The sequence below is a fragment of the Gemella taiwanensis genome, assembly GCF_054054385.1.
Map to the genome: position 1 here is coordinate 1 of NZ_JBSMTL010000009.1, position 57671 is coordinate 57671.

At 32.1% G+C, this 57671-nt stretch carries 38 protein-coding genes and 2 pseudogenes (1 of these 40 running past the window's edge); 3 read left to right on the forward strand and 37 right to left on the reverse strand.

All coding sequences use genetic code 11. From position 1 onward, the window contains the following. Positions 1-626: 626 nt before the first annotated feature. From rfbC to ACWOA3_RS06825, 25 genes and pseudogenes are all read right to left on the reverse strand, one after another. Positions 627-1198, reverse strand: a pseudogene (gene rfbC, locus ACWOA3_RS06705) (dTDP-4-dehydrorhamnose 3,5-epimerase). 162 nt (positions 1199-1360) lie between these two features. Continuing rightward, entirely contained in the window at positions 1361-3271 is a 1911-nt protein-coding gene (locus ACWOA3_RS06710) for a hypothetical protein (RefSeq protein WP_456884890.1), read from the reverse strand. Between the two features lie 55 nt (positions 3272-3326). Further along, positions 3327-4415: a hypothetical protein gene (locus ACWOA3_RS06715; protein ID WP_456884891.1), complete on the reverse strand. Its 1089-nt coding sequence runs from the start codon at positions 4413-4415 to the stop codon at positions 3327-3329. Between the two features lie 327 nt (positions 4416-4742). After that, positions 4743-5840 carry a UDP-galactopyranose mutase gene (glf, locus tag ACWOA3_RS06720; RefSeq protein WP_456884893.1) on the reverse strand — a complete coding sequence of 366 codons (1098 nt, stop codon included), beginning with the start codon at positions 5838-5840 and terminating at the stop codon, positions 4743-4745. 508 nt (positions 5841-6348) lie between these two features. Continuing rightward, the gene (locus ACWOA3_RS06725; protein ID WP_456884895.1) at positions 6349-7026 is read right to left on the reverse strand and encodes an SLATT domain-containing protein; all 678 of its coding nucleotides are present in this window, start codon (positions 7024-7026) and stop codon (positions 6349-6351) included. Positions 7027-7058: 32 nt separating this feature from the next. Further along, positions 7059-8294, reverse strand: coding sequence for a cytidylyltransferase domain-containing protein (locus ACWOA3_RS06730; RefSeq protein ID WP_456884897.1), 1236 nt, complete (start codon positions 8292-8294; stop codon positions 7059-7061). 11 nt (positions 8295-8305) lie between these two features. Next, a complete protein-coding gene (locus tag ACWOA3_RS06735; RefSeq protein ID WP_456884898.1) occupies positions 8306-8929 on the reverse strand; it encodes a NeuD/PglB/VioB family sugar acetyltransferase in 624 nt (207 codons plus the stop codon). Continuing rightward, positions 8929-10074 carry a UDP-N-acetylglucosamine 2-epimerase gene (neuC, locus tag ACWOA3_RS06740; RefSeq protein ID WP_456884899.1) on the reverse strand — a complete coding sequence of 382 codons (1146 nt, stop codon included), beginning with the start codon at positions 10072-10074 and terminating at the stop codon, positions 8929-8931. Before neuC ends, ACWOA3_RS06735 begins: the two co-directional genes overlap by 1 nt. Before the next feature lie 12 nt (positions 10075-10086). Next, positions 10087-11103, reverse strand: a complete 1017-nt coding sequence (gene neuB, locus ACWOA3_RS06745) for an N-acetylneuraminate synthase (protein WP_456884901.1) — start codon at positions 11101-11103, stop codon at positions 10087-10089. Positions 11104-11119: 16 nt separating this feature from the next. Beyond that, positions 11120-12508, reverse strand: coding sequence for a lipopolysaccharide biosynthesis protein (locus ACWOA3_RS06750; protein WP_456884903.1), 1389 nt, complete (start codon positions 12506-12508; stop codon positions 11120-11122). Next, positions 12508-13518: a glycosyltransferase family 52 gene (locus ACWOA3_RS06755; protein WP_456884905.1), complete on the reverse strand. Its 1011-nt coding sequence runs from the start codon at positions 13516-13518 to the stop codon at positions 12508-12510. The genes ACWOA3_RS06750 and ACWOA3_RS06755 overlap by 1 nt, the downstream gene beginning before the upstream one ends. Continuing rightward, a complete protein-coding gene (locus ACWOA3_RS06760; RefSeq protein WP_456884908.1) occupies positions 13519-14487 on the reverse strand; it encodes a glycosyltransferase family 2 protein in 969 nt (322 codons plus the stop codon). It lies immediately after the preceding gene. Beyond that, on the reverse strand, positions 14484-15749 hold the full coding sequence (locus tag ACWOA3_RS06765) for an O-antigen polymerase (protein WP_456884910.1): 1266 nt from the start codon (positions 15747-15749) through the stop codon (positions 14484-14486). Before ACWOA3_RS06765 ends, ACWOA3_RS06760 begins: the two co-directional genes overlap by 4 nt. Before the next feature lie 2 nt (positions 15750-15751). Beyond that, positions 15752-17686, reverse strand: coding sequence for an HAD family hydrolase (locus ACWOA3_RS06770; RefSeq protein ID WP_456884912.1), 1935 nt, complete (start codon positions 17684-17686; stop codon positions 15752-15754). A 4-nt stretch (positions 17687-17690) separates the two neighbouring features. Then, the gene (locus ACWOA3_RS06775; protein WP_456884914.1) at positions 17691-18764 is read right to left on the reverse strand and encodes a glycosyltransferase family 2 protein; all 1074 of its coding nucleotides are present in this window, start codon (positions 18762-18764) and stop codon (positions 17691-17693) included. 167 nt (positions 18765-18931) lie between these two features. Continuing rightward, the gene (locus tag ACWOA3_RS06780) at positions 18932-20296 is read right to left on the reverse strand and encodes a sugar transferase (protein ID WP_456884916.1); all 1365 of its coding nucleotides are present in this window, start codon (positions 20294-20296) and stop codon (positions 18932-18934) included. 24 nt (positions 20297-20320) lie between these two features. Then, positions 20321-21025, reverse strand: coding sequence for a polysaccharide biosynthesis tyrosine autokinase (locus ACWOA3_RS06785; RefSeq protein WP_456884918.1), 705 nt, complete (start codon positions 21023-21025; stop codon positions 20321-20323). 11 nt (positions 21026-21036) lie between these two features. After that, positions 21037-21735: a YveK family protein gene (locus ACWOA3_RS06790; RefSeq protein ID WP_456884920.1), complete on the reverse strand. Its 699-nt coding sequence runs from the start codon at positions 21733-21735 to the stop codon at positions 21037-21039. A 19-nt stretch (positions 21736-21754) separates the two neighbouring features. Next, positions 21755-22498 carry a CpsB/CapC family capsule biosynthesis tyrosine phosphatase gene (locus ACWOA3_RS06795; protein ID WP_456884922.1) on the reverse strand — a complete coding sequence of 248 codons (744 nt, stop codon included), beginning with the start codon at positions 22496-22498 and terminating at the stop codon, positions 21755-21757. Continuing rightward, on the reverse strand, positions 22499-23968 hold the full coding sequence (gene cpsA, locus ACWOA3_RS06800; RefSeq protein WP_456884923.1) for an LCP family glycopolymer transferase CpsA: 1470 nt from the start codon (positions 23966-23968) through the stop codon (positions 22499-22501). It abuts the gene before it with no gap. Further along, positions 23949-24824 (reverse strand): diacylglycerol/lipid kinase family protein, encoded by an 876-nt coding sequence (locus tag ACWOA3_RS06805; protein ID WP_456884925.1) that lies wholly within the window; start codon positions 24822-24824, stop codon positions 23949-23951. The genes cpsA and ACWOA3_RS06805 overlap by 20 nt, the downstream gene beginning before the upstream one ends. A 545-nt stretch (positions 24825-25369) precedes the next feature. Then, the gene (locus tag ACWOA3_RS06810) at positions 25370-25870 is read right to left on the reverse strand and encodes a DUF4064 domain-containing protein (RefSeq protein ID WP_456884927.1); all 501 of its coding nucleotides are present in this window, start codon (positions 25868-25870) and stop codon (positions 25370-25372) included. A 62-nt stretch (positions 25871-25932) separates the two neighbouring features. Beyond that, positions 25933-26349: a hypothetical protein gene (locus ACWOA3_RS06815; protein ID WP_456884929.1), complete on the reverse strand. Its 417-nt coding sequence runs from the start codon at positions 26347-26349 to the stop codon at positions 25933-25935. Between the two features lie 431 nt (positions 26350-26780). Further along, a complete protein-coding gene (locus ACWOA3_RS06820) occupies positions 26781-27425 on the reverse strand; it encodes a hypothetical protein (RefSeq protein ID WP_456884930.1) in 645 nt (214 codons plus the stop codon). Positions 27426-27888: 463 nt separating this feature from the next. Then, complete coding sequence (locus ACWOA3_RS06825) at positions 27889-36669, reverse strand: YSIRK-type signal peptide-containing protein (RefSeq protein WP_456884932.1); 8781 nt, start codon at positions 36667-36669, stop codon at positions 27889-27891. 743 nt (positions 36670-37412) lie between these two features. Between ACWOA3_RS06825 and ACWOA3_RS06830 the strand changes: the two genes are divergently transcribed. Together ACWOA3_RS06830 and ACWOA3_RS06835 are read left to right on the forward strand one after the other, a co-directional pair. Continuing rightward, the gene (locus ACWOA3_RS06830) at positions 37413-37832 is read left to right on the forward strand and encodes a sigma-70 family RNA polymerase sigma factor (RefSeq protein ID WP_456884934.1); all 420 of its coding nucleotides are present in this window, start codon (positions 37413-37415) and stop codon (positions 37830-37832) included. A gap of 223 nt (positions 37833-38055) precedes the next feature. Then, positions 38056-38574: a sigma-70 RNA polymerase sigma factor region 4 domain-containing protein gene (locus ACWOA3_RS06835; protein ID WP_003147692.1), complete on the forward strand. Its 519-nt coding sequence runs from the start codon at positions 38056-38058 to the stop codon at positions 38572-38574. A gap of 147 nt (positions 38575-38721) precedes the next feature. On the opposite strand, the gene ACWOA3_RS06840 is transcribed toward ACWOA3_RS06835, so the two are convergent. Next, complete coding sequence (locus tag ACWOA3_RS06840) at positions 38722-39495, reverse strand: LPXTG cell wall anchor domain-containing protein (RefSeq protein ID WP_456884960.1); 774 nt, start codon at positions 39493-39495, stop codon at positions 38722-38724. 60 nt (positions 39496-39555) lie between these two features. Continuing rightward, positions 39556-39648: pseudogene (locus ACWOA3_RS06845) on the reverse strand (YSIRK-type signal peptide-containing protein); the annotation flags it as partial. A gap of 1131 nt (positions 39649-40779) precedes the next feature. On the opposite strand from ACWOA3_RS06845, the gene ACWOA3_RS06850 reads away from it, so the two are divergent. Beyond that, positions 40780-41613 (forward strand): YwqG family protein, encoded by an 834-nt coding sequence (locus ACWOA3_RS06850; RefSeq protein WP_456884936.1) that lies wholly within the window; start codon positions 40780-40782, stop codon positions 41611-41613. Between the two features lie 200 nt (positions 41614-41813). Here the strand turns inward: ACWOA3_RS06850 and tnpA are convergent, their stop codons facing one another. From tnpA to ACWOA3_RS06900, 10 genes are all read right to left on the reverse strand, one after another. Then, positions 41814-42278 (reverse strand): IS200/IS605 family transposase, encoded by a 465-nt coding sequence (gene tnpA / locus ACWOA3_RS06855; RefSeq protein WP_456884938.1) that lies wholly within the window; start codon positions 42276-42278, stop codon positions 41814-41816. A gap of 244 nt (positions 42279-42522) precedes the next feature. Beyond that, positions 42523-42795: a hypothetical protein gene (locus tag ACWOA3_RS06860; RefSeq protein WP_456884939.1), complete on the reverse strand. Its 273-nt coding sequence runs from the start codon at positions 42793-42795 to the stop codon at positions 42523-42525. 93 nt (positions 42796-42888) lie between these two features. After that, entirely contained in the window at positions 42889-43767 is an 879-nt protein-coding gene (locus tag ACWOA3_RS06865) for a glycosyltransferase family 1 protein (protein WP_456884941.1), read from the reverse strand. Between the two features lie 3 nt (positions 43768-43770). After that, positions 43771-45207 (reverse strand): glycosyltransferase family 52, encoded by a 1437-nt coding sequence (locus ACWOA3_RS06870; protein WP_456884943.1) that lies wholly within the window; start codon positions 45205-45207, stop codon positions 43771-43773. Beyond that, entirely contained in the window at positions 45179-45355 is a 177-nt protein-coding gene (locus ACWOA3_RS06875) for a hypothetical protein (RefSeq protein WP_003147682.1), read from the reverse strand. The genes ACWOA3_RS06870 and ACWOA3_RS06875 overlap by 29 nt, the downstream gene beginning before the upstream one ends. Positions 45356-45794: 439 nt before the next feature. Then, positions 45795-51995, reverse strand: a complete 6201-nt coding sequence (locus ACWOA3_RS06880) for a mucin-binding protein (RefSeq protein WP_456884946.1) — start codon at positions 51993-51995, stop codon at positions 45795-45797. A gap of 512 nt (positions 51996-52507) precedes the next feature. Further along, the gene (locus tag ACWOA3_RS06885) at positions 52508-54451 is read right to left on the reverse strand and encodes a PTS fructose transporter subunit IIABC (protein WP_456884948.1); all 1944 of its coding nucleotides are present in this window, start codon (positions 54449-54451) and stop codon (positions 52508-52510) included. 120 nt (positions 54452-54571) lie between these two features. Beyond that, positions 54572-55489, reverse strand: coding sequence for a 1-phosphofructokinase family hexose kinase (locus tag ACWOA3_RS06890; RefSeq protein ID WP_003147679.1), 918 nt, complete (start codon positions 55487-55489; stop codon positions 54572-54574). A gap of 2 nt (positions 55490-55491) precedes the next feature. Beyond that, positions 55492-56247 carry a DeoR/GlpR family DNA-binding transcription regulator gene (locus ACWOA3_RS06895; protein WP_003147677.1) on the reverse strand — a complete coding sequence of 252 codons (756 nt, stop codon included), beginning with the start codon at positions 56245-56247 and terminating at the stop codon, positions 55492-55494. Positions 56248-56727: 480 nt separating this feature from the next. After that, positions 56728-57671 carry the 3' portion of a polyadenylate binding domain-containing protein gene (locus ACWOA3_RS06900; RefSeq protein ID WP_172497926.1) on the reverse strand. It continues 406 nt past the right edge of the window, so the window shows 944 of its 1350 coding nt (coding positions 407-1350); the start codon falls outside the window, past its right edge; it ends in the stop codon at positions 56728-56730.

A 57671-nucleotide genomic window follows, 5' to 3' on the forward strand; every position in this document is an offset into this window, starting at 1 on the left:
ATTCCATTCGGTGTTTCTGGATATTCCCCTCTTTCATACATCTCAACACATTTTACTTTAAATTCAAAACTATAACGCATAAAAATACCCCTTTCACTGGTTTGTCCAGTAAAAGGGGTACATATCATTTCTTCGAAATCACGATTTTTGAGTTGCTCCCGGGAAGAAGTAGCCATTTTAGCTCACGACGCATACTCGTCACTTTGTGTGTGAATATTAAATATTAATATAAAAAGCCAATTGAACTAGCACTTCAATTGGCTTTCGAGATGAAATTTGATAGACATTTCCCATTCACTTTGCTATATTCTATCATACACCTTCTCTTGTTGTCAATTAATTCGAAGGTCAGATCTAGTGATATATTGCATAAAGGATAAATTCCTCTAAACTATGGATCGCTACACTCATAGAAAAGAATTAACTTATATAAACATTACAACTTAAATTTCCCCAAAAACTAGAGACTCAAAAATCGTGATTCCAATTATCGAATCATCATCAAAAAATTCATTAAGTATCTGAAAAACTCTTATAAAGAAAATTTAGTTATCAATAAACCACTTCACTTACGCATTTTCATAAACGTCTAAGATTTTTTGAATATACCTAAAAACATATTAAAATTACTCTTCCCCATACACAAAATCATTGTTCTTTTCAAATTCTTTGAATGCAGGAAGTTTTCTATCTTTCTCAGAAATAATAGCTTTTGATAAATCAATCTGCCAATCAATACCCAGCTCTTTATCATCGAATACAATTCCTGTATCTGCTTCTGCATTATAATAATTATCACACTTATACATGAAGTTAACATTTGGGGTTAATGTCGCAAAGCCGTGAGCAAATCCTCTAGGAACTAAAAGTTGCCTTCTGTTATGTTCTGAAAGGATAAAACTTTCCCACTGTCCATATGTTGGACTACCTTTTCTAAGATCAACGACCACATCTAATACTTCCCCAGTCACTACACGAATAAGTTTCGTTTGAGCAGCATCACCTCTTTGAAAATGCAAACCACGAACGACTCCAACTTCAACAGATAACGAATGATTGTCTTGAATAAAATTAAAATCTATACCTAGTTTTTTATACTTTTCATCAGAATAACTCTCCATAAAGAAACCACGTTTATCTTCAAAAACATCAGGCTCTATATTTTTACATCTCTTAATTTTGTATCAAAAACCTTCATTCCAAACTACTCCTATTCCATGATCAGACAAATTCTTTTCATTCTTAATTATACTGTATTTAATGCTTTTTTTCTAATTGAAATTATAGTAGCTTTCTTCATCAATCACAAGCCTTAATAAATAAAGTTACAGAAAAGATATCATTTCTATAAGATTTCAGACTAAATGTTATCATCCCTTAAATAAAATTCCTCGTTTATTTTTATAATTATCAGGGTTATAACTTTTAATATTTGGAAATAGTCTTTTTCATGGTCCTCTAGATTTATAGGGTTTTTCCCATGAGAATATTTATTTCTTAATGCTGGCCCATTATCAAACAAGCGGTCGTTTAATAAATAGTTCAAATACTCTTGTTCTTGTCTAGAAAACAACTTCGATTCACAAATTATTTTTCCATTTAAAATAAGTGAATCTAATACAGGACTATTTTTATAATAATTAATACATATTACTTTATTGTAATAAAAGTCCTTAAGAATTTTAGTAATATCTTCTTCAAAACGTATATATCCTTGTTCATTTTTATAGATGATATTTCTTTCAATTAATGAAGTGATTAGAACTCTATTATAATCTGGAAAATCAGATATCAGAACATTCTCATTAACTATTAATTCTTCAAAGTTAGAGTATGATGTTTTATTTTCAATATACCCCAGCTGAGATTGATCTGAAAATAAATATTCCGAGATATTTAATAATTCTCGATCTTCTATATAACCATACTTTCTCTCGAAAAAGCTAGGTATATTCTCTATTAAAGGACTATTTCTAGAAATCTCCAGTAGTTCTCGATCTATTTCTCCATTTTCAATATAAGCATTGAACTGACTTAATATAGAATCTATCTCTGAACACACTGTTCTTACTTTCTCCAAGAATGTAGAATTCTCTGATGGTATTAAAAGAGTAAATCCTTCCACGCCAAACTCATTCCACAAATACTCTTCAAAAAACCATTTAAATATATTCTCCAATCTCTTATCAAACTCTGAAAGAACCTGACAATACAACTTAATTTGCATTAAAGATAACATATTCTTAAAATTAAAAGCTAATCCTATGTTATATCTTTTAATTCCTTTTACACCTGCAAATTTTTCTAAAAATCCAAGTTCATATTCTTTAGATGGAAGAGTTAATCTATTATGATAATCTACATATTCAAATAAATATATAAAATTATTAAGTAATGTAGCATTATCTAAGTTGTCTTTTACCCATAACCGACTATAAGTTACCTTATAATTTAATAAATCTTCATCAAAAACACGGATAACTTCCTTAATATTAGAAAAACTAACTGTTAAATTATATAATAAGCCAGATTCACTAATACTATCTTTTTCAACAAACTCTGAGTATCTTCTTTTGGCCTTCAAACGGATCTTATCAGAAATAGGGAACTCTTTTCGACTTCGTGATTCATACAAAAGTTCGAGATAATTAGGATTAGCTCCTTTTGAATTAATATAATTCTCAATTATAGTTAGCTGATCTTCTAATAATAATGACTCAGGAATATAATACTTTATTTCTTTTTGCACCAAATAATGTTTTATTAGAGCCACCGCTGTTAGTTTTGAATGTTTCATATAATCGCTAATCTCATTATCAAAATATTTTACAATGTCTTGGTGAATTAATAATAAATATATTGATACATTAAACTCATATAATATACTTGTAAATTCTTCATTCTTAACCTTTTCGTATACTTTAAAACGTGAAAACAATCTCCAAAAATCTTCTTGATATTGCCTACTAATTTTATTATAGAAGGATTTAATTTTTAAAATATCAAGATTATGAAAATACTTCGCAATAATCGGCATAAATTTATTAACTTTTGATTTCAAATCACTATAATATACATCTTCCCATGTTTTCAATCTTTCCTGTGAATCAAATAACAGTGAAACATTATATAATTCAAGAATATAATTTATATCATCATGACTATTATTTTCATTAAATGAATTAATTACTTTTTCAGCTTTTTCTAGGTACCAACCTATACTCAGATCATTTTCACCATAATATTTAACTCCATTATACAAACGGCTCATCTATTTTACCTCTTATAAATTTTATTAAACTGTCTCACCTGTATGATTAATTATATTAATTTCTTTTTCTACTATTTATTATTCTTGTTATTTCCTCTATTGCTGATTCGTAAAATTCTTTGTAGTTTCCGCTTTGATTAATTACCCCCTCTGGAGCACTCTTACTTTTTCTAGGATCTATAATTTCTACATTATAAGTTTGCAACATAATTTTTATTTCAGGTTCTAGCTCTTCCTCCATACAATAAAAATATGTTTTCGCAAATTGAAAGTGTCTACTCTTGAAACTTAATAGCCACCATAGATCAACTTCTGCTAAATCAAATTTAAACCCTAATATATGAACGTCTCCAACCAAGAAATAATCTATCCAAGATACCATTTGATAATTAGAATTTGTAAATCTCTTGATAATATTTTTTGTATGTTCTTGTATTTTTTTTAGTAATTTCCCATATGCATAATGATCCAATACAATAGACTTATATCTAGTTGCAATACCATGTATATGCCACAGTTTTTTATTATTTTCTCTCAATTCAATGTATTGATGAATATCGCTATCATATTCTTCATTCAATACATTTTTCTTTTTATTAGATCCATTACCCTTTTTGTTTAATTTATCATCCTTTTCAATCGATTCATTAAGCTTTCCAATTAATTCATTTGTCCTATATTTTGGTACATTTTTCTCTAATACCTCATTCTTATAATAGCTCTGTATCTTACCAATTGAACATTTTTCTATAGTACTTCTTTCAAATTCGAAACTATAATTTGTAGTTAAAATTGAAGTTACATCTAAATTTAATAGTTTTTCTATAAATTCCTTCTGTTCCTTTTTAAATTCATTAATAAAATCAGATTTTATTTTTTCTTTAATTGCTTTCTGTATAACCTCACTTTTACCTAAAGATCTAGCCATCATTCTCATAGGAAAATTTATATTATCATATTCGTTATATTCATACCTTTTTATTATATCTCCATACTCGATTACAATATTATTTTTTTCTTTTCTTATGCTATATCCTTCTAATTCTAACTCGTCTAAACTCAAACTCCCGCTAAATAATCTATTAATTCCATTACCAACTAATAACGACTGCACACCTGATGTTTGTCTTTTCTTAGTATTCATTAACTCACCATCATCCTCTCATAAATAAAAATATATTCTTTTTCTATATTAATTTTTAATGACTTACCTATATTTTATACTTTCTATACACCTTTTTCCTGCCTTCTCATCATATCCCCACCACCTAATTTCTGTTAATTTTTATTAATTCTATATTAATATATACATATTATATATTAATACTCTTTTGCAAACAATAAATTTCATATATTTCAATTAACTAGAATATTAATAATTAAGTTAAATTTAATACAAAAACCAACCGAGATTAAACTCAATTGGTTTATTGTATTTGGCAAATACGATTAAGAAGAAAAATTACGCTTCTTATCTATTCAATTCCTCTCTTACTACATTAAGAGCTCTTTCGATTACTACGTGCATATCATAATATTTATAGTCTGCAAGACGTCCACAGAAGATAACATTTTTACCTTTTGCTTCCTCTAAATATTTTTGATACATTTCATTGTTTTTAGCATCGTTGATTGGGTAGTATGGTTCATCTCCACGTTTCCAATCTACTGAGTATTCACGTGTAATAACTGTTTTTTCTTGAGTACCTTTTTCGAAGTGTTTGTGCTCGATAATACGAGTATAAGGAACTTCACGTTCTGTGTAGTTCACCACTGCATTACCTTGGTAGTTTTCTTCATCTAGTACTTCATGTTCAAAACGAAGACTTCTGTATTCTAATTCTCCGTGTTTATAATCAAAATATTGATCAATCATTCCGGTAAATACTACTTTTTTCGCACTTGCTTCTAACTCTTCGCGATTTTCGAAGAAGTCTACATTTAATTCTACTTCGATATCTTTCAGCATGTTTTCAATAATAACATTGTATCCACCGATTGGAATACCTTGGTATCTATCGTTGAAGTAGTTGTTATCGAATGTAAAACGTACTGGAAGACGTTTAATGATAAACGGTGGTAGTTCAGTTGCACTACGTCCCCATTGTTTTTCTGTATAACCTTTAATTAAAGTTTCATATACATCAGTACCGATAAGTTTGATAGCTTGTTCTTCTAAGTTCTTAGGTTCACTATCTTGCAGATGAGCTGTTTGTTCAGCGATTTTATCTTTTACTTCTGCAGGAGTCTTAGTTCCCCATAATCCGTAGAAAGTATTCATGTTGAAAGGTAGATTGTATAATTTACCTTTATAGTTTGCTACTGGTGAGTTAATATAGTTGTTAAACTCAGCAAACTGATTTACATAATCCCAAACTTCTTTGTTAGAAGTATGGAAGATATGTGCACCATATTTGTGAACGTTAATTCCTTCAACGTTCTCACAATAGATGTTCCCACCAATGTGGTCACGTTTATCTATTACTTTTACTTTTTTTCCTTGTTTTGTTGCTTCATGAGCAAAGATCGCACCTGACAATCCAGCTCCTACTATTAAATAATCGTACATAATTCTCTCCAAATTCAACTAAATTTCACTTCTTTTTCAATATTATATAATATACTGGTAATGACACTAAAAGAGTAATTAAAACCAACATGAAACCACTTCTTGAGTAAGTGTTTCTAATCAATATTATATTATGTTTTAATTTTAAAATTAATATTATTAATCCCATTGCTACAAAACTGATGACCACTCACAATGAAAAGGAAAATACAGAGTGTTTTTCCACTATCGAATGTTTACAAGTATCTCCATCACATTTACAGTTCAATATACTCAACTTTGTTAATGAATAAAAAGATAAAACAACAATACTCAAGACTATTTCATCACTTATTTCTGTATATAAATATCTTTTCAAAATACTTCACAAAATAAAACCTTATACCTTTAATCACAGTATTATTCCATATAATTGCAACTAACTAAATACAGCAAACTTATAGTAATACTTTATCATCTTTCCATTAAATCTATTCTTTAATTATATAAACAATCCTATAGTTTTATCTTATTTAAAAATATATTCCCATATTCCAATTATGTATAATATACCAAATAATAATATAATACAGATATTTCCATAATAGAAAATGTTATCGCTACTATAATCCTTTATCTTTTCTTTATGTCTTATTTCACTTTTATCTTCTAGCTTCTTATTATTTATTTCTTCACAATCTTCTTGTTCTTCATTATCTATCACTTCACGAATTTCTCGTTCCTTATTATCTATCTCTTCATGATTTTCGTACCCCTTTAAACTACAAATATAATTATTCATAATAAACTTATATTCTCCTTCTAGTTCTAAATCGGACTTATTCTTATCTCTAAGCAATGTTTTCAATTTAACAATTAAATGCTCTAAATCCAGTTCTAGGTAGTGAAATTTTAATCCTCGTTCTCTATAATTTAAATTATTATAATAATATTGTGTTATAATAGTATACAATGAAAAACAACCTGACACTAATGTCATAAGTTTAGAATTTGTTAGAATTACTGTTGAACTAATCAAAAAAATTACAGCTAAGATATTCATAGAGAAAAATATTACTTCCCACCTTTGACTATATCTATATAACCTTTTACTAGCAAATATTCTGTTATGTCTTGTTGCATCTATCGTTTTAATTTTATAACCAATCTCATCTTTGATTGTTCTTTCGTTATAATTTTTCTTCATATACTTCACCTCTGTTTTTTATCTATTCGTCTCTAAATTCTCCTTCTTATACAGCTGTTTAATAACATACTTCCTTCATCATTATAATGCAGCCCATCATTTGTATATTCATACTTCAAATGATAATCTTCAGAAAGATCTTTATTTATATCGATTAACTTTATTTTGTTCTCTCTTGTAAAGTCTTCTAACCATTCATTTAACTCTCTAACTATTTCATTGTCTACACTATCTCTGAATAATACATAACCGATTGTTGTTAGAGTTAATTCTATATTTCTTTTATCTGTTTCTAAAAGTAATTTCTTATAATTCTCTTTTATTATCTCTTTATTATAATTTGATATTATATCGTTAATACCTAAAGATACTAACATCTTCTTAATTGCCACATCATTATACTGCTCTAGGTTTTCTAATAGAGTAGCTAATGTTACTCCACCTAAACTTAAATTACTGTATCCTTCTAACTCTAAATTAACTAGTCTTGAATCACCAAAAATTATATTCTCTTTTAATTCAGTATTTTTAAATTCTTTATATTTTTCTTTATAAAAATTCTTATTTCTTTGTTCTCTTAGTTCATAGTTAAAGTATCTACTTCCTATTGCTCCTATAAAGTCACTTCTATCATCAATATCATATGAGCTTTCTTTATCCATTAAGTAAGCTTTTGTTCTAGGTGTTAAGTAGCTTATATTTTTTTCATAGAAGTTTTTAGTAGTTATATATATAGCTCCATTGGTTCTATATAACTTCTTCTCATCTTGTCTTCTATATCCTCTATCTGCCGCGAAGCTTTCTTGAATATAATTATTATCATCTAAGCTTGTAAATAGCCTTGGAGATTTATCTAATTCTACATAACTTACTACATTCTCCACACCTTCTTCTCTTGATTCTTCAAATAGTCTCATCGCTTCTTGAATCTGTTTTGCACTTCTTAATGGTGATGTTAATTGTAATAGTACGTAAACTACATCTTCATCAAATCTACTTAGAAAATCTAGTCCTACTGAATTTGACGGAGTTGTATCTTTTGATAACTCTGGATCTCTTAATATTGTGCTTATTCCTCTTGTTTTACATATATCTAAGTATAGTTGTGAATCTGAACTTACATATATATCTTCTTTGGCAAAGCACCCTGATTCTATCGCCGCATCTATTGTATGGAATATTAATGGTTTTCCATCAAAAAATAACATATTTTTATTTTTTAATCCTTTTGATCCACTTCGTGCTGGTATTAAACATACTGATCTCATTTTTCTTCTCCTTATTTGATCCTTCTCGCAGGTACTCCCACATAGGTTCCACTTTCTTTTATTGTTTTTACTACGGTAGCTCCTGCTCCTATTATTGTATATGGTGCTATTTCTACTAATTGTATTATTGTGCTTCCACTACCTACATAAACTCCTTCTCCTAATTTACAAAAATTAAGTATCGCTCCTGGGGTGATGTTACAATGTGGGGCTATTACTGTATGATGTTCTACTATTGCTCCTGTATTTACTATTGAATTATCATAAATTTCTACTTCAGATCCTATAAAACACCTACTTATGAATATTCCTTTTCCTTTTATGCTTGAATCGGTTAATATAGTTGCTTCTTTACTTACTATGTTTATAAATGCATCTGGATATTTTTCGTTTACTAAGTCAAACAATTCTTTTCTTTTTTTATTATCACCTATTGTTATGAAGACTTTATCTATTTTTTTCTCATGAAGACATTTTAATACATCGTGTGTTTTTCCTAGTATTGGATATCCTTTATATTCTTCGATATCCTTGTCATCAAAATATCCTACAAATTCATAGTTATATATATCTAAATGGGGTTTTACTGCATCTGAATGGCTTCCTGCTCCTATAAATGCTACTCTTTGCTTCATTATCTCCCCTCCGTCATATCATTAAATTCTTTAATTATACTCTTATCTTTAGATAAATAATCTAATATAGCTAATTTAGCTTTTTCTATTGAATTTTCTTGTTCGTATGGATTATAGAAATCTCTTATATTTGATAATTCTTTTAGTCCTTTTTGTATACTTTCTTTTGTCGTATCTACATCTACTACACTCGGTCCTCGTAATCTTCCTAATTGTCTATTTCCAATGTTTAATGTTGGAACTTTTAGCGATGGAATTTCTATTAAACCTGAAGATGAATTCCCTACTAATCCTCTTGAATATTTCACCAATGAATGATATTCACTTGGTTTTAAGGAAATAAATACTTTTGAACTGCTATGTTTTTTAGTATATTCTTCTATCGCACTCATTATCTTATCTGAATCAGTATCTGAGTTTGATCCTATAAATATTACTTGTTTTGTCTGTTCAGATAATACTTCTAGAAGTGTTTGGATTTGTTTTAATGCTCCCCCATCTTCTAACGTTACTGGATGGAAAAGTACTACATAGTACTCTTCTTCTAACTCCATACCTAAAGTTTCTTCTAATTCTTTCTTTGTTAGAAAATCTTGCTTTATTACATTTTCCACACCCATAGCTCCTATGTTGTGTACGTTCTGTTCTTCTTCACCTAGTTGTATTACTCTATTTTTAAATTCTTCACTAGCTACCAAATGCAAGTGACTCATTTTTGTTATCGCATGTCTAATTGATTCATCAAAGTTACCTAGAGTTTTTTCTCCACCATGTAAGTGACATACTGGTATATTGTATATTAATGCTACATTTACTACTGGAAGCATTTCATACCTATCTCCAAGTATAATAATTAAATCATACTTAACTTCTTCAAATAACTCTGATAATCCTGTCGTTAATATCGCTAGCGATCTGCTTACGCATTTTTTTGATGTGTTTTCTAAATTTAACGGGATTTTTTTTATTATATTTAGCCCGTCTTCTTCTATCTGTTTGTATGTATTACCATACTTTTCTTCTAAATGCATGGCAGTAACTACTACATCAAGCTTTATGTTTTGTTCTTTATTTAATTTTAAAAGTAACGCTTTCATTATTCCATATTCTGCTCGTGAACCAGTTACTACACATACATTTTTCATTCTTTTTACCTCTTACTCTTGATTTTTAAATTCACTATGTTTAATTAACATATCTTCTTCGAAGTCATATTCACTAACTTTTCCTAGAATATCATACCAATTCATCGGACTTATTCCATTTCCTGGACGTTTCGTTGTGATATTCTCTTCTGTAAATACTTCTCCTTTTTTTATAGCCTTCTTGGCTATTATTGATTTTCTTGCCACTATTTTATTTTTTATTTCTACCTCTACTGGCTCTTTTTCAAATTTCCCAAGTGACGCACCTACTATTCTTATCCCTTTTACTAGTCTTTCTAATATATCAGGTGTCGCACTAGCCTTATGATCTGGACCTGGCATATCATTATCTAATGTGAAGTGCTTTTCTATTATTTCAGCCCCTAAAGTCGCTGCCGCTATCGGTACTTCATATCCGATACTGTGATCTGAATATCCTATTTTTTGATTTGGAAATTCTTTTTTCAATGTTGATATCACATTTAGATTTAGATCTGGATATTTTGTTGGATACTCTGTAGTACAATGTAGGATTGAAATATCCTCTGTTCCATTGTCTTCTAATATTTTTACTGCTGCATGTATCTCTCCTAAAGTTGCCATACCTGTTGATAGAATTACTTTTTTATTTTGTTTTCCTATTTTTTCTAAGTATGGTAAATTTGTAATTTCTCCTGATGGTATTTTATATACTGGCATATCAGTACTAATTAGGAAATCCAGTGATTCTTCATCAAATGGTGTAGAAAACACATCTACTCCTTTTTCTAAGCAATAGTCTCTAAGTTCTAAATATTCTTCAAAACTAAGCTCTAGTCTTCTTGTCATCTCGAGTTGACTATCTTCTGTTCCTGTTGTTTTCTTTTGATATTCTGCCTTCGGTGCATACTTAGAGATTAATAAATCCGCCTTGAATGTTTGAAATTTAACGGCATCTACTCCACATTCAACTGCGACATCTACCATTTTTTTTGCCAGATTAAAATCACCATTGTGATTACATCCTATTTCCGCTATTATATATACCATTGTTATCTCCTATTTTTTACTTTTTTATCAATTCTTCTACATCTTTCTTATAGTATAAAACTAGTACTACAAATACAACTAAACATCCACCCCATCTTATTAGTAAATTATCTATAAATATATTTGCGAATATGCCGTAAATACTTACTACTCCTATAAGGATTATATATTGAATAACACTTATTTCATTGTATCTATATTTTATTTTGGCTATTAGATGATGGAATACCAATAATAGTACGTATGAAGCTACTGTAGCTATCGCAGCTCCATATATACCACTTTTCGGAATTAATATATAGTTTAATATATAGTTTATTCCTGCAGCTAAAAGAGTTCCTATTGGGATAAATTTTGTATTTTCATGATAAAATTGAATATTAACTGGAAAAGTATATAAAAATACTATAAAACAACTTACCACTATTAATACCACAAAATCTCTACTACTCTTATAATCCGCACTCCCCATTATTGAAACTAATTCTGGGAAGACAGATAAGAATCCTATTGTTAGAAATACCCCTATTAATAGATATCTTTCCTTATATTTATTTATCAGATCAACATTTCCTTTTTTCTTTTCATCAAAAAACCATGGAATCCATGCAGTATTCATACTCATTAACGCTATCGACACAATACTTCCTAGTGAATACCCGAAACTATATATCGCAACTTCTTTTGCCGTCATGTAGCTTCCTATCATTATTCTATCTAATTGACTTAGTAAGTTATGCCCTAGAATATGAAATACTAAAGGAATCGATGTGATCAATATAAATCTAACATATGTCCTATCTAGTATCACACTACTATTCTTATAAATGAATATTAAGAAAATTATACCTACTATTATCCCAGGTATTATCCCTCCTAGTATTCTAGCTAGGAAATCATTTTTTAGTGTGAATAAGAATAATAATGATAGTACAACATTACCAAATGACATAAAGAATGATAATATAAGTTGTTTTTTTGTTTCTTGTGTTTGAATATAATATTGTGATAAACTTCCTTGTAAATGACTGAAGTATCCTTGGATTAAGATAAATAGTAATATTCCTGTAGAAAATCCTAATATCTTTTCTAAATATGTACTAAATATTAAACAAACTGTTGAAAATAATATAAAAAATATTGTCGTTACACTTGTACTCGTGGCTATATACTCCTTAAATCTATTTTCATATTTTATTTTCGCTATACTGAAACTCCCTACTATCTGAAGTCCAATGAATATAGAAAATATTCCAGCCCAAGAACTATATAGATTATAGTTACCATAATCTTCTTGAGTCATTACTCTCGTATATATTGGTAATGTTATGAAACTTAATCCTTGTATTAATAAATTACCTATTGTATAAGCCAAACTAGAACTTAATAGTTTGTTCTTCTTCATTACAGTTCATCCTTATTTATATTGTATTTTTCTAGTAATTTTTCATCATATTCTTGTGTATTAAAATCATAAAATACTTCTTTTTCTTTACCACATGTTAAGAAGTTTATGGCTGTCGATGAGTGTGTTATTATTCGTTCAAATTTAACATCACTAACCATCTCAATTAGTTCCATCGGCACAGTCTGTGCAATTAAACTTACTCCATTAATTTTCTCATAAGTAATCGTATCTCTTGGATGTGGTTTTAAGTATACTTCATATCCTTCAGATAGATATTTATCACAAATCTTCTTATAAAATCCATATTGTTTTTCATCGCTGTTCATAAGTCTATCTAAACTAAGTGGTTGCGTTAAAATCAATACTGATTTGTCCGCTACTCCAGAAAGTTCTTCTACACCAAAGACCCTTAATATTAATTGTTTTCTCTCTTCACTTATGTTTTCAAACAGTTCTTTTCTTGGTACTTCTTTAAACTTATGATATCTTTCATCTTTTGGAACTACTGATATATCATTTACCTCTATTGATTGACAATATTTACTAAAACCAGGGCCTTTGTTTCTTCTTAAAAATAAATAATGCTTAAATAATTCTTTGTAATCTCGAACCGTCGATTTTTTAGTAAATATTCTATTTCTAAAATCAGTATATTTATATGAAAAGAAATCGTATCCATCTTCTATAAGATCATATTTAATTTTATATTTATTTAATATCCATCCAATTGGAATATGATCATTATAAATATATATATGCCCATCTTTTAGTAATTCAATTATTTCAAATACTTCTCTTCTATTCCCCATACATTTTTTTAGTTCATCAAACATATACATATTTAGGACAGTAATTTTTTCAAATATATTCTCTTTGACAAATAAATCGATAATCTCCTCAGATAGAGCCCCTTCCAATAATAGTAATTCATTCCTATTGTTATTATCTAATTTTGTAAGTGTTATCAATAGGTGATACGCTGTCATACATATATATTTTTTTTTCATTTATCTTAGATTATCTCCTTTATACTTATAAATAATTGAATTAATATACCGTATCACTAATAATTTAATTTTTTTCTTTAATCCCACTCTAGGGTAAACTTTTAAGTAGTAATTAATATACTTATTCTTTAGTTCATTAACTTCTTTGACATATCCATGTTTTTTTAACATATACATATTATATGAAAGTAAACAAAGATACGTATACTCTGTTTCTAATGCATTTATATTTTTATCTTTTAGAATATCAATTCGTTCCTCTAATGCCATAATAGGATTTAAATTGTCTAAACCATACTTTTTAGACATAATACTTCCTTCTCTGATACGATATATATATAATTCTTTATTTATACATACTATATTGTTAGTTTTTAAATATAATTTATACGTTGTAAATTCATCTTCATATGTTTTACCCTCTGGATAAAATATATTATCAAATAAACTCTTTCGATATAACTTTCCCCAAGCTGTGACAAATGAAACATTATATCGATTTTGGAATTCGTACATTCTGTTTATTGCTTTTTCATTTGACAATCTTTCAATTATATCATTATTCATATCAATCGTATTCTTATATATTTTACAATCGTCATAATAATATGTAAAACCAGCTATCGATATATCTGCTCGATTATTTATTAAGTTTTTATATAATTCCTCAATATAAGATTCTTTTAAAAAATCATCAGAATCTATAAAAGTAACGTATTCTCCTGTAGAAACGCTTAGTCCTTTATTTCTAGCAGAAGATAATCCACCATTTTTTTGACTAACTATATTACATCTTTGGTCATTACTTATAAGACTCTTTAATATATCTATACTATTATCTGTAGAACCATCATTTACAAAAATTATTTCTAGATTTCTATAGCTTTGCCCCAAAATACTTTTCACACAATCTTCAATATAATATTCAACATTATAAATTGGAACAATTACACTTATCTTATCATTCATTTCTTAAATCTAATCCTTTCTAAAAATAATGTACTTATATACACGCCTATCGCAAAATAAATAAGTGATTTTGAAATAAACACTTCAAAAAATTTGTTTGAGAAAAAACTAAAAATGATTGAAAATGAAATAAATGAATATATTATTACTCTAAAATTTGCCTTTACCTTATTACTAGTTCTCCATATGTTATTATAGAATGTTTGGCAAATAAATCCTAATACACTCATCAGAATCATCGTTCCATATATCCCAAAATCATAATACATAGGTGCGAAAGTTGTATATACATTACCTAAACCTTTACCCTCTATGAATCTATACATAGTTAGCTCCTGTACATTATATCTCAAATTAAACATCTCATATGTATAAGAGAATGTTGTCTCTCCAAAATATTTTGGCTCTCTAATAACTTCTGAAACGAACAAATCTAAATTCTTTATTGGTGCTCCTAAATATGTTGAGAATACTTCGTTTATAGTCATTCCTTCTATGGTTCTACCTTGCAATATTGATAAGATATTAAAAATAAAAATCAAAATAATAAGGATTACACTTCCCTTTTTTATATTTGTCATACTAAACTGAACTTTTTTCCCCATAGCATTATTAACTAGTACAAACATTATTAATCCACCAATAATAAACATAAACATCTCTGTTCGAGTACCACTTAGGTAAGCATATAGAAAACCTAGAAATATACTTATAGTAAGTTTTTTTAATACATTATTCTTCTTATTAGAGACTTTCAAAACTACAGCATAATAAATTAATAAATATGTTATAGAAGTATTAAAAATACTATATATCGATAATATTCTGTTTAATTCTATCTTTTCTATCTTATTAGACTCGTAATAATTACCTATTGCAGAAAAAAGATTACTTATTCCTGTATACTCCAATACATGTTGCAAATAGAAAAATATAAATATTACTTGAAGTCCTATTAAAATAATTACTCTAGATGATAAAACTTCGACATTTAACATATTGTATGTTATCTTTTTCTGATTTTTAATGAAAATTTTATCACCTATTAGTGAACCTAATGAAAAAGATAGGACTCCAAAGACAATCAATTTATAAACTAGCCAACTTGAGAAATCCCACTCAGAATTATAAAAAGAAGCATATCCCGTTGCTATCATAAAAGATAAAGATAGTAGAACTGCTGGTGCTATAGGATCTTTCTTAAAAATAATTAAGTTTAATATTACAATAGCTACTATTGTAAAAAATAATACATAAATCATCTCTATTTCCTAACCCTTCTCATCACCTTAAATATTTCGTAATATGGTAACGGTAGCTTAAATACCCCTTTTAAAAACCCTGTTTTCCATTGAGAGTTTAAGAAGTCTTTTTTAAATTTCATCGGCGATATTAGATATTTAAGAATACAATCAGGTTTTGCCAATTGTTCTTTGAATCCATTGTTAAAAAATACAATACTTCCCAATTTTTCTAATTGATCTAATTTTGGATTTATTCCTACTGAAAATAGATTTTTAAAAGCTGCCTCTGAGTCCATTTTTGAGTATCTAGATACAGCAGTCGACATATATTCTTCTATAAATCCTAAGGCACCTTGTTGGATATTATGTATTTTATCAACATCATCTAACACTTTACCTGAATCATCAATATATTCATACTGGTATCTCTCAACTAGATTTTCTGTATTGATATGATATTTTTTTACTGAACCTTTTGGCTCTAAGAATAAGCTTTCAAAAAGTCCCACAAATGGACGTTCTAACTCTTCCGATGAGAAGTTATAATTATCAAATACATATGCATTGGCTATATTTCTTGAAGAAAGATTTCCTTTTGCTTTCTCTGTTAATCCGAAATAAAATCCTATCAGTTCTTTATTCTCGTATCCAGGAAGATTATCAAAAATATTTCTCAGATACTTCTGCATTGATCCACCCCAACCAATATCAACAATCGCATTTCTTTTTGAGAAATTATTTTTCTCCAGATAATTTTTTAATGCCTCGTTTTCTGATATTGAATTAGCAATAATATCATCTTTTATTGAGCTAATTAAATTTTTAAACCCTTCTTCTTTTAATACCTTCTCTCTTAAATAGAAGCTTTCTATAGAGTACCCACTCTCTTTTATTTTATCAGAATATAGATCTAATTCTATACCCAATGCATCAAATATCTGTATCATATTCGTTTGCCTTGGTAAAGGTAATTCATCTAACATTTCATCTATTGAATTTTTTTGCGATAAATATGGAACTCGTAAACTTCTTCTTGAAGCTTCTAAATAATAAATATTATCCTGTTCTCCAAAAATTTTCTCATAAGCTTTTTTTATAATATAACCATCTCTAGCCAAAAAATAAATATTATCTATATCATTTTTCTTCACATTTTCTTTTAACCATATGCAAAATCCATATAATAAAGGTCCAAAATTCGAATACCCAAAGTCATAATAAAAATTTGACGAATTCGACTTATGATTACTTAGAAATACATCTAATAAACTATTGCCTACATATGTTTTAGTCTTCACCTTTACTGCTGAAATCTTATTTTTTAAAGCCATCATATAATCTGTCTTTATATCATTTCCTATATGTATTAACTTATTTGTATGTATACCTAGTTCTTTTATAACATATTTATATAATTCACCATTTGCTTTTGTTCTATCATATTCGCAAGAAACATATAGTTTTTCATACTTCGAATAACCATTTTTTTCTAATATTTCTTTTAAGATTTCACTACTTAAATACATATCTGAAATAAGGTACACTTTTTTATTATTTTCTATACAAAAATCATATACTTTTTTCAATAATTTATTCTGAACACACAATTCAAATTCTACTTTTTTTTCAATATTTTTGATTTTTTCAATCTCATTAATATTATTTAAATATAATGAATTGTATATATCGTATATTTCATCTATTGTAGTATCTACTTTACCCTTTCTTGCTCTTTTTTCTGCTTCTATACGTCTTTTATAAAAATCATATATTTCATAATTTTGCTCTATTATATCAAAAACTTCAGTCGGTTTTTTTACATCTCTTTTTATTAATGTATCAAAAATATCAAAAGAAACATATTCTTTTTTATTAATTTTCTTAATTATGTTCTCATAACACTGTATACCTACATCATCAAGAACATTTTTTATTTTACTTTTCAGTCTCTTCATACTTCTAACTCCTTTTTGACTTATTTACAGAGGTAGCTTTCAAATAATTAAATAATCTTCCATTCTTTTCTTTAACAACCCCTATACTTTTACCAATAAATAAGTTTAAATTAACTTTATTGAGTTTCATAATTTTTGATACTATTAACAATAGCTTAGAATTTATCTTTCCTTTTTTAAAAGCTACGATAGTTAAATCATCATTCATAATTTCTAATAATAGCTCTTTCTTTTTCTTAGTAGTGTTCTTACTGATAGCAACTTCTTGCATACACTGAATAATTCTTCCAGCATAGTAACCATATAGTACTGCTAATATATTATCATCTTTTATTTCCCAACTATTATACACGTCTAAAATATGAGTAAATTGTGCTTTTCTTTTCTTATACAAAACTTCATCAAAAACGATTGTACTTTCAGAACCCGGTCGTGATCTGAAAAATCTATATCCTGTATTATTTATTACTGCAAAAGAATTAATATTCTTTAAACACTCCATATTAAAGTGTAGATCATCCCACTTTACACTAGGAAATAGTATATTGTTATCTTTAATATAGCTTGCCCTGTATAATTTATTCCACGGAACAGCCCACATCATATTATCAAAATATTTGTGTGCGTTATGTCTTAAGTCATATTTATTATTATACATTTCTATTTCCGAATCGATACTAACAGGATAAGTGATTTCCTTATTTCCTTCATAATATTCCATTTTAAATCCAGTTATCACCAGATCAACATTTGTTCTCACAGCAGCATCATATAAATTCTCTAAATAATCTTTTTCTAACCAATCATCAGAATCTGGGAAATATAAATAATCACCCTTAGCTATTTTTATCCCCTCATTCCTAGCACTTGGTGCACCACCATTTTCTTTGTTTATTACTTTAATTCTATTATCTTTTTTTTCATATTTTTCTGCTATTTCACCAGAAGTATCTGTAGATCCATCATTCACTATAATAAATTCATAGTCTTTAAATGTTTGTTCTAAAATACTTTCAATATTCTTTTCAAGATACTTTTCTACATTATACACTGGTGTTATTATTGAAATTTTACACATAATTATCTTTTCACTTCCATTTTATCAATTTTTATGTTAATATATCCATATTCACTTATATTAGTCTGTGTTTTAGTTTGGCGACGAAACACAGCCTTTTTTTATTTTAACAAGGAGTGGTTGTATATTCTTATATAGCCACTCCCTATTTTTTACTTTTCCCGTTATTATTTACTTCCTTCTCTTTTTAGGACAACCATTATAGTTTTAATTATAATTTTTATGTCCAGTCTTAGCGACCAATTTTCGATATATTTCATATCCAGTTTAACTACTTCTTCAAAATCAAGTATGTTACTTCTTCCACTAACCTGCCACATTCCAGTAATACCAGGTTTCACCTGCATACGTTTGAAATGATGAAGATCATACTGAGTATATTCATCAACTGTTGGAGGACGTGTCCCTACAACACTCATATCTCCTTTAAGAACATTAATAAATTGTGGAAGTTCATCCAATGAACAATCTCTTAATTTTTGACCAAATGGGAATACTCTAGGATCATTATCCATTTTAAACATCAACGTTGTTTCTAATTCGTTTTGACTTAAAAGTTTTGCTTTTCTTTCTTCAGCATCCATATACATACTTCTAAATTTGTATATTTTGAACTTTTTACCATTTTGTCCTATTCTCGTTTGAGTGAATATAAGTGGTCCTGGCGCTTGCATCTTGACTATTGGTAGTATAATTATACCTACAATAATCATTAATAATATTCCTACTATTGAGATGGCGATATCCATCACCCTTTTTAATATTACCTGACGGAGTGTTGCTATTTTTATCGCAGATGTTAGATAAATATTATCACCTTGGAATGTTACCGCAGTATTCGCTCCGACTTCTTTTATAATTGGTGTAATATTGATTTTTGTCGGAATTCCAAGTACTTCAAAAATCTTAAAGATTTCTACCAAACTAGTCTGTGATGATAAGTTAGCATAGATTTCATCAACCCTGTGATTAGATAAGAAATCTCGAATTTCAGAAATATTGTGCACAACTGGTTTAGCATTATACATGGATTTATCTGAATTATTCGCATACGCTAATACTTGATAGTTACTAGGTAATTCTCCTATTGTGTCTAAATCACAAAAATCAGATAATATAATAATATTACGACTATCATCACGATAGCGATTATTTATTCTTTTAGAAATGGTTCTTACACAATAGATAAAAACAAATGCTAGAACTAAATAAATAATCAGTTCCATACTTTTTACTATATCGAAGAAATCTTTACGATTAAATATTACTAGAACTAATGTGAATAATGAAACAACTTTCAATACATAGATAAATGTTGTCTTGAGCTCTTTAAGATAACCTCTTTCCGATATTGTCCAGTATTCTTCTGACATAAGCGCTACAAAAAAACCAATAACATTCATAGCTATAAAGAAGTATAAATTATCTTTTGATTTCGATTGGAAATCAAAAGTAAAAATATAAGCTAAAGATAAGGCTATTAAATCAGTCACCAAGAACAGAAACTTATTATTTCTTCTAATATAATACATCTTGTTCTCCTCTTATCTTATGACTTATTTTTTATCTTTATTACCCTTTATTCCATAGCTACCGTAGTGACCATAGTAACCACCGTAACCTAGTTCATTTGAGTTAACTTTGTTTAAGATTACACCTAGGAATTCTGCTCCACCTTTTTCAAGTTGTTCCTTAGCTTTTTCTATGCTTTTCTTCTTAACACGATTGGCTTCTACTAGAAGAATTACTCCATCAGTTTTAGGCGCTACGATAGCTGCATCGATTACCTGCCCAATCGGTGGTGTATCGATAATTACATAGTCATAGTATTCTCTAAAAACTTCAATCATAATGTTAAAGTTTCTGTTTTGTAATAATCCTGTTGGGTTTGGCGGTACTTGCCCTGCTGGAATAACATTTAGATGTTCCACGTCAGTTTCATAAATAACATCCTCAATTGGAGATACTCCAGAAAGATAGTTAGTTAGATCACTAATTTTGTGCTTAAATTTGAAACGACCTGCCATAACAGATTTACGTGTATCAGCATCCACTAGAATAGTTTTAAGACCTAATTTTGCTAATGAAATAGCTAAGTTAGTCGATACAGTACTCTTCCCTTCATTTTCTGAAGTTGATGTAATTACGATTACTTTTTTATCTTTTCCTAAAAATTGGATATTTGTACGTATAGCGTTGTAATATTCATCATTTTTAGGATCTACTATTTTTTGGTTTGTTAGTAAATTAATTTGTGCCATGTATTTTCACCTTATCTCTTTCCTGTTTTTGTATCTGGAACTACACCTAAAAGCACAAGCCCCATTGCTTCTTCAATATCTTCTGCTCTCTTCACTCTATCATCTAGTAGTTCAAATAATACTACTCCAGCTACAGCTAAGATAAATCCTAATGCTGTCGCTAGTGCTGCATTTTTAGGAATATTTGGAGAACTTGGTGATGTAGCTGCTTTTGCTTCTTCTAATGTTGTTACATCATCGATTTTTGTTACGTCTTTAATTTGATCAGCTGACACTGATTTTACAGTGTTCGCTAAGTCACTAGCTACTTGTGGATCTTTATCTTGAACAGTGATTGAGATAATACGTGTATCTTTCGGTGCATCTACACTAACTTTTTTTGCTAGTTCTTTCGCTGTAAGTCCTAATCCACTCTTTTCTGCTGAATCTTCCATAACTTTGTTAGAAAGAATAATTTCTTTATAGTCTTTTACTAATAATGACCCTAATTGAACGTCTTGTGTTGTAATTGCCTTATCATCTTTCTTTTGGTTAACCACATATACTTTCGTAGTAGAAGAATATTGTGGTGTTACTAAGAAAATACTATAAGCAAGTGATACCGCAGTAAATAATAATGTTACTAATACTATTAATATCTTCTTCTCCCAAATTCTTCTTAACAGTAGCATAATATCTAACTGTATTAAATCTTTCTCTTGATTATCCATCGTGTTGTTTTTCCTCTCTTTATATTATTTTATTCATTAATAATTTTTCTTGATTTTTTTCAAATAATTCGTAAGCTATTGTTGGACCGTATTTTTTCTCGATAATGTCATATGCTTCTTTCATAAATGTTCTTCGAGAATCCATATTGTGCATATCACTTGCGATAAAGTGAACTAGCTCTTGGTCTAGGTACTTCTTAGCTCGTTTTTTGTAATGTTTGTGTTTATCACCGATAAGCTTTGGTTTGAGAACACTTGCTGCATTAACCTGGATATAAGCACCCATGTTAATCAATTCTTGAACACCTTTTTCATCTACATCGTTGTATCTTTCAACGTGAGCTACTACCGGTGTTAATCCTAATAATATAACTTTATTTATTGCTCTGTGAATTTCTTTATAACGCATTTCATAAGGGAACTCGACTAATACATAGTCTGTATCAGCTAATCTCGGATATACTCCACTTTCGATTTTTTCAATTTCCCCTTCTTTGTAGTAAACTTCACTTCCTAAGTAAACCCTTAGGTCGCTAGCTACTTCAGCAGCTATTTCTTCTACTCGTTTGAAGTTTTCTCTTATTATTTCTATGTCTGTTTCGAACATTCCGCGTCTTCTGTGAGGTGTTGCGATAATCGTTCTAACACCTTGTCTGTAGCTTTCCTCTAGCAAATCACGAGTATCTTTTTCAGTTTTTGCACCGTCATCTACTCCGAAGACTACATGGGAATGTATATCTATCATTCTAATTCCGTCTCTCATCTACTTACCTTCCAATACGTCTTTAATATTCGCTGTAACTTCCGCTAGACTCTTATCATCGATTTGCATCATGTATAATTGAGCTCCTGGCATAGCATATGATGGTAAGCCTATACTTCCCGTACCAGTTAATGCTTGAGAAGTTACATTGTAATCTTTTCCTGAGCTAAGTTGTTCATTCGCAAGACCCATAGCTGTTTCTATCGGCATGTCTGTCTGAATTGATTCACTTAAATCTTTAATAACACTTTGATAATTCGCTAATCCTTCTTTCGAAGTAAGTTTTTTAATTATCGCTGTAATAACTTTTTCCTGATTTTTACCACGATCGTGGTCTCCACCAGTAAGCCCGTATCTTTCTCGAACAAACATTAAAGCATCTTCAGAATTCATATGTAATAATCCTGGTTGGAAACTTTTCTTTCCACCATACGATACAAACGCTTGATCATTATACACATCTACCCCACCAACTGTATCGATTAGTTTTAGGAATGATGTGAAGTTAAGTCTTGCATAATAATCAATTTTAATACCGTAGACATTCTCTAATGTATGAATTGATGATTCTACACCGTATAGTCCTGCGTGTGTAAGTTTGTCATATTGATTATTACCACCATCAGCGATTTTCACATATGAGTCACGTGGTGTTGTAGTTAATAAGATTTTTCCAGTTTTTTTGTTTACTGTCATAATAATATTAACATCTGAACGACTTACACTTGATACAGGCCCATATGTATCGATACCACTTACATAAACGTTAAACACGTCTCCAGCATTTTGTTTTGCTTTAGCATTTACAGTTTTTGTTATTTTGTATGAATATATTACTTTTGTTTTATCTTTAAAGTCTTGGTGTTGACTTGTAATTAAGTCTTCAAATGAGCTGTTTAACACCATTGCTCTAGCTGTTCCTGCTGTTAGTTCTTCATAAGCTGAGAAGTAGTTTTTTGATTCTGAAAGATTTAGACTTTGTTTTTCTTTATCGCGAATCTCTTTCATCAATTTATTGATGTTTTCTCCATCTGAAGAAACCGGCGCTGATACCGTAGCATCTTTTAGGTCAGCCAATTTTTCAGCTTTGTCATTTTTCAAGACTACGACATTCATTGTATACTCGCTTACCGTTGCATTGTTATTTAAATTGTCGAATAAACCAATCGCTGTTCTAAATTGCATGTACGAGAATATCAAGGTAATATTCATAACAACTAACATTATTACATTAAATATTTTTGCTTTTTTCTTAATAACTAGGAATATCGACAGTACTATCGCTGCGATTATTACTCCGATTATCGCATAGTTGATTCCTCTAAAGTTTAGGAAGTCGTATTTTAACATCGTCCAACTTACCAGTCCACCGAGTATAATCAGTAAGACAGCTAATATACCATTAACTATATCAAAAGCTCCTATACCCGATTCGCTTCTAGCATTACGGCTACTTGAATTTCTTCTCATTATTTTTTATCCTCTTTAATTTATAAAATTTACTAAGACAGCTTAGATTTAAACGTTCCTCGCTGTTTATTAATTCTCCATCAATCTGAAAATATTTCTGATTTGTCGTTACTGTTAATGTGTCCGTAGTTATATGTTTAACTCTTTTTAGTTTATTATGTTTTTTCAGAAGTAAGCAAAGATAATTATAAATAAACGTTATTAAATTTATGTTCTCCATTACCATAATGTGGAGTTTGCCATCTTGACCTGTAGCAGTTTGCGAAAATTTTATTCCGCCTCCTTCATATGGTTGAATCATAATATTTAACAAATATAGGCTATCGGTATCTATTTCACCGGAGTCCCACGATATTTTCGCCCTATATTTTTTCAGCATGAAAATACCTATTACTCCTTGAAGAAGATAGATATACTTTCCTACATATTTTTTTAACCTTGAGCCATTTGCTCTTTTAATTATGTCAGCATTAAAACCGATATCGAATCCCGAACAGAATTTTCTATCGTTAACAACACCTACATCATATTCTATAAATTTCTTTGAGTCTAATAATCTACTTATTTCAACAGTTTTATCGAACCTTATTGATCTTGCAAGATCATTTCCAGATCCATACGCGAGATAGATGAATTCTTTACCATGATAGTTATTTACCACTTCGTTAATAGTACCATCTCCGCCGATGACGATTAGTTCATCTTCGTGGATTTCACTCATCAAGTCACTCGCGTTCTTATTTTTAGAGGTTTTTAGCACTTTGTAAGGTGACTTTTCCCTCTTTAAAACACGCTCTATTTTTTCAAGTTCAATAAGACTTTTTTTACTCCTAGAATTAACAATTATTTTAATCATATTACGAACCTATTCAAAAATACTTCATCCTAACAATTATACTACAAAAACAAGCATTTGTCAAAGATTTATCTATTTTAAAATGCTTTAAATAATAGATTATTTTACTTACTTTAACACTATTTCTATCATTACGATTTTCGAGTAAAATTCTCCCTAAATAAATTATTTTATGTTTTAGATAGTTTGAAAATTAATTTTAATTTCTAATAAAAGAACTCTTTGAAATCCCTTATTTATCAAATTATTTAGAAATTTTTAGTAAATAAGTGATTTTTAGATTTAGATCAGGAAGTTCCACTAGGGAGCAAATAGTTTGCGCGTTATCTTGCAATCAGTTTTTGTATATATAATTCTTAGTCATAGTTACAAATATCTAGGTTTTGAAGTTAACTCCCCTACAAAAAACAACACTCACTTCCCTTTTATTAAACAAATAAAAAACTACCCTATTAATATTCCGCCGAAGTCACTGAATCTGCGACAACTTTCAAATTAATAGAATAGTTTATTATTTTTATCAAATATTCACAAACACGCTACTCTTATAAGTACTCTAATCTGTCAATCTCTGGTTTTTCAGGTGTTTGTGTAAAATCTGTATCGATTGGATCTTTAGGTGTTTTTCTTGCGAATAACATAATCGCCACAATAAAGTATAGTAAGTATACAGGAAGTAGTATCCCAACTGTCATTACACCGATTACTATCGCTGAAAGTAGGAATAAGATTCCTGAAACAATTCTCGCTTTCATAGTAAATGACGCGATTAACGCTAATAATAATGCAACAATCGCAACTATTGTATAAACTTTTACCAATAATACAAGTAACGATACGATGTCTAAACCTGAACTTTTTAGCAATGATTCAACTCCTGGATCTTGTAATAAGTTATAAAGAATCGGTTCAAATTCTTTTTGTTTAAAAGCAGTAGCTAACTGACTAGAAAATGCTCCAAGAGATAGTAATACTGTAACAAGTATCATAATAACATTCGCGATCCACGCTAAGATTTTTTCAACTTTTCTGCTAAATGGTTTCATAAAATGCTCCTTTTTAATATATTGATTAAATTATACCACAAAATGTATTAGATTAGTAATGTTTAACCTTTTCTAATAAATAACATAATGGCGACAATGAAATACAATAAGTACACGGGAACCGCAACTTCTGTCGCCATTCCAGCAAGCATAATAGCCAAGAATAAAAATAGTACCCCTGAAAAGATTCTATGTTTCATCGTAAAAGTCGCTAATAATGCTATAAGTGATGTCAGTAAGACTGAAAATTTAATAAATTTTATAAGAAATTCAACCATTTCATTAATATCTATTCCTGTATAAAGAAAAAAAGCTTCTCCGGATTTAGATAACGTTAAACTAATAAATTCAGGAGTTAAAAATATTGCTTCCATCTGTCTTTGAAAAAATCCCGTATACATTAAGACTACCACTGAAATCATCATAATATTCGCAATCCATGCTAGTGTTTTTTCTATTTTTCTGCTCCTTTGTTTCATAAACTTCTCCTTTATTTCAATTAACAACTAAATTATATCATAAATAATTATGGTTTATATAGATTTTTTCAGATATTCTAATTCTTTTCAAAGTTAATTCTAGAACCATCAACATCGCCTTTCTCGATACCACGAATTTAACAAAAAACCTAAGTAGCAAAATACTACTTAGGTTTCTTATTAATTTTTTCATTTCTGCCCCGGAATTGGCTGTGACTTGATTCGGTTACAATTTAATTCGACTGTAAACCCATTTGACTATAAGTCTATTTGACTGCAAACCAATTCGTCTATAAAATAATTTGTCTGCAACCCTAATTGAGTTACAAACCTATTCGGCTGAGAGTCTTATTGAATGCAGGCCAATTTGAATACGAGAAGCTTATCTCTATCTAATTGACTACGAGCCTATAATTTTAAACCCTTAAATACTATCTTCCACGACGTTTTGCATGTGGAGCAGCTTTTCTTACAGGTTTGTGATTTTGTTGAACAACAGGTCTGTGTACTGCTGGTTTTTGAGCTACTGGTTTGTGCGCTACTACAGTAGGTCTTTGAGCTGGTTTGTGTGTAGTTACTACTGTATGTTTATGATTTGTCACTACTGTGTGGTTTGTAGTTGAAGAATGACTTACAGACCCTGAAGCAACTAGTTGTTTGTGAACTTGAGTTGTAGCTACTACGTGAGCTTGAGTTTGAGTAGTTACATATGCGTATGTTTGAGTGTACGGTTTGCTAATTTGGCTAGCTGGTTTTTTAGTGAAGTACACTTGGTATACTAATTCTTGATCGTAGATTTTGTTGGCTGCGATTTGATTTTTACTTTCATTAGAAAAATTACGTTTTGAAATATTATATTCATTAGCTAAGTTTTGAGGAAGAGAAATTGTCGCAAATACATTCTCATCTCCTGATAATTTTGCACTTTCTGCTAATTTTTTGTTAGTTCCTTCTTCAAGATAATCAACTCTTACATTAATTTTTTTGTTTGCAGCTTCTACTTTTGCATCATTTACATTAGCAAATGAGAAAACTAGTAATGCTGGTAATACTGCTTTTAAAAGTTTTTTAAACATAGTTTCTCCTTAATTTGTTTTTTTCAGAATTGATATCTAATATAAATACGTATCTTTACCGGAATTAATAATATCATAAATAGAAATTTACGTCAATCATTTTCCGAAGAAATTTTATTATTTTACAAAGTTTTATACGTATTAAAAATCTCTATTCAACTTCAATTTAAATCTAACTTAAAATATACTTAAAATATTGTCAAAATAGCTTTATATTTAAATGAGCATATATTTATTTTTCGATAGAAATAAATAAAATATTCCACTATTAACCATCTTCAAAATAAGATAATAGCAATTTATTTAATAAATATATGTTAATTAGTTTTCACTGATGTTTTTATAGTATACAAGCAAATTTTTCCATGCCCCGATTTAGTATACAACCCCAAAAAATCGAGGTAGAGATTACTCTCATACCTCGATTCATTTTTAATAGTAGTAAAGTTATCTTACTTTAATACTATTTGTTTTTACGTTTTCTGATTGCTGCTGCAATTCCTGCAAGTAATACACCGAATCCTGCTGCCGCTGTGTTAGATGTTTCGCTACCTGTGTTAGCTAAACGTTTAACTTGTGCTTTAGGAGTAGCTGCTGTTACTTTTCTAAAGATGTGACGTACATTTCCATTTTCGTCTACTACAGTTCTTACGAACTCGTATCCTTCAAATGTTCCCTCACCTTTAGCTCCATTTTCAGATGGTTTTAATGGGTTACCATTTTCATCTGTCCATGTTGTAATGATGTTTGTAGCTGGGATACGTGTTGATTTCTTGAAGATGTGACGTACATTTCCGTCTTCGTCAACTACAGTTCTTACGAACTCGTATCCTTCAAATGTTCCTTTACCTTTAGCTCCATTTTCAGATGGTTTTAATAGGTTTCCATTTTCATCTGTCCATGTTGTAATTACTGCTGCTGGAGTTGGAGTTGTTACTTTTTCGTATACGTGTTCAATATCTCCATTTGGAAGAGTCTTAGTTTCTACGAATTTGTATCCTGGGATATCTTTCTTAGGTTGTTCACCAACTTCTGTTGTTGTTCCTGGGATCACGTTTCCGTCTTTATCTTTGAACACTGTGTTTACTTTTTCGTATACGTGTTCTGTATCTCCATTTGGAAGAGTCTTAGTTTCTACAAATCTGTATCCTGGGATATCTTTCTTAGGTGTTGTTCCTTCCTCAGTTGTAGTTCCTGGAATTACATTTCCATCTTTATCTTTGAATGAAGTCTTAACTTTTTCATAGACGTGTTCTGTATCTCCATTTGGAAGAGTCTTAGTTTCTACAAATCTGTATCCTGAGATATCTTTCTTAGGTGTTGTTCCTTCCTCAGTTGTTGTTCCTGGGATTACATTTCCATCTTTATCTTTGAAGAATGTTTGAACTGGAGCGTAAGTGTGAACTGTATCTCCTTTTGAAGTAGTTGTTGTACTTACTAGTTTGTAACCTGGAATGTTCTTAGGATCTTTTGTTCCTTCTTCAATTTCAGTTCCTGGAATTGGGTGACCAGCTTTATCTACGAATGAAGTTGTTACTTTTTCGTATACATATTCTGTATCCCCATTTGGAAGTTTCTTAGTTTCTACTACTTTGTATCCTGGAATGTTCTTAGGATCTTTTGTTCCTTCTTCTGTTGTTGTTCCTGGGATTGGGTTACCTTTTCTATCTACGTGTTTAGTTGTTACTGGTTCGTAGATGTGTTTAGTGTTACCTTTTTCATCAGTTTCAGTCTTAACTAATTTGTATCCTGGAATAGTTTCTGATGGGTTTTTACCATCTTTAGATGGAAGTAATTCAGTTTCTTTACCGTCTTTCCCTACTACTACAAATTTAGTGTCAGGACGAACTGTTGGTGTGTAAGAAGCTTTGATTGTCTTACCGTTCTTATCTTTACGTACAACTTCTACTGGAGTAGCTGTTCCTACGAAGTTTGGTTCTGGAGTGAATGTCACTTTACCATCTTTGTCGATTGTGTAAGTTCCTTCTCCTGGTACTTTCTTCTCAGTTGTTCCATCAGAGAATGTTGGAGCTACTGTAGTGTCTACATCACCTTTGAATACTGGAGTATTAGATTGAGGTTGTCCTTTAGCACCTTCAGAAACTACGTTTTCTGTAGTTGTTTTACCTAATACTGTTGGTGTGTATTTAGCTGTTACTGGTGTTCCGTTTTCGTCAACACGTTTAACTGTTACACCTTTAGCTTCTCCTACGAAGTCTGGTTCTGGAGTGAATGTTACTTTACCGTTCTTATCGATTGTGTAAGTTCCTTCTCCTGGTACTTCTTTCGTAGTTGAACCATCTTCAAATGTTGGAGCTACTGTTTCATCGATTGGTACTGTTACAGTCTTACCGTTTACTTTAGTAGTTCCAGCTGTGAATACTGGAGTTTCTGATTGAGGTTGTCCTTTTTCACCGATTGATGTTACGTCTTTACCTGTTGGTGTTACTGGTAATACTACTGGTGTGTATTTAGCTGTTACTGGTGTTCCGTTTTTATCAACACGTTTAACTGTTACACCTTTACCTTGACCTGTGAAGTCTTTTTCTGGAGTGAATGTTACAGTTCCGTCTGGAGCTACTGTGTAAGTTCCTTCTCCTGGTACTTCTTTCGTAGTTGATCCATCTTCGAATGTAGCTGGTTTAGTATCATCAAGTTCTACAGTTTTTTCTACACCGTTAACTGTTGTTTTACCTGCTTCAAAGGCTGGTTTACCTTTTTGAGTTGCACCTTGTACATCAGTAGTTATTACGTCATCTGATGTTGGTGTTACTGGTTTAACTGTTGGTGTGTATTTAGCAGTTACTTCTGTACCATTTTTGTCAGTACGTTTAACTGTTACACCACTAGCTTTACCTGTGAATTGTGGTTCTGGAGCGAATGTTACTACACCATTTTCAATTGTATAAGTTCCTTCTCCTGGTACTGTTACTGAATCTACTGATTCTCCTGTTTTCGGATCTACTAATTTAGCTGGTTCATCAGATAATTCTACAGTTACATCTTTACCGTTAACTGTTGTTTTACCTGGTGTAAATACTGGAGTTCCAGTTTGTTTAGCACCTTGTACGTCTTCAGATACTACGTCATCTGATGTTGGAGTAACTGGTTTAACTGTTGGTGTATATTTAGCTGTAGCTGGAGTTCCGTTTGTATCTTTACGTTGAACTTCAACACCTTGTGCTTTACCTGTGAAGTTTGCTTCTGGTTTGAATGTTACTTCACCAGTTTCTGGGTTAATTGTGTAAGTTCCTTCTCCTGGTACTGTTACTGATTTTTCATCAGTCGGTTCACCAGTTTCTGGATCGATTAATTTAGCTGGTACTTTTGGGTCGATTGGAGCTTTTTCGTGACCTTCTGTGAATGTTGGAGTTCCACTTTGCTCTTGACCTTGCGCACCTTCAGAAGTTGTTCCTTTAGCAGTTGGTTTAACAGGCGTGATATTTGGAGTGTAAGTTGTTGTTACAGCTGTTCCGTTTGTATCTTTCGCTTGAACTGTTACTGGTTTAACTTCTCCTGTGTAAGTTTTGTCTGTTGGAGTGAATACTGCAACTGGATCTTTACCATTTTCTTTAACAAGAGTGTATTCACCGATTACATTACCTTTAGGATCTTTAGCTGGTACTTTTTCAGCTGGTTGTCCATTTTCATCTAATAATGTGTAAGTTGTTGGATCGATTGCTATAGTTTCTTCAGTTTTAACTTTAGTCATTGGGTCTTCAACTTCAACTACCCCACCTTTGAATTTAACTGGTTGGCTTTGAGTTTGACCTTGAATGTCTGAAGTTACTGATGGTTCTGCAGTTGGTTTAACACCGATTACTACCGCTGTGTATTTACCAAGTGCTGGAGTACCGTTTTTATCAACACGTTTAACTGTTAATTCAGTACCTTTACCTATGAATCCTTTTTCTGGTTCAAATGTTACAGTTCCATCTGCAGCTACTGTGTATTTCCCTTCTCCTGGAATTACTTTTTCTGTTGAACCATCTTCAAATGTTGCTGGTTTAGTTTCATCGATATCAACAGTTTTTTCAACACCGTCAATCGTTACTTTACCACCGATGAAGTTTGGTTTACCAGTTTGTACTTTACCTTGAATACCTGCAGTTTCAACTTCTGTTCCTTCTGGAGATGCTGGGTGTACAACTGCTGTGTATTCTGCAGTTACTGGTGTACCGTTTTGATCTTTACGAACAACTGTCATTGTTGTTCCTTTACCTTTGAATTGTGGGTCTGGAGTGAAGTGTACTGTTCCATCTGGATCTACTGTGTACGTTCCTTCTCCAGGAATTGTCTTAGTAGTTGTTCCATCTTCGAATGTTGCTGGTACTTTATCGTCCATTGGTACTTCTACTTCTTTTCCGTTGATTGTAGTTTTACCAGGTTTGAATTCTGGTTTACCGCTTTGTGGTGCACCTTGAATATTTTCAGTGAATGTATTAACACCTACTGGAGTAACTGGTTTAACTGTTGGAGTGTAAGTAGCCGTTGTTGGCGTTCCATTCGCATCTTTCGCTTGAACTGTTGCTGGTACTGGAGCACCTACGAAGTCTTTGTTTGGTGTGAATGTTACTTTACCTGTTGTTGGATCGATTGTGTATGTTCCAACTTCTTTTCCGTTAGCGTCTTTCGCTGGAATTGTTGTTGCATCAGTTGGTTGTCCAGTAGCTGGATCGATTAATTTAGCTGGTTGTTCAGCATCGATTTTCATAGGAACTTTAGCATCACCTTGAGTGAATGTTGGAGTTCCTTCTTGAGGTTGTCCTTGAGCACCTTCAGATGTTACAGGTTTTCCTGTTGGTTCTACTGGAGTAATTTTTGGAGTGTAAGTTGTAGTTACAGCTGTTCCATTTGTATCTTTAGCTTGGATAGTAACTGGTTCAACTTCTCCTGCGTATGTTTTATCAATTGGTGTAAATACCGCAGTTGCTTTACCGTCTACAACTTTAAGTGTGTAAGTACCGATAACATCTCCTGCTGGGTTTTTAGCTGGTACTGATGTCGCTGGTTGTCCTTTTTCATCTAATAGTGTGAATGAGTTAGTGTCAAGTGGCACTTCTTTTTCAACACCGTTGATTGTTGCTTTACCAGGTTTGAATGTTACTTCTTTAGATTGTTCAACACCTTGTACGTCTGTTGTTTCAGCTGGTGAAGCAGTTGGTGTTACACCTACGATAGTTGGAGTGTAAGTTGTTTTAACTTTAGTTCCATTTTCGTCTTCTGCTTGAACGTTAGCTGGTTGTACTTTACCTTTATATTCTTTGTTAGTTGGTGTGAATGTTACTTTGTTAGTAGCTGGGTCAATTGTATATTCCCCTACTTTGTTTCCTTCTGGATCTAAAGCGTCTACTGGAGTACCTGCCGCTACTGGGTTACCTGAAGCATCAAGTAGAACCGCTGAGTTAGCTTTAATTGGCACTGATTTTTTAACACCTTCGATTGTTGTATCACCAGGTGCAAATGACACAGTTCCATCTTGTACTTCACCTTGGATACCTGAAGATTCCGCTGGTGTCGCTGTTGGTGTTACACCTACGATGTGTGGTGTGTAAGTAGTGTTTACTTTAGTTCCGTTTTTATCTTCTGCTTGAACTTTAGCTGGGGTTACTTTACCAGTGTAAGTTTTGTCAGTTGGTGTGAATGTTACTTCTCCTGTTGCTGGATCGATTGAGTAAGTACCTACTTGAGTTACTCCATCTTCAGCGTATGCTGGAGTTGTTTGTCCTGGTTGAACTTCATTTCCTTCTTTGTCTAGAAGTTTGTGAGAGTTTTCTTTAATTGGCACTTCTGCATTTCCTGCTGTGAATGTAGGAGTTCCTTTTTGAGTTTCACCTTGCACTCCTGCTGAATCTGTTGGTTTAGCTGTTGGTTCTACAGCTGTTACTGTTGGAGTGTATTTTGTAGTAGCCGTAGCTGTTACATCTTGGCCATCTTTATTTTGACCTACTGGTGCTGTTAATGTTATATCAACACCTGTTGCAGTTCCTTTGAATGTTGGAAGTGGTTGGAAGGTTACTTCACCTGTTGTTGGGTTTATAGTGTAAGTTCCTTCTCCATCTACAGTTACAGAGTCAACTTTAGCTCCAGTTTTTGGATCTACTAGTTTAGCTGGGTACTGTGCACTTGGTGTTACAGGTGTAGCATTATCTGTTCCAGCATCAGTTTTGAATGTTGGAGTTTTCTTCTGTTCTTTACCTTGAATATCTGTTGATCTTTCTGGATCTGCAGTGATTTCTTTTGGAGTTACTGTTGGAATATAAACAGCATCCATAGTTTTAGTTCCAGTTGTGTGTGTACCATCGTTGATGTTTTCAAGACCGTTTTGTTCTGTTAACGCTGTCCATCCAGTTGATTGACCATTTGAGTCTACTGCACGAAGTACGATACCATCAGCTTTACCTACGAAGTTAGCTTCTGGAGTGAATGTGATTTTGTCGTCTGTTACTGTATATGTACCTTGACCTGCTTTAGTAAATGTTTTTGTTAATGTTCCATCAGGGTTAACGATCATTACACCTTCAGATTGAACCTTCTTAGTAGTTTCTGCACTGATTACGTTACTTTGTTCAGTGTAGTGAATTTTACCGTAAGAGTTGAATGTAGTTTTACCGTTGTTAGAACCTAAGTCAGATGCATCGTCACCTGAAGGACGCGTTCTGAATTCGATACCAACTGATTGAACTTTACCTTGTTTACCTGTAGTTTCTTCTTTATCTCCACGTGGTGGGTGAGCTACTTGAATTTGGTTATCTTCAACTTCCCCAGAGTATGCAATTCCTGCAGCTTTTTCTACTTGAGCTTCGTCTTTTGCGATACGAACACGGAAGTTTACAACATCTTTTCTAGTGTCGATTACTTGAGTGTTAGTAAATGTTAATTCTACAAGTTGGTTATTTCCATTAACTTGTACAATATTAGATTGTTCACCTTCATCGAATTTACCATTTCCATTAAAGTCGATAAATCCACGAACGTAAGCTGGTGCAACTGTATCTGTGTACTTATCATTACCATTTGCTGAAGCGTAAAGTTTTACTTTATAAGTATTATCTGGACCTTGGATGATTTTAACCTCTGGTTGTCCTGTATCTACGTTAGTGTGAACGTGTTCTTCTGAAATTAATTGATCTACACCTTCATCGCCAGTTTCTGTTGCATCATCAGAACCTATTCCACGTACTCTTGTACCTGGTGCAGAATCGATATCCGCTTTTACTTTACCTAAGTATGGTTGTTGAATTTGTTTAATTGTTTTTGTATCATGATCAATAGATTGAGTTCTTAAGTAGTGTTCAGCCATTCCATAAGATTCTGGAAGATCTCCAAAGTCAGAGAACTTAATACCAATCATAGAAGATTGTTGTCCAGAAGACATGATATAAAATCCTACTTCAGTTACGTTTGCCGTAGATAATACTGGCGTTCCAGATCCATTTTGATTTATGTAACCCCCAAACACTTGTGAACCTAGACCTGCAGTAGCTGCATCAGGAGTCGCAAATTTTTTACCACTTAGAGCATTATAGAATTTTTCATCTTGCCATTTAAGGATACCAGTTTTACCACCATTCATATCTTTAAATTGATCAAGAGGCTTATAGACATTTTTATTTGTTTTATATCCAACAATCGCTGCAAGATCCCATGGAGTACCGTTAGTTGTGTAAATTTCAGACTCAAGAGGTCCGATATCTTCCCCAGAAGTCATAACGATACCAGGTTTTACAGGTTTACCATTATAAGTCGCTGTTACATCGAATTTAACCCCAGCTGCTTGACCATTTTTAGGCTGTCCTGCAGGGTTTGTTCCTGCGATTGTTGTTTTAGCTGTACCAGTTGTTATACCAGAATTAGCAACGTGAGTATATCTATTTTGAGGATTAGCTCCAAGTCCTGTTGCACCATTTTCCGGATTAAATTTATTTTCTTTATCCGGTTGATAAGAACTTTCTAAATCAGTTCCAGCTACACGGTTTTTGAATATTTCAGTTGATTCGAACGGTTTCAGTTCTTTAACTTTCATAGTAACGATATAACCAGGAATCAATTCTTTTGTATATGTAGAACCAATTTGAAGTTGGTTAGAGGCCGTTAAATTTGTCCATGCACTCGTATCTCCAAAGTCTAGCCATTGGATTTGGTCATTTAAGTCTTTAATTTCTTTTAAGTTATCTTCCTTTGTTTTAACTTTGATATCTGATAATGAAGAATATCCATGATCTTCTAACCATTTTTTACCTGTTTCAGTCGAAGCATCTTTAAGAGTTGTTGTAGTTGCTTCCGCTAATACTACGTCGAATTTACCGTTACGTTTAGCTCCAGCATTCTCTAATTGAGTATAAACAGCTTTGATAGAGTTGCTTAATTCTGCTAAACTTTTAGCGATTTGTTCTGTAGTCGCTTTGTCATTTCCTAATAATTCTTTAGCTACTTTTAATGCTTCTTCGTTTTTCACTACTGCAGCTTGTACTGCTGGTTTTGCTTCTACTTTTAAGTCTTTTTTGCTTAATTCAGTTTTAGCAAGTGTGTTAGTTACTTCTGCTTCTGAAGCTACTTGTGTTAATTCTTTTTTAGCTGCTGCTACTTCTTTTTCTTCTTTAGTAGCTGTTGCTTCTTTAGCTTTTTGTTCAGCTTCTTTTTTCTCTTCTAATTTTTTGTCGAAAGCTTGAGCTTTAGCTTCTGTTACTACTTGGCTTAAAGCTTGAACTGCTTGAGCTTGTGCATCTACTTCTGCTTGTGTAGCTGCTTCGTTAGCTAATACTGCTTTAGCTGTTGCTAATGCCTCTTTCGCTGCTGCTACAGCTGCTTTGTCAGCGTCTTGAGCTGATTTTAATTTTTCTTCTAATGTTGCAATACTTGCTTTTAAGATTTCTTTTTTAGCAGTTGCTGCTTTTGGAGTTTCTTCTTTTGCAACTTCTGCTTTTGGTGTAGCTTCAGTTTTTGGAGTTTCTGCTCCTACTTTTTCTGCTACTGCTGCTGCAACATTTTCTTTTGTAGTTTCTTCAACAGGTTTTGCTTCTGCTTTTGGTGTAGCTTCTGCTTTTCCAACTTCATTTGTTGTATTATCTACAGCTGTGTTGTTTGATACTTCTTCAGCAGCTTGTACTGCTCCAGCACCAAAAAAGATACTCGCACCGATTACTACTGATGCAGTACCGACTTTAAACTTCTTGATAGAATAAGATTCTACTTTTGTACCTTGTTTGGTATCTTTTAAATGTTGATTATTTTTACCTACCATTATATTCCTCCTTGAAATTCTTTTAATACTTTACCTTGAATAGCCGATTATTGAATAACTTATCTTAAGTCTCCATAGAAATAAAATTTTCCATATATATCTTCTCGGTTGTGTTGTTATTAAGATAAACAACTCCCTCACCTTATATTATGTTCTTTGATTAATATATTCAATTTTCTGCTATTGTGTACCTTTTTGTTAATATTAGTAAACTAATGATGAGATTCACACATTGAAGCTCATAAATTATTTTACCTAATTTTTATTTTTTTGTCCATAAAAAACCTCATAAATTCTCAAAATATTTTATAATATTTCACTTTGTTAATTTTTAATTTATTTTTATATAATCTTTTTTATAACTCACCTTGAAAAACACTGTTGTAATAGGGTTTAATATCCTGTTTTCATTATTTACGAAATCTACAGACTTTCACAAACATGTTATGCATTATAACTAAAATAATTCTTTTTGTAAAACAATACATTCTGTATTGTTCGTCTACTTTTGTAGGTGTTTATCAAGTTCTTAAATTGAGGGATATTTTACTATATTATGACTATAATAAATCTTCTTTAATCTTATTAATTAATCATATATTTTATTTTAGGGATTATAAAAATCTTTAATAAAATTTAACATGATTCATCTTATTATTTACTATTTTTATATAAATCTGTTATAATCATTATCCCCGCCAACCCCCTTACATTAAATTACTTAATTTAAAGGAGTTAAAATTATGAAAAGATATAAAATAGATAATAATCATGTAGTAGACGTACCAGATGAGGTATTCTCAGTAATTAGATATTATAGTTATAAAGAAAGATATCTAAAAATGAAAGATGCCAAGCACAACATCATACATTTCTATGAATTCGATACTGAAGATAGCGACGGGGAAAATCTCGTAAGAGACCCTTCTCCATTGCCTGATGTATTAATTATTACTAATGAAACTTATAATGAATTGTATAATGCACTAGCTACATTATCGATAGAAGATCAACTTCTATTGTACAATTTATTCGTAAAAGGGGAATCTTTAAGGAGTATTGCACTTAGGGAAAACAGCAGTGCTATGGCAATCAGTCGCCGTCGTGACAAGTTGCTCAAGAAGTTGGCTATAATTCTTATTCAGTATAAGATTAAGAATTAGTACAGTGTGAACTTTGTGTGAACTTTTACACAAAACCTGTTACAAAGTTCAAAAAAATCCACTATTAATAGTGAAGAGGATTTTTCGTAAGGGGGTATATTTATTTATATTTTATAATACTAAAAATCCAACCCATCTTTTCTTTCATTTCATAATTTACTTTCTATTACCGTCTTCATAGAGATATTTATGTAGGGAGTGGCTATTAAGGAGGGAAGTAATTATGAGACAGTACTATTTGACTGATAGGGAGACTGAATCATTTTATGAATTATTAGAAATTAAAAAGAACTTAATAACTATGGCTCTTTATAAAGTGAAGATACCAAGAAAACTTCACCATGAATTTTACAGTTATGGTTTGGAAGGTTTATTAGTCAGTTTTTTGATTCTTAATGAAGGGAAAATTGAGGAAAAGGATTTTGATCGTTTCGCCTTCGTTACTATTAAAAGAAAATTAATCGATGAGATTCGCTATAGAAATAAAGAGAAAAGCATACCTCTAGATATTTTCGATAACAACAAATTGGATGCGACAGATGACAACTACTCATATGTGTATATTCAGCTGTTCGAGTATTTGAAGAACACCTTAGATGAACAGGAACTTAAGTTTTTCTGCGAGTTTATAAAGTCTCTAAATATGAAGCAAACCGCAGAAGCTATGAACATTTCGTTACGAACAGCATATAGAATCCACAAACGAATTAAGGGAGTTTGTGAAAATTTTTTATTAAGTTAATATTATAAATATCCGCCACTCTCTACATGAATATCAACGTCTTTTTATATAATTTACAGCAAACACAAAGACACCCTCGAAAATTATCGGGGGTGCCTTTTTTTTGTTAGAGTTTAGTTTAGTAGGTTTTTTTGTTTAGATTTCAAATTAGTTTTTGTCGTTTTTACGACGAGCTACCGCTAGTAATCCACCTAGGATCGCTAATCCTAATCCTGCTAAGCCAGTATTAGTTTCAGTTGTACCTGTGTTTGCTAGACGCTTTCCTAGTTTAGAGTTTGCTTTGGGTGCTTTGTCAGAAGCTCCATTGTTTTCACGTGAAACGTTTGTAGAGTTATCTTCTTTATTTCCACCATTTCTGTTAGAACCTTTAGCTATTACTAGTTTTTCTGCTGGGATTACTATTACTCTTCCATCTGGATATACGATTGTTGTTTCTCCAGTCGCTGAAACTGTAATCTTAGCTTCTTTTACTTCTTCAGTTTGTTTTGCTTCAGTTTTAGCTTTTTCTTCTTCTTTTTCTGAAGTTACTTTCGCATCTGATTCTACTACTGTAGAGTTTAATGCTTCAAGCACTGCTACTTGCGCATCTACTTCTTCTTGAGTTGCATCAGCTTTTGCGAATGCTGCTTTAACTTTTGCTAATTCTTCACGAGCAGCTTTTACTACTGCTTCATCAGCATTTTTAGCTGCATTTAGTTTTTGTTCTAATTTTTCAATTGTTGATTTTAAAGCTGTTTTATTTGCAGCTTTTTCTTCTTTAGTTGTGTTTTCTTTTGTTGTTTCTTTAGAAGCTGCATCTTTTGTGCTTTCTACTATTTTAGTTTCTACTTTTACTACTGCTGTTGTTACTGTACTTTCTTTAGCAGTTTCTTCTACTTTTGCTGCTTTTTCAACAGCCTTAGGTGCTTCTTCTGTTGTCACTTTTGTATCTGTGTTTGTTGTGTTTTGTGTTGTTGTATTGTCAGATACTTGCTCGCTAGCTTGCGCTACTGTTCCTACTCCAAAAAAGATACTAGCACCGATCACTACTGATGCTGCACCTACTTTAAATTTCTTAATCGAGTAACTCTCGACTCTTGTACCTTCTTTGGTACTCTTTTAAATATTGGTTGTTTTTTCCTACCATTATTTTCCTCCTATGGTATATATTGTAATACTATTAATCGTGAATATTTTGACATTCACCTATATAACAAAACTTAATTAATAACAAAACATAAAAAAAACATAACATTCCTGTTACATTTTTCATAAACCATATCACTCTTCTATAAAAACTCGAATATAATATTTCTCCAAATACAAATTAACCTCTTACTCTTATTTATTAATTTGTATATATTTTTTACTAATTTTGAAATTTATCTTAATTCTAATTATTGTTTTACCAAAATATTTTCCTTATGTCTACTAATTTCTCTATATTTTTTTCTATCAATCTTTAAACTTCTTCTTTTTTCTACAACTTTTCACCTTCAATAAACAGCTTAAAAATAACTTTTATAATAAAAGTAACTTGCAAAAATCAACTTTCGTAATTATTGTAACCAACATTAGTTAGAGTTAAATTTTTTTTGAAAATTTTTTTCGGATTTTATGTTTTTTCATGAAATTTAGCTGTTATAACAGTTTTTACAAATAATATAACAACTTATACAATTACCTTTAAACCAACATTTAAACTGTGAAAATCAATACAGAATACAATAACTACGTTTTACTTAAAATATACTTTAAACAACTTAAAAAAAAATAAATATTACTTAAAATATACTTAAAATTCACTACTCCACACCTTTTTTCCATTCATTTTGGTTTTGAAATTTATGAATCTTATTCAAGATTAATTATTTTCATTTTCACAAACTCCGAAACTTATATTTTTTATAAATTTATCTACTTAGACAAATATCGTAAAGTATTTAACTTTGCCTTATTACGGTTTTGTTACTATTGACCAACACCAAGACCTATGATAGAATGAAAGCGTGGAATATTATACATTTAATTGTTTTTTATGTGTAATATGGAGATAATTTTTAAAAATTTGCTTAACGACAATCAAGCAAGCACTTTTAGTCAAATTTTATAAAATTTCACCACAAAATACTTGAAATAATCATTGTACATGAGTTTTGCATTCAAGAGTGTATCACTCATTTTAAACAAAAAACTAAAATACGAACACGTATACCGGAGGGTTATATGATTACAATTGAAGATATTAACAAAGTTATAGAAAAAATTAAAAATGAACACACAAAAGAATATATCGGAATTTCTATCAACGGAGATAGAGGGCTAAACGTTAGCACAAGTAAATTCGGAGGCGTTCCTTACATTGCACAGGATGCAGAAGCACCAGTAGATACAGAGGGTAATCAACTTGCACTACTAGCTCAAATTAACTGCACAGAACTACCAGAAAATGATATTTACCCTAAAGAAGGATTGCTACAATTCTGGATTTCACGCGATGATTCTTTCGGACTAGATTCTAAAGGAACTAATGTCGTAAAATATATTAAAGATATAGATAAAAACATAACAAACGGGGATGTATTGAACAAGTACCACCTTCCTAGCGAAGATAACGATGAGGAATATTCTCCATTCCAAGAAAAAGATGCATCATTTGCATTAACATTCAACAAAGGAACTTCAACGATTACTGCTACAGACTTCTTATTTGAAGGCATCGCAAAAGACGCTATCCGCGAACTATTCCCAGATGAGCAGGTAGAAGATTTATATGAAAATCTTGATAGAGAAGTCTATGAAACTCTATTTAAGGCTTTCGAGGGAGTTAAACACGCAATAGGTGGTTACCCAACATTCACTCAATGGGATCCACGTGACCCTGAAAATAAAGAAGCGTACGACACATTACTTCTTCAAGTAGAAAGCGAATGGGATGCGAACACGAAAGATAACCTAATTATGTGGGGAGATTCAGGAGTTGCAAACTTCTTTATCAACAAAGAAAAATTAGCAAACTTAGATTTTGAAGATACATTATTCAACTGGGATTGCTTTTAATTAAGACTGGGATTGCTTTTAATTAAGACTCTCTGTTAAATTCGGAACATAGAGAAAAAAATAATGACCACCCCTGAAAAGGGGTGGTTTTCTCTTCGGGTATAACCCTTTGTTACTAACACGCACCTCAAGGCGCTGGCTTTCACATTCGTTCAAGCCCTATTGTATTTTGATGCCCGCTACCCGTTAAACGGGTTTATCTACTTTTTGTTATTTCTAAATGGATTTGTATATTCTTTTATTGTCAATTTATCTATTGAAATGTCATGCGTTTCTTGTTCTCTGATATATTTTCTTATTGTACTTTCATTCAAACCTACAGTACTTACATAGTATCCTTCTGCCCAAAATTTTCTATTCCCATACTTATATTTCAAGTTTGCATGCATATCAAATATCATCAGTGAACTTTTTCCTTTCAAATACCCCATAAAACTTGATACACTATATTTCGGTGGTATTGATAACTGCAAATGTATATGATCTGGCATTATATGTCCTTCTATTATTTCCACTCCTTTATACTTACATAACCTTTTTATTATATCTACTATATCTCGTTTGTATTGATTAAATTCTATTTTTCGTCTATACTTAGGGGTAAATACAATATGGTATTTACATAACCACTTTGTATGCAATAAACTATTATGTTTATTTGCCATAATTAAAATCATCCTTTCTTTATTTTAGAGCTTGAACTACTCTTATTTTATCAAGAAAGGATGATTTTTCAATTGTTTAACTTTTATCTCGCACCCGCATAGCGGGTGGTTTTTTGTTTCGGAGACTTTGCCTCCTCAACTGGCTAAAGCCATTAATATAAAAATATCTTCCTGGATTTTTACCAAGAAGATATTAACTTAACATATATTTATTTATCTTTTAGATACAACAAATTTATATTTATTAAACTTTCAATACTTTCTTATAATACTCTGCTACTTTACTCTTCACATGTTCTTTTGCAAAAGTTGAAGATTTATATTCGCCTTCCTGTTGATATTTCACAAGAAATTCTAACAATTCATCAAAAGAACTGAAAGTTTTCGTGTTTTCACAGATACTCGCGTAATATCTATGCCCTAAATCAACATTAGAAAGCAGACAGACTAATCCTTTCGAAGATGCTTCTACAGCTGAATTGGCGAAGCATTCACTTAACGAACAAGATATATACAATTCATGTTTTTCATAAGGTACTTGTTTTACAAAACCAGCAAATTTAACATTATCTGGTAAGTTATTCCTAGTATATCCTTCAGGTAAATTACCCTAGATCGTAAGTGTGCTATCAGGTGTACATCTAAATGCTTCAATCGTGATTTCATATTTTTTTATAAAGGTCATATTGCCGACTATGCACCAATTTTTTATAGTTGTATATATTTCTTCTTCAACCTCTTCTACATAGACAGGTGGTAGGAATCTCACCTTATCACTTCCTAGTCTTTCTTCTAAGACAGGGCTTGCGACAACATTAGTGCACCAACTTTGCAAGACAAACTTCATAAATGGCACAAGAATATTGTAATGCGTATAGGCAAAAAGCTCTCTTCCAGTATTTTGGAAAAACTTTCGAAGTTGCAGAGGATATTCATTAATCATATCTATAATGAATTTATCATCAACAGTTGAATTTTCCACAAGGTATTCACTCACCAATTGCCATTGCATCAGAGTTTCATCAGTTTCTTTTATGTGATACTTATGATAATTTTCAGAAACATCACCTTCTAATACTACTCCATCTTTGTTGTAAAGGATAAATTTATCTTCTTTAGGGACATATTTATATAATAGTTGCGAAGTATAACACTCTACAGCTCCATCTTTGTAGTGAACTAATCCTACATAACCGTCTTTAGCATATTCCACCTCTAAAACATCCTCTAGATTTTCTATAAAACTTTTATCTACGCTAGGTTTATCCCTGGCTATATCTGATTTTTCAAAAATTACATGATAAAAGTTTTTGAACCCTAGACTTTCAAGAGTTTCTACAAAATTCGGAACAAAATTAGTTAGATTCGTTATAACTAATCTTTGTTCGATACCTATTTCGTCAAAGACAGCTTGTCTAGCTAGTTGACTACTCTCAAAACCATAGATCGTGTAAGGAACTCCTTCTTTTATCGTAAATACTTTAACCATTTTCTACTCCAATACATCTTCTAATCTTAAACCGCAACTCTTCGCAAGTCTACTTCTAAATATCATACCTTTATTATCTTCTTCAAGAAGACCATAATATGCAGTCAGCGTATTCATCACGAGCACATTATCTTTAGTTACCATACACACCCACAGGTGCCAATCTTCAAAACCATCGCACTCTGGATCATAACCACAAGCTTCCTCAACCGCAGATTTCTTATAAATCACAGTAGAGTGATTAAACATATTTTTATAGGCTAACTTAAACCATAACTCCTCACCTGAAAGGTTATTGAAATTATTTCTTTTAATTCCACCTTGTAGTTTATTTCTATCCGCATCGACCTTTGAACCAATGATATCTAACTTATCATTTTGTTCTAATTCATTAAGAAGAAAGTCCAAGTGCCACGGCATCCATTCATCATCAGAGTCCTGCCTTGCGATATACTCCGCAGTCACTAGCGAAATCCCTGCATTAAGGGCTCTCGATATTCCACCATGAAGAACTTTATGATAAATAACTCTCTCATCATTTAAATATTTTCTACATACTTCTTCAGTTCCATCACGAGATCCGTCATCGACGATAATAAGTCTAAAGTTTTCGTGAGTTTGATTTAACACCAATTCAATCACCTTACCGACAGTTTTTTCACGGTTATAAACAGGCATAACAATACCTATCGCCGTCTCCGATAAAGGTAAATCTATCGATTCAATGCCATAATTACCTAGAATTTCTACTTCATTAGTCGTTAAGAACGTTCTGAAACAACGAACACTCACTCCAAGAATGTTTTTTACAAGAAGTAGTGAAGTCGAATAAAAACCATAGACTTCTACATTCTCATAGTTAGACAATAGGTCGTAAATCTCTTCTTCAAAACATTTATCTGATCGAATAGTCTCAGCATTTTCTACATTTACTGTAACTCGAGGGTGAGCATAGTATAATGTTTCTCCCATATTTTCTAATGCCTTCTGCGTCAATTTTTCTGTAATTCTTATATCTTTTTCGTCTATGTAGCTGCCAAGTGCATGCCCTAAAAAGACCTTGACTGTTTTTCTGTTAGTCGCTCTAGCAAAGTCTTTCGGTTTAGTATCGAAAGGTATTTTTATCAACTTTTCAGTTGGGAATACGGTATTAGTATCGAATATTGTATAGTGAGCTTGAGATAGGTTTATGACCCTCTCCAACATTATTTCTTTTGGTCCGACTACTCTATCAGTATAGCGAGTATATATATTAGGTGCAATAATCGAAGTACTACCATCATCAAATGTGAATAATCTCATAAAACTAGGATTAAAAATACTGTGAGCTATCGGATTATCTAAACTTGCTAGATAAAACTTATCAATTTTGATATTTTCTAGTTTTTCCCTAAGTTCATTAGGCCATTCTTTAATTATCAATAAATAGAGTATCTTCACAAAACTCTTTCATTTTATCAGCGTATATTTTCTGCCTATTATCATTAGACATTTTCAAATATATTCCAAAAAACTTCTCACCTGTAACCTTAGCAACCTCTCGCGCAACTAAGACTTGAAATGGTGAAGTACAAAAAATAATATTCATACACTATACCTCTCTGTTAACCTCTCTATTAGACTCTCTATTAGGCACGAAAAATTACGCCAAAAGCCTTTTCCTTTAATAATTATAAATATTTTATCACGCGGGAAAATTCTAGTCAAATGCAGGTGATGAAGAGTACCAAGAGTGGGGTTTTGAAAAGTTAGACATTACTAACGAACGAGATTATGTAAACAGCATGCGCGCCTCCGCTCCGGTTGTAATAGTTATCGGGATTGTGTAAACGAAGAGAACATCTTTATAGAGTGTATCTTAGTTGTTGAGATTATATAAATAAATATAAACATCTAATTCGAAATTAATCCCTTTTTTAAATCTTATAAACCTAAAAAGAAAGCACCCTCGAAAATTATCAAGGGGGCTTTCAAGCCATTTATTTTATTATTTACTATTTTGTCTTTATGATTTTATTATTTTATTCTTATTTTTCTTTACGACGTCTTGATGCTGCAAGCATTCCAGCAAATGTCGCTAATCCTAATCCTGCTAAGCCAGTGTTAGTTTCTGTTGTTCCAGTATTAGCTAATCTCTTAACTTGAGCATTTGCTTTTGGTTGAACTGGAGCATTGTTTTGACCTGGGTTTTCAGGTGTTTCTTTTTTATCTTGTTTTGGATCTTTGTTTTGATCTTCTTTTGGTTTATTGTTTTCTGGTTTTGTTGGATCTTGATTTGGTTGTGGTTGAGGGTTTGCCACATAGTTGATCGGTGTATCTTGACCTGGGTTTGTTGGGATATCTGGTACGATGTATCCTTTAATTGGGTCTTGTGGATCAACTGGTTTAAGTGGGTTTCCATTTCCATCAACTGGAGTGTATCCTGGCACGTATGGTAATACCGGTCTATCACTTCCTGGTTTTGTTGGATCTTGTGGATCGTTTGGATATTTGATTGGACTTGTTGGTTGTCCTGGGATGTTTGTCACCCATAATCCTAGTGGTTGGTAAACATATGTTACTGTTGAACCATCTTTTCCAATCTTACCTTTAGCTTCACCTTCTACTCGTACTAATACGTATCCTTTAATTACTTTTCCAGTTGTTGTGTACTCATCTCCAATCTTAACTTTTGTAGTTTCAACGGGGATTAAGTCTTTTCCATTTTCATCTACATATTTAACTACTAAGTTAGCTTCAGTAGCAACATAGTTAATTACTGTATCTTGGCTTGGATCCGTTGGAATGTTTGGTACTACATACCCTTTTGATGGATCTGTTGGATCAACTGGTTTAAGTGGATTTCCATCTTTATCTTCTGGAGTGAATCCTGGTACATATGGTAATACTTCTGTTGGTTGCCCTGGTTTTGTTGGGTCTGTTGGATGGTTTGGATATTTGATTGGACTTGTTGGTTGTCCTGGAATATTTGGAATCCATGAACCTAGTTCTTTGTAAACGTATGTTGCTGTTGAACCATCTTTTCCAATCTTACCTTTAGCATCACCTTCTACTCGTACTAATACGTATCCTTCGATGACTTTCCCTTCTGTTGTGTAGTCATCTCCTACTTTTCCTTTTGTTGTTTCTGCAGGAACTAAGTCTTTTCCTTTTTCATCTACATATTTAACTACTAGATTAGCGTCATTTGCTTCATAGTTAATTACTGTATCTTTTCCTGGATCTGTTGGAATATCTGGTACGATATATCCTTTAGTTGGATCTTGTGGATCTACTGGTTTAAGTGGTTGACCATTGCCGTCTTTTGGAGTATATCCCGGTACGTATGGTAATGTTTCTGTTGGTTTACCTGGTTTTGTTGGATCTTGTGGATCGTTTGGATATTTAATTGGGTTTGTTGGTTGTCCTGGAATGTTTGGAATCCATGAACCTAATGGTTTGTAAACATATGTTACTGTTGAACCTTCTGTTCCAATCTTACCTTTAGCATCACCTTCTACACGCACTAATACGTATCCGTCAATTACTTTTCCAGTTGTTGTGTACTCATCTCCTACTTTACCTTTTGTTGTTTCTGCTGGAGCTAAGTCTTTTCCATTTTCATCTACATATTTAACTACTAGGTTAGCTTTGTTTGCTACGTAGCTGATTGGTGTATCTTCACCTGGATTTGTCGGAATATCTGGTACCATGTATCCTTTTGATGGATCTTTCGGATCTACTGGTTTAAGTGGATTTCCATCTTTATCTTCTGGAGTATATCCTGGTACATATGGTAATGTTTCTGTTGGTTTACCTGGTTTTGTTGGATCTGTTGGATTGTTTGGATATTTGATTGGACTTGTTGGTTGTCCTGGGATATTTGGAATCCATGATCCGATTGGTTTGTATGTTACTACTTCTGTAGTGTTTTCTGAGTTTGCAGTCACTTTTGTAGCTGGTACTGTTACTTTATCAGCTAAGAATCCTTTAACTACTGGTGATGTAACTTCAGCTAAGTCTTGTGCTTCTGACCAATCTCCGTATGTAACTTCTTTAGTTACTAAGTTAACTTTAGCAGTACGAGTGAATTTAACTTCTTGTGTTACTACTTTTGGAGTTTTGTCTTCATTTAATACTGGAGTTCCATCTGCGTAAACATATGTAATTGTACGTGTTACTGTTTTATTTAGATCTTTTTCTTCTAATCCAGCTGGATATTTAGGTCCTTCTGGGTTATTTGGATCTACTGGAGTTCCTGGTGTTTTTGGTTGATCTGGTGTTACTGTAACTTCTTTTTCTTTCAATGTTACTTTGAACTCTTGATCAGTATTCGTATCGTTATCGAATTTACCGTTTTCTGGGTAAGTGTTTGATACTAACTCATATCCTTTATCCTCTAGTTCTGCAATTTTAGCTTTAACGTCAGCTTCTTTTGTTAATGGTGCATCTGAATCACCTTCTTCTGTAATTCCTTCTACTCCTGGAATTGGGTTTCCTTTTTCATCTACGAATGTTGTTTTAGCTTTTTGAGTATCTTTTACGTAGTTGATTGGAGTGTCTTGACTTGGATCATTTGGAATATCTGGAATGATATATCCTTTTGTTGGATCTTGCGGATCTACTGGTTTAAGTGGTTGTTCATTTCCATCTTTTGGAGTCATACCTGGTACGTATGGTAATACTGGTTTATCAGTTCCTGGTTTTGTTGGGTTATCTTTATCGTTTGGATATTTAATTGGATTTGTTGGTTGTCCTGGGATATTTGGCACCCATGATCCTAGTGGTGTGTATGTTACTACTTCTTTGATGTCTTCTGAATTACCTGTTACGTTCACTGCTGCAACACTTGCTTTATCAGCTAAGAATCCTTTAACTACTGGTGATTTAACTTCAGCTAAGTCTTGTTCTGGTGTCCAGTCTCCGTATGTAACTTCTCCTGTAACTAAGTTTACTTTTGCTTCACGTGTGAATTTAACTTCTTGTGTTACTGTTTTTGGAGTTCCGTCTTCATTTAATACTGGAGTTCCATCTGCGTATACGTATGTAATTGTACGTGTTACTGTTTTGTTTAGATCTTTTTCTTCTAATCCAGCTGGATATTTAGGTCCTTCTGGGTTATTTGGATCTACTGGAGTTCCTGGTGTTTTCGGTTGATCTGGTGTTACTGTAACTTCTTTAGCTTTAAGTGTTACTTTGAACTCTTGATCAGTGTCTTTATCTTTATCGAATTTTCCACCTTCTGGGTATGTATTAGATACTAATTCATATCCTTTGTTTTCAAGTTCTTTGATCTTAGCTTTTACTTCAGCTTCTTTTGTTAATGGAGCTTCTGATCTACCTTGTTCAGTGATCGCATCTACTCCTGGAATTGCATTTCCTTTTTCATCTACGAAAGTTGTTTTCACTCTTTGGATAGCTGTGTAAGTTACTACGTATTCGTAATCTTTATCAGTTGCTGTTGTTGCTTGTACTGGTACTTTTTCAACACTTGCTACAAATCCTTCTTTTTGAGGTACTGCTAATTCTGGAAGATTTGTATCTCCAATACCTTTCCAGTTGATATAGATTGGTTTATCATTCGAATCTATTTCTGCTTTACCTTCGGCATTTGTTTTAACAGTTCCTTTATAACTTACAGTTTGAGTTTGTGATGGGAATACATCAGTACCAGCAAGATTAGCAACATTATCAGCGTATACAAATTTAATTGTACGATTTACTTCTTCCACTCTTGTTTTCTTAACATAATTGTATTCTACTGGAGTAACATAAGCTGATGCATTAAGCCCATTCTTTTTCAATTCTTCAGTTGAATAAATATCACGTACTCTTGTATTCGTTACACTTAGTGTACCTTCAATACCTGTTGTAGGAATGTTAGCAAGGACGTACTCTTCTCCGTCCACTTCTTTTATTATCTCAGGAATAAACCCAGATACATCATATTTCTTACCTAATACGTTTGTATTATCTTTTGTTCCATCTTCATTTAAAGGACGATTTCCATCGTATTTAGTAGTTGCATGTCCAATAATTTTCCCAGTCTCAAGTTCCTTAAGACCTATTACGACAGCTCCTGTTGGTGGTTCTCCTAAAGGCGATCCAGATGCGTTGATTTCCCAACCATTTGCAACTGTTGTAGTAACTTCTTCTTTTTCACCGTTAATAGATGTTCCACCTGAGACTGTTAATGTAGCAGCAGTTTTATTATTACCTGCTGTACCACCTGTAATAATCCCAAATTCGTTATACGTAACGTTAGAAAATTCACTTGTTAAAGTTTTATTTTTAATTACTTTCTCTACTCCTAAAGATTGAAGAGATAACGAGATATTAGAACCTTCTTGAATATATCCTTCCGTTACAGTTACTTCTAATTCTGTTGGTGAGATTAATTTTGGAGTTAATGTAAATCCTCCTTCACGACCATCTTGTAAAATCCAAACGTTGTTTTCATTTGCTTTAACGTTAGCCCAACGGTTAGCAAGACGATAAGTAATACTGTCTCCTTTGTTAGGATTAATAGTCGATGCTGTATTTAATCCATTTACAAAGTTAGTACTTCCTGCAAGTTCTTTGAATTCTGTAAATTCAGAATTAGGTAATTTAATAGTAAACTTAGAACCTACTCCATATCGAATATCTGAGTCTGTATTAATTTCTAAAGTGTCACTCTTACCTTTTAATTCATTAGATACATATCCTAAACCATTATTTGATCTTAATGAAGCTGATGTTGCTTGTTTTGAAAAACTTGCTTGTTGACCTTTACGTGTATATGTATGTTCAACAACTGTTCTACCATCGATCTTAATAGTAGCTTTATATGGCGTGTCTTTCGAAATTTGTGGAGCTAAGTATCCACCACCTGATAAGTTTTCAGCACCAAATGAAACGATAGGATAATCTTTCACTTTCTCATTCCACTCAATGTTGTAAGTGTATGTACCAGTTTCATTGGCAACAGCTGGTTGTTCAGCAACACGCTGATCATAAGTCATACCACGTTGTGTACGTTGCGCCCAATATGGTACAGATTTGTTATTGTTGTTTCCTGTTGATGTTCTATAGTCGATAGACTTAACTTTACCAATTACAGTACCATCTGCTGCTGTAATTTTTTTTCCTGCAGGGAAGGCAGCACCAAACTCAGCTAAGTTTGTAACTTCGATTTTTGTAATTGTACCTGCTTGTAAATCTGCAGTATCAATTGTTGAATCAAATCCCCATGCTTTAGGAGTTGTATTATCAGCATTCATCGTAATATAACCGTTTGTTAAAGATTTAACTTTTGTTCCATCTTTAACAGTATCTTTACCTACGATTTTTTGATCTTGAGTTGCTGCATCCGCTAAGATAGATTCTACTTTACCACGGTGTCCAGCACGTTGCATTGTTACGTAAACTGCTTCAATTGCTTTTTCTAATTCTTTACGTTGTTGATCAGCATCTTCTTTTGTTGAAGAGTCTGAGTTGAAGATGTCTAGAGCTTTTGCGATTTCTTTTTCAGATGTCGCTACCGCTGCTTTGATTTCTACTTTTTTAGCTTCTTCTTTTACTTGTTTTGTTTCGAATGTTGTTGCAGCTCGGTTTACTGCTTTAGCTTCTGAAACTGCTTTTTCTAAGTTTTCTTTAGCTACTTTAGTTTCAGATTTTTCTTCTTTTTTAGCTTCTTCTTTTTTGTCTGCAGTTTTTTCAACTTTGCTTAAGTTGTTGATAGCTGCTTCTAATGCTGCTACTTGAGCATTTACTTGTTCTTGTGTAGCTGATGCTTGCGCTACTAAGTCTTTAGCTTTGTTTAATTCTACTGCAGCACTTACTGTTTGTGCTTGTTTTGTTTCTGATAATTCTTGTCCTGCTAATGACACGAATAAGTTATCTAATTGGTTAATTTTAGCTTGAAGAGCTGTTTTATTTACTTCTTTAGCTGTTGCTTTCTCAGCTGTTGCTTTCTCAGCTGTTGCTTCTTCTGTTTTTTCTTCTTTAACTTCAGCTTTTGGAGCTACAGCTGGTGTTTCAACTTTAGCTGTTTCTACTTTTTCTTCAGTTGCAGTTGCTTTTTCTGTAGCTGCTACTGTAGCTTCTTGTTTGTTAGTATCAGCTGCTTGCGCTGCACCACCTAAGAACATAAAAGCAGATGCAATAAGAACAGATGCTGTTCCTGCGTTGAACTTTTTGATACCGTAGTGGTTAACTTTTTCATATTGTTTTTTATTATTCATCGTTGTGTTGTTTTTACTAAACATTATCGTCTCCTTTTTCTTTTAAATATAATATTGAATAAAATATAAATCATACTGACTACAAGAGATATTCTACATAACTTAACTTAAACTTACCTAAAATTTCAATCATATTTTATATATTTTTAAATTTCATGTTTTCATTTCAAAACACAAAGAAAATGCTATTATACCAATAACCTTAAAATAATAAAACACTGCAAAACTTTTCTTTACCAGTAAATTTTAAGTTTGTTTTAAGTTATGATTTGAATTGTATTATATTGAAAATTATGGAAATAAAACTGTAAAACTATAACTTCCTTTTTATTTAATGATAAATATCTTTTTATTTTTACTTTAAATATAATTTAAATTTTAAAAGAAAACGCTTGTCCGTTTATTTTTTCCTGCAATTCCCTTCTATAAATATACATTCTCTAAAAATATTTTTTATAACTTATTACAAATAAAAAACACCACCTCAGTTTGCACTGAAGTAGTGTTTTCTACTATATTATATTTAATTTAAAATCTTATTTTACTATCTTTTTCCCAAAACTTAATGATGCGATTAATAGTAATGCACCTAATACTGCTCCGATTACTAAAGCTAATAGATACATAAGTGGGTTACTTACAGCACCTGCAGCGATAGCAAAGATTCCTCCGTGAGGGGCTTTTGATACAGCACCAAAAGTCATACTTAAAGCTCCAGCGATACCACTTGAGATGAATAATGGTGGAATAACACGCGCTGGATTACTTGCTGCGAATGGAATAGCTCCTTCTGTTATAAATGATAACCCCATTACGTAGTTCACTATCGCTCCACTACGTTGAGCTTTTGGCCAGATGTTTTTGTTGATTGTTGCTGATACAGCGATTGCTAATGGAGGTACCATACCACCGATCATAACCGCAGCCATTACATCACTTCCTGCTGAACCTGCAGATGTTAATAGAGCTGTACCTGTTACATAAGCAGCTTTGTTAATTGGACCACCCATGTCGATAGCCATCATCGCAGCTACTACGAATCCAAGTATGAACTTACCGCTTCCGTTAAGACTTTCGATAAAGTGTTTTAATCCTTCCATAATACTTGCCATCGGCGCGTTGATTAGGAAGATCATTAATAGTCCCATAATTAGTGAACCTAAGATAGGGAATAGGAAGATTGGTTTAATACCATCTAATGAACGAGGCATCCAGCTGAATGCAATTTTTAATACATGGATAATTCCACCAGCTAAGAACCCGGCTACTAACGCTCCTAAGAATCCTGAAGGTGTGTATGCTAATAAATCACTTTTCAGACTTAAAATACTTGGGTCTGCTAAAATACCACCGATCATACCAACGATAAACCCTGGACGGTCAGCAATAGAACGACCGATGAATCCGGCTAGGATTGGTAACATCATACTAAATGAAATCTTACCGAAGTAGAATAATACTTCTGCGACTTTGTTGTAAGATGGGTCTTTCGGATCAAATGAGTTAATACCCCAAATGAATGATAACGCGATAAGAATACCACCAGCTACTACGAATGGTAGCATGTTACTTACACCTTCCATTAGGTGTTTGTAAGCACGACGTCCGATACTTTCATTTGCTGAAGAATCTTCTGAAGCTTCTGCTGCTCCGTCGTGTTTGTAAATCGGAGCTTTCCCATCTAAGATTGTTTGGATAAGTTCTTCTGGTTTGTTAATTCCGTCAGCTACTTTTGTCATAATTGTTGGACGTCCATCAAAACGCGCAACTTCTACTTTTTTATCCGCTGCAACGATAATTCCCGCTGCTCTTTCGATATCTTCTTTTGTGAGTTTATTTTCTACACCAATTTGACCGTTTGTTTCTACTTTAACATCTAGCCCCATCGCTTTAGCTGTTTCTTTGATTTTCTCAGCAGCCATGAATGTATGGGCAATACCTGTTGGACAAGCTGTTACCGCAATGATATATGGTTTTTCTCCACTTGGAACAGCTGATTTTTCTTCTTCTTTTGGAGCTTCTGTTTTCGCTACGAAGTCTGCGAATACTTTTTCTACGTCTGCTTTAGTTGTAGCTGCATCTAATCCTGCTTTTACATCTGCATCCATAAGAGCTTGTGATAATGAAGCTAGAGCTTTAAGGTGCTCGTCTGCTCCTCCGTCTGGCGCACAGATCATAAAGATATGTTTTGCAGGTTGTCCGTCAAAACTTTCCCACTCAACACCTTCGTTACTTTTTGCATAAACTATCATCGCTTTGTCGAAGTCTGCACTTTTTGCATGAGGGATAGCTACGTTTTCTCCTACTCCTGTAGTTGATTGAGCTTCACGAGCTAGTAAGGCATTTAAGAAGTTTTCTTTACTTGCAATAATATTTTTTTCTACTAACATGCTTGTTAGTTTATCCAGAGTTTCTTTTTTATCAGCCGCACTGAATCCGAATTGAACTAAGTCATAATTTAGAACATCTGTTAATTTCATTTCTTTCTCCTTTGTTAATTTCATATTTCCGAGGAAATATTTTATTTTTCTTCAAATAATTTGTTTTTATTTCGTTCGAGGGATCGATTTCTAATTTTCCCGGTATTGCCTATTGAAATTTTATTTTAATTTTTTAACATCAATCTGTGGTAGTAATTCTTCTATTAATCGTTTACTTCCTACTCCTACTGAGAATGATGTTGCACCACCTGCAGCTGATGCATAACGCAGAGCTTCTTGGTAATCTTTTGTTTCGTTGTATTTCGCAACGAACATCGCAAGCATACTATCTCCTGCCGCAACAGTAGACACTATCTTACCTTTAGCTACGTTAACTTCGAATACTTCTTTGTTCTCAGTTAGTAATAAAGCTCCGTCTGCTCCACGTGAAACAAGTACGTTTTTCGCTCCACGTTCCTGTAATTTTTCAGCATATTGTAAGATTTCTTCGATACTATTTAAAGTTACACCGAACATTTCTCCAAGTTCAAATTCATTCGGTTTAACTACAAATGGTCTGTACTCTAGTGTGTCTAACACTAATTCTTTATTACTATCTACTACTAACGTAGCACCTGACTCCGATACTTTCTTCGCAATAGCTTTGAAGTCTTCTACACCCATTCCCGCGATAACATTACCAGATAAAAATACTACATCTTCTTCAGTTAATACTTCTAACTTCGCAAAGAAGTCACTCACGTTATCTAGGTTTACACTACTACTTTGACCGTTAATTTCAGTCTCAGTTTCTGTAGTTAACTTCATGTTGATTCTAGTAGCTCCACTTGTTTCTACAAAATCATGTTTTACACCTAGTTTATCTAGTTCTGATTTTATAAAATACCCTGTAAATCCAGCAACGAATCCCCAAGCTTTACTATCAACACCAACATTATTCAGTAATATTGAGATGTTAATTCCTTTTCCACCTACTACGTACTTCGCTTCTTGTGTTCTATTTAATTTTCCAAGTGCGAAATTGTTCGCCGTCGTCAGCATATCAACAGCTGGGTTTAAAGTAATTGTATAATACACTATTAGTCCTCCTTTAGATTTTTTACTTCTATTATGTTTTTATACCTCTTATACTCTTTTGGAACTTCATACGATACGATAGTTACATCATCTAACTCAGCAAATTTTTGGAATTTTCTATGTCCGAATTTCGACTTATCAGCAAGGATGTATTTTCTCTTACTATTTTTTATCGCCGTAGCTTTTATAAAAGCTTCATTTTCTTCAGCAGTCGTAACACCAAAAGTTTCATCTATTCCATTACAACCGACAAAACATATATCAAAGCTATATTTTTTCAGTTGCTCGATAGCGACCGAACCTATGACAGCTTGAGTAGAATGTTTTATCGTTCCACCTAGTATAATAGTATGGATTTTGTTATTAATAAGTTTCGGCAGATGATACGTTGAATTTGTAACGACCGTTATCCTCCTATCACGAAGATAATCAATCATTTCATATGTTGACGTCCCCGCATCGAGATAAATCGTCTGACCAGATTCTAAGATATTTTCACAAATATACTTTGCTACTTCTCTTTTTTCTTGTAGAAATTCTGCGCGCTTTACTTGAACACTTTCTTCACTACCACGAGCTGCAGAACGTTTCATCGCACCACCATGAGTTCTATATAATAAATTCTGTTCTTCTAAATTTGTAAGATCTCGTCTAATAGTTGCTTCCGATACACTACAGTGTTCCATAAGTTCTCTTATATTCGAAGATCCTTTTTTATCCAACAAATCTAAAATTTTATTCCATCTTTCATTTACCAATTTCTTCTCTCCTAACTCACAAGATTATTATATACAATATAATATAGCTATTCAATCAATTTCAAGCAAAAACACTCATAAATAATCAAAATAATCGATTAAAATGAGTGCTTGTATTTTTTTATTTGATTGTTTTTCTAAATGATGAGCGTTTTGTTTTTCAAAGTTGTTTCCAAAATTTTTTCATAATCACTGCTAATAAAAGATTTTCATCATCTCAATTCTTTATTTCAAAAAAATCAATAATGAACGTTTTAATAATATTATTCTACTTGATCGATAAATAGTTCTCAAAATTCTATTCATTTGAACTTTTACTACTCGTGAGTATTATACTCTAAAGTAGTAAAACTATAAAATGAAGACTTTTCTTCAGTTACAATTCAGGACATAGCTATATAATTAAAATCACCCCAAATACAAAAAGAGATTCAAGTATTTCTACCTAAACCTCTTAATTTCGATCTATTAGATCATTTCTTATCTTCTTTTTTTAAAGGCAACTTCTTCTTCAGCTCTATTCAACTTTTGAAGTCTTCTACTTCTTGCTCCACCAGCAACTGCTACAGTTTCTACTTGGTGAGTTTCTTCAACTTGAGGAGTTGGAGTTTCTACTACTGGCGCAGTTTCCACTTGTGGCGCTACCTCTACGTGTTGTTCTGGTGCAACATTCACTTCTTGAGAAGCTTGCACTTGTTGTTCTTCTTGAACTTCATTCACAACAGCTTGTTCTTGTACTCCTTGTTGTGCATTTGGATTGAACCCTTGTGGTTGTCCTCCGTGTTGCGCATTTGGATTGAACCCTTGTGGTTGTCCTCCATGTTGCGCATTTGGATTGAATCCTTGTGGTTGTCCTCCATGTTGCGCGTTTGGATTGAACCCTTGTGGTTGTCCTCCGTATTGCGCGTTTGGATTGAACCCTTGTGGTTGTCCTCCGTGTTGCGCGTTTGGATTGAATCCTTGTGGCGCTTGCCCTTGGAATCCTTGTTGTGGACGTCCTTGTGGTGCATTCGGATTAAATCCTTGTGGTACTTGTCCTTGGAAGCCTTGTTGTGGGTGTCCTTGTGGTGCATTTGGATTGAATCCTTGTGGTGTTTGTCCTTGGAAGCCTTGTTGCGGGCGTCCTTGTGGTGCGTTTGGATTGAATCCTTGTGGTGCTTGTCCTTGGAATCCTTGATTCATACCATTATTAAATTGTGGTTGATTCGGAATTGGATTACCGAATTGATCATATTGAACTGGTTGTCCAAATGGATTTGCAAATTGGCTATAGTATTGTTGAGCTTGCGGTGTTTGTCTTAAGAAAAATCTAGCAAACTCATTGTTTGAGTTAGTTTCTACCGCATTTGACGGTAGTGACATTAACACAAAGAAGAATACAATAGCATAAACCGGAGTTAATAAATACACTGAGAAATAACTTA

Bases quoted from the DNA above. Each gene is read 5' to 3' on its own strand.
- ACWOA3_RS06710 (WP_456884890.1), bottom strand. From the start codon at position 3,271: ATGAGCCGTTTGTATAATGGAGTTAAATATTATGGTGAAAATGATCTG.
- ACWOA3_RS06715 (WP_456884891.1), bottom strand. From the start codon at position 4,415: ATGAATACTAAGAAAAGACAAACATCAGGTGTGCAGTCGTTATTAGTT.
- glf (WP_456884893.1), bottom strand. From the start codon at position 5,840: ATGTACGATTATTTAATAGTAGGAGCTGGATTGTCAGGTGCGATCTTT.
- ACWOA3_RS06725 (WP_456884895.1), bottom strand. From the start codon at position 7,026: ATGAAGAAAAATTATAACGAAAGAACAATCAAAGATGAGATTGGTTAT.
- ACWOA3_RS06730 (WP_456884897.1), bottom strand. From the start codon at position 8,294: ATGAGATCAGTATGTTTAATACCAGCACGAAGTGGATCAAAAGGATTA.
- ACWOA3_RS06735 (WP_456884898.1), bottom strand. From the start codon at position 8,929: ATGAAGCAAAGAGTAGCATTTATAGGAGCAGGAAGCCATTCAGATGCA.
- neuC (WP_456884899.1), bottom strand. From the start codon at position 10,074: ATGAAAAATGTATGTGTAGTAACTGGTTCACGAGCAGAATATGGAATA.
- neuB (WP_456884901.1), bottom strand. From the start codon at position 11,103: ATGGTATATATAATAGCGGAAATAGGATGTAATCACAATGGTGATTTT.
- ACWOA3_RS06750 (WP_456884903.1), bottom strand. From the start codon at position 12,508: ATGAAGAAGAACAAACTATTAAGTTCTAGTTTGGCTTATACAATAGGT.
- ACWOA3_RS06755 (WP_456884905.1), bottom strand. From the start codon at position 13,518: ATGAAAAAAAAATATATATGTATGACAGCGTATCACCTATTGATAACA.
- ACWOA3_RS06760 (WP_456884908.1), bottom strand. From the start codon at position 14,487: ATGAATGATAAGATAAGTGTAATTGTTCCAATTTATAATGTTGAATAT.
- ACWOA3_RS06765 (WP_456884910.1), bottom strand. From the start codon at position 15,749: ATGATTTATGTATTATTTTTTACAATAGTAGCTATTGTAATATTAAAC.
- ACWOA3_RS06770 (WP_456884912.1), bottom strand. From the start codon at position 17,686: ATGAAGAGACTGAAAAGTAAAATAAAAAATGTTCTTGATGATGTAGGT.
- ACWOA3_RS06775 (WP_456884914.1), bottom strand. From the start codon at position 18,764: ATGTGTAAAATTTCAATAATAACACCAGTGTATAATGTAGAAAAGTAT.
- ACWOA3_RS06780 (WP_456884916.1), bottom strand. From the start codon at position 20,296: ATGTATTATATTAGAAGAAATAATAAGTTTCTGTTCTTGGTGACTGAT.
- ACWOA3_RS06785 (WP_456884918.1), bottom strand. From the start codon at position 21,025: ATGGCACAAATTAATTTACTAACAAACCAAAAAATAGTAGATCCTAAA.
- ACWOA3_RS06790 (WP_456884920.1), bottom strand. From the start codon at position 21,735: ATGGATAATCAAGAGAAAGATTTAATACAGTTAGATATTATGCTACTG.
- ACWOA3_RS06795 (WP_456884922.1), bottom strand. From the start codon at position 22,498: ATGAGAGACGGAATTAGAATGATAGATATACATTCCCATGTAGTCTTC.
- cpsA (WP_456884923.1), bottom strand. From the start codon at position 23,968: ATGAGAAGAAATTCAAGTAGCCGTAATGCTAGAAGCGAATCGGGTATA.
- ACWOA3_RS06805 (WP_456884925.1), bottom strand. From the start codon at position 24,824: ATGATTAAAATAATTGTTAATTCTAGGAGTAAAAAAAGTCTTATTGAA.
- ACWOA3_RS06810 (WP_456884927.1), bottom strand. From the start codon at position 25,870: ATGAAACCATTTAGCAGAAAAGTTGAAAAAATCTTAGCGTGGATCGCG.
- ACWOA3_RS06815 (WP_456884929.1), bottom strand. From the start codon at position 26,349: ATGAAACAAAGGAGCAGAAAAATAGAAAAAACACTAGCATGGATTGCG.
- ACWOA3_RS06820 (WP_456884930.1), bottom strand. From the start codon at position 27,425: ATGTTTAAAAAACTTTTAAAAGCAGTATTACCAGCATTACTAGTTTTC.
- ACWOA3_RS06825 (WP_456884932.1), bottom strand. From the start codon at position 36,669: ATGGTAGGTAAAAATAATCAACATTTAAAAGATACCAAACAAGGTACA.
- ACWOA3_RS06830 (WP_456884934.1), top strand. From the start codon at position 37,413: ATGAAAAGATATAAAATAGATAATAATCATGTAGTAGACGTACCAGAT.
- ACWOA3_RS06835 (WP_003147692.1), top strand. From the start codon at position 38,056: ATGAGACAGTACTATTTGACTGATAGGGAGACTGAATCATTTTATGAA.
- ACWOA3_RS06850 (WP_456884936.1), top strand. From the start codon at position 40,780: ATGATTACAATTGAAGATATTAACAAAGTTATAGAAAAAATTAAAAAT.
- tnpA (WP_456884938.1), bottom strand. From the start codon at position 42,278: ATGGCAAATAAACATAATAGTTTATTGCATACAAAGTGGTTATGTAAA.
- ACWOA3_RS06865 (WP_456884941.1), bottom strand. From the start codon at position 43,767: ATGGTTAAAGTATTTACGATAAAAGAAGGAGTTCCTTACACGATCTAT.
- ACWOA3_RS06875 (WP_003147682.1), bottom strand. From the start codon at position 45,355: ATGAATATTATTTTTTGTACTTCACCATTTCAAGTCTTAGTTGCGCGA.
- ACWOA3_RS06880 (WP_456884946.1), bottom strand. From the start codon at position 51,995: ATGTTTAGTAAAAACAACACAACGATGAATAATAAAAAACAATATGAA.
- ACWOA3_RS06885 (WP_456884948.1), bottom strand. From the start codon at position 54,451: ATGAAATTAACAGATGTTCTAAATTATGACTTAGTTCAATTCGGATTC.